This window comes from Streptomyces sp. NPDC014995, from assembly GCF_043080745.1.
Taxonomy (GTDB): Bacteria; Actinomycetota; Actinomycetes; order Streptomycetales; family Streptomycetaceae; genus Streptomyces.
Genome location: NZ_JBIBVX010000002.1, coordinates 510,017 through 565,786, shown reverse-complemented (window position 1 = coordinate 565,786; position 55,770 = coordinate 510,017). Strand labels below are relative to the sequence as shown.

General features: G+C 68.9%; 55 protein-coding genes, 1 tRNA gene and 1 pseudogene (2 of these 57 only partly in view). 19 read left to right on the top strand and 38 right to left on the bottom strand.

Translation table 11 applies throughout. The annotated features are described in order from the left end of the window. A protein-coding gene (locus tag ACF1A1_RS07015; RefSeq protein ID WP_391646214.1) for a YbjN domain-containing protein crosses the window boundary here: on the bottom strand, positions 1–381 show its 5' portion. The gene continues 153 nt to the left of window position 1, outside the view; only the first 381 of its 534 coding nucleotides appear in the window; the start codon lies at positions 379–381; the stop codon falls past the left edge of the window. Positions 382–628: 247 nt separating this feature from the next. After that, positions 629–3,244 (bottom strand): ATP-dependent chaperone ClpB, encoded by a 2,616-nt coding sequence (gene clpB, locus ACF1A1_RS07010; protein WP_391646212.1) that lies wholly within the window; start codon positions 3,242–3,244, stop codon positions 629–631. 115 nt (positions 3,245–3,359) lie between these two features. On the opposite strand from clpB, the gene ACF1A1_RS07005 reads away from it, so the two are divergent. Then, positions 3,360–3,773, top strand: coding sequence for a pyridoxamine 5'-phosphate oxidase family protein (locus ACF1A1_RS07005; protein WP_391646210.1), 414 nt, complete (start codon positions 3,360–3,362; stop codon positions 3,771–3,773). A gap of 375 nt (positions 3,774–4,148) precedes the next feature. Here ACF1A1_RS07005 and ACF1A1_RS07000 read toward each other — a convergent pair whose 3' ends face one another. Next, positions 4,149–4,487: a hypothetical protein gene (locus tag ACF1A1_RS07000; RefSeq protein WP_391646208.1), complete on the bottom strand. Its 339-nt coding sequence runs from the start codon at positions 4,485–4,487 to the stop codon at positions 4,149–4,151. Positions 4,488–4,492: 5 nt separating this feature from the next. Continuing rightward, positions 4,493–4,696, bottom strand: coding sequence for a hypothetical protein (locus tag ACF1A1_RS06995; RefSeq protein WP_391646206.1), 204 nt, complete (start codon positions 4,694–4,696; stop codon positions 4,493–4,495). 86 nt (positions 4,697–4,782) lie between these two features. Between ACF1A1_RS06995 and ACF1A1_RS06990 the strand changes: the two genes are divergently transcribed. Both ACF1A1_RS06990 and ACF1A1_RS06985 read left to right on the top strand, forming a co-directional pair. Continuing rightward, positions 4,783–5,796 carry a helix-turn-helix transcriptional regulator gene (locus ACF1A1_RS06990; RefSeq protein ID WP_391646204.1) on the top strand — a complete coding sequence of 338 codons (1,014 nt, stop codon included), beginning with the start codon at positions 4,783–4,785 and terminating at the stop codon, positions 5,794–5,796. A gap of 144 nt (positions 5,797–5,940) precedes the next feature. Next, entirely contained in the window at positions 5,941–6,924 is a 984-nt protein-coding gene (locus tag ACF1A1_RS06985; RefSeq protein ID WP_391646202.1) for a LuxR C-terminal-related transcriptional regulator, read from the top strand. Here ACF1A1_RS06985 and ACF1A1_RS06980 read toward each other — a convergent pair. Together ACF1A1_RS06980 and ACF1A1_RS06975 are read right to left on the bottom strand one after the other, a co-directional pair. Next, positions 6,887–7,924, bottom strand: a complete 1,038-nt coding sequence (locus ACF1A1_RS06980) for a LuxR C-terminal-related transcriptional regulator (RefSeq protein WP_391646200.1) — start codon at positions 7,922–7,924, stop codon at positions 6,887–6,889. The two genes, ACF1A1_RS06985 and ACF1A1_RS06980, sit on opposite strands and share 38 nt — an antisense overlap. Before the next feature lie 258 nt (positions 7,925–8,182). After that, entirely contained in the window at positions 8,183–9,295 is a 1,113-nt protein-coding gene (locus ACF1A1_RS06975; RefSeq protein WP_391646198.1) for a sugar ABC transporter substrate-binding protein, read from the bottom strand. Between the two features lie 320 nt (positions 9,296–9,615). Between ACF1A1_RS06975 and ACF1A1_RS06970 the strand changes: the two genes are divergently transcribed. From ACF1A1_RS06970 to ACF1A1_RS06960, 3 genes and pseudogenes are all read left to right on the top strand, one after another. Continuing rightward, complete coding sequence (locus ACF1A1_RS06970) at positions 9,616–11,577, top strand: fibronectin type III domain-containing protein (RefSeq protein ID WP_391646196.1); 1,962 nt, start codon at positions 9,616–9,618, stop codon at positions 11,575–11,577. Between the two features lie 153 nt (positions 11,578–11,730). Then, positions 11,731–12,375: a hypothetical protein gene (locus ACF1A1_RS06965; protein WP_391646194.1), complete on the top strand. Its 645-nt coding sequence runs from the start codon at positions 11,731–11,733 to the stop codon at positions 12,373–12,375. 106 nt (positions 12,376–12,481) lie between these two features. Then, positions 12,482–12,958: pseudogene (locus tag ACF1A1_RS06960) on the top strand (PA14 domain-containing protein); the annotation flags it as partial. A gap of 153 nt (positions 12,959–13,111) precedes the next feature. Here the strand turns inward: ACF1A1_RS06960 and ACF1A1_RS06955 are convergent. From ACF1A1_RS06955 to ACF1A1_RS06935, 5 genes are all read right to left on the bottom strand, one after another. Then, entirely contained in the window at positions 13,112–13,564 is a 453-nt protein-coding gene (locus tag ACF1A1_RS06955; protein WP_391646192.1) for a heat shock protein transcriptional repressor HspR, read from the bottom strand. Between the two features lie 5 nt (positions 13,565–13,569). After that, positions 13,570–14,745 carry a molecular chaperone DnaJ gene (gene dnaJ, locus ACF1A1_RS06950; RefSeq protein ID WP_391646190.1) on the bottom strand — a complete coding sequence of 392 codons (1,176 nt, stop codon included), beginning with the start codon at positions 14,743–14,745 and terminating at the stop codon, positions 13,570–13,572. 33 nt (positions 14,746–14,778) lie between these two features. Next, a complete protein-coding gene (gene grpE / locus ACF1A1_RS06945; protein ID WP_391646188.1) occupies positions 14,779–15,438 on the bottom strand; it encodes a nucleotide exchange factor GrpE in 660 nt (219 codons plus the stop codon). Continuing rightward, the gene (gene dnaK, locus ACF1A1_RS06940; RefSeq protein WP_391646186.1) at positions 15,435–17,285 is read right to left on the bottom strand and encodes a molecular chaperone DnaK; all 1,851 of its coding nucleotides are present in this window, start codon (positions 17,283–17,285) and stop codon (positions 15,435–15,437) included. The genes grpE and dnaK overlap by 4 nt, the downstream gene beginning before the upstream one ends. Before the next feature lie 95 nt (positions 17,286–17,380). After that, positions 17,381–18,505, bottom strand: a complete 1,125-nt coding sequence (locus ACF1A1_RS06935; RefSeq protein WP_391646421.1) for an MraY family glycosyltransferase — start codon at positions 18,503–18,505, stop codon at positions 17,381–17,383. A gap of 238 nt (positions 18,506–18,743) precedes the next feature. Between ACF1A1_RS06935 and ACF1A1_RS06930 the strand changes: the two genes are divergently transcribed. The 3 genes from ACF1A1_RS06930 to ACF1A1_RS06920 all read left to right on the top strand — a co-directional run bounded on the left by ACF1A1_RS06930 (position 18,744) and on the right by ACF1A1_RS06920 (position 22,650). Next, complete coding sequence (locus ACF1A1_RS06930; protein WP_391646185.1) at positions 18,744–21,035, top strand: (Fe-S)-binding protein; 2,292 nt, start codon at positions 18,744–18,746, stop codon at positions 21,033–21,035. A 115-nt stretch (positions 21,036–21,150) separates the two neighbouring features. Next, the gene (locus tag ACF1A1_RS06925) at positions 21,151–22,212 is read left to right on the top strand and encodes a Yip1 family protein (RefSeq protein WP_391646183.1); all 1,062 of its coding nucleotides are present in this window, start codon (positions 21,151–21,153) and stop codon (positions 22,210–22,212) included. Positions 22,213–22,428: 216 nt separating this feature from the next. Next, entirely contained in the window at positions 22,429–22,650 is a 222-nt protein-coding gene (locus tag ACF1A1_RS06920) for a hypothetical protein (protein WP_391646181.1), read from the top strand. 508 nt (positions 22,651–23,158) lie between these two features. On the opposite strand, the gene ACF1A1_RS06915 is transcribed toward ACF1A1_RS06920, so the two are convergent. After that, positions 23,159–23,746 (bottom strand): phosphoribosyltransferase, encoded by a 588-nt coding sequence (locus ACF1A1_RS06915; protein ID WP_391646180.1) that lies wholly within the window; start codon positions 23,744–23,746, stop codon positions 23,159–23,161. Between the two features lie 7 nt (positions 23,747–23,753). Beyond that, positions 23,754–24,329: a dCTP deaminase gene (dcd, locus tag ACF1A1_RS06910; RefSeq protein WP_391646178.1), complete on the bottom strand. Its 576-nt coding sequence runs from the start codon at positions 24,327–24,329 to the stop codon at positions 23,754–23,756. 521 nt (positions 24,330–24,850) lie between these two features. On the opposite strand from dcd, the gene ACF1A1_RS06905 reads away from it, so the two are divergent. Then, a tRNA-Gly gene (locus ACF1A1_RS06905) sits at positions 24,851–24,924 on the top strand. 49 nt (positions 24,925–24,973) lie between these two features. Here the strand turns inward: ACF1A1_RS06905 and ACF1A1_RS06900 are convergent. The 10 genes from ACF1A1_RS06900 to ACF1A1_RS06855 form a co-directional block, all read right to left on the bottom strand. After that, positions 24,974–26,164: a tyrosine-type recombinase/integrase gene (locus ACF1A1_RS06900; protein WP_391646176.1), complete on the bottom strand. Its 1,191-nt coding sequence runs from the start codon at positions 26,162–26,164 to the stop codon at positions 24,974–24,976. Further along, positions 26,164–26,376, bottom strand: a complete 213-nt coding sequence (locus tag ACF1A1_RS06895) for an excisionase family DNA-binding protein (protein ID WP_391646174.1) — start codon at positions 26,374–26,376, stop codon at positions 26,164–26,166. Before ACF1A1_RS06895 ends, ACF1A1_RS06900 begins: the two co-directional genes overlap by 1 nt. Beyond that, the gene (locus ACF1A1_RS06890; RefSeq protein WP_391646172.1) at positions 26,373–27,653 is read right to left on the bottom strand and encodes a replication initiator; all 1,281 of its coding nucleotides are present in this window, start codon (positions 27,651–27,653) and stop codon (positions 26,373–26,375) included. Before ACF1A1_RS06890 ends, ACF1A1_RS06895 begins: the two co-directional genes overlap by 4 nt. Positions 27,654–27,804: 151 nt before the next feature. Continuing rightward, a complete protein-coding gene (locus ACF1A1_RS06885; protein WP_391646419.1) occupies positions 27,805–28,053 on the bottom strand; it encodes a SpdD protein in 249 nt (82 codons plus the stop codon). 17 nt (positions 28,054–28,070) lie between these two features. Further along, the gene (locus ACF1A1_RS06880; protein ID WP_067240896.1) at positions 28,071–28,265 is read right to left on the bottom strand and encodes a hypothetical protein; all 195 of its coding nucleotides are present in this window, start codon (positions 28,263–28,265) and stop codon (positions 28,071–28,073) included. Between the two features lie 9 nt (positions 28,266–28,274). Continuing rightward, positions 28,275–28,466 carry a mobile element transfer protein gene (locus ACF1A1_RS06875; RefSeq protein WP_159687192.1) on the bottom strand — a complete coding sequence of 64 codons (192 nt, stop codon included), beginning with the start codon at positions 28,464–28,466 and terminating at the stop codon, positions 28,275–28,277. Beyond that, entirely contained in the window at positions 28,466–28,666 is a 201-nt protein-coding gene (locus ACF1A1_RS06870) for a hypothetical protein (RefSeq protein WP_391646171.1), read from the bottom strand. Before ACF1A1_RS06870 ends, ACF1A1_RS06875 begins: the two co-directional genes overlap by 1 nt. Before the next feature lie 20 nt (positions 28,667–28,686). Then, positions 28,687–29,283: a DUF2637 domain-containing protein gene (locus ACF1A1_RS06865; protein ID WP_391646169.1), complete on the bottom strand. Its 597-nt coding sequence runs from the start codon at positions 29,281–29,283 to the stop codon at positions 28,687–28,689. A gap of 83 nt (positions 29,284–29,366) precedes the next feature. Beyond that, on the bottom strand, positions 29,367–30,740 hold the full coding sequence (locus ACF1A1_RS06860) for an FtsK/SpoIIIE domain-containing protein (RefSeq protein WP_391646167.1): 1,374 nt from the start codon (positions 30,738–30,740) through the stop codon (positions 29,367–29,369). A 5-nt stretch (positions 30,741–30,745) separates the two neighbouring features. Next, on the bottom strand, positions 30,746–31,096 hold the full coding sequence (locus ACF1A1_RS06855) for a hypothetical protein (RefSeq protein WP_073940924.1): 351 nt from the start codon (positions 31,094–31,096) through the stop codon (positions 30,746–30,748). A 178-nt stretch (positions 31,097–31,274) separates the two neighbouring features. Between ACF1A1_RS06855 and ACF1A1_RS06850 the strand changes: the two genes are divergently transcribed. Then, positions 31,275–31,586, top strand: a complete 312-nt coding sequence (locus ACF1A1_RS06850) for a hypothetical protein (protein ID WP_391646165.1) — start codon at positions 31,275–31,277, stop codon at positions 31,584–31,586. A 13-nt stretch (positions 31,587–31,599) separates the two neighbouring features. On the opposite strand, the gene ACF1A1_RS06845 is transcribed toward ACF1A1_RS06850, so the two are convergent. The 3 genes from ACF1A1_RS06845 to ACF1A1_RS06835 all read right to left on the bottom strand — a co-directional run bounded on the left by ACF1A1_RS06845 (position 31,600) and on the right by ACF1A1_RS06835 (position 33,876). Next, positions 31,600–32,328: a GntR family transcriptional regulator gene (locus ACF1A1_RS06845; RefSeq protein WP_391646163.1), complete on the bottom strand. Its 729-nt coding sequence runs from the start codon at positions 32,326–32,328 to the stop codon at positions 31,600–31,602. Positions 32,329–32,420: 92 nt separating this feature from the next. Then, on the bottom strand, positions 32,421–32,858 hold the full coding sequence (locus ACF1A1_RS06840) for an ATP-binding protein (RefSeq protein ID WP_391646161.1): 438 nt from the start codon (positions 32,856–32,858) through the stop codon (positions 32,421–32,423). Between the two features lie 277 nt (positions 32,859–33,135). Next, positions 33,136–33,876 carry a GntR family transcriptional regulator gene (locus ACF1A1_RS06835; RefSeq protein WP_391646159.1) on the bottom strand — a complete coding sequence of 247 codons (741 nt, stop codon included), beginning with the start codon at positions 33,874–33,876 and terminating at the stop codon, positions 33,136–33,138. An 82-nt stretch (positions 33,877–33,958) separates the two neighbouring features. Here ACF1A1_RS06835 and ACF1A1_RS06830 point away from each other — a divergent pair, with 82 nt between their 5' ends. Together ACF1A1_RS06830 and ACF1A1_RS06825 are read left to right on the top strand one after the other, a co-directional pair. Then, positions 33,959–35,044, top strand: coding sequence for a DUF1152 domain-containing protein (locus ACF1A1_RS06830; RefSeq protein WP_391646158.1), 1,086 nt, complete (start codon positions 33,959–33,961; stop codon positions 35,042–35,044). After that, complete coding sequence (locus ACF1A1_RS06825) at positions 35,041–35,772, top strand: hypothetical protein (RefSeq protein WP_391646156.1); 732 nt, start codon at positions 35,041–35,043, stop codon at positions 35,770–35,772. The genes ACF1A1_RS06830 and ACF1A1_RS06825 overlap by 4 nt, the downstream gene beginning before the upstream one ends. Positions 35,773–36,155: 383 nt before the next feature. On the opposite strand, the gene ACF1A1_RS06820 is transcribed toward ACF1A1_RS06825, so the two are convergent. The 11 genes from ACF1A1_RS06820 to ACF1A1_RS06770 form a co-directional block, all read right to left on the bottom strand. Continuing rightward, positions 36,156–37,805 (bottom strand): ATP-binding protein, encoded by a 1,650-nt coding sequence (locus tag ACF1A1_RS06820; protein ID WP_391646154.1) that lies wholly within the window; start codon positions 37,803–37,805, stop codon positions 36,156–36,158. Further along, positions 37,805–38,314: a hypothetical protein gene (locus ACF1A1_RS06815; protein ID WP_391646153.1), complete on the bottom strand. Its 510-nt coding sequence runs from the start codon at positions 38,312–38,314 to the stop codon at positions 37,805–37,807. The genes ACF1A1_RS06820 and ACF1A1_RS06815 overlap by 1 nt, the downstream gene beginning before the upstream one ends. A 906-nt stretch (positions 38,315–39,220) precedes the next feature. Then, positions 39,221–40,444 carry a hypothetical protein gene (locus tag ACF1A1_RS06810; RefSeq protein WP_391646151.1) on the bottom strand — a complete coding sequence of 408 codons (1,224 nt, stop codon included), beginning with the start codon at positions 40,442–40,444 and terminating at the stop codon, positions 39,221–39,223. Then, entirely contained in the window at positions 40,441–40,980 is a 540-nt protein-coding gene (locus tag ACF1A1_RS06805) for a hypothetical protein (protein WP_365597057.1), read from the bottom strand. Before ACF1A1_RS06805 ends, ACF1A1_RS06810 begins: the two co-directional genes overlap by 4 nt. A gap of 812 nt (positions 40,981–41,792) precedes the next feature. Beyond that, positions 41,793–42,131 (bottom strand): XRE family transcriptional regulator, encoded by a 339-nt coding sequence (locus ACF1A1_RS06800; protein WP_391646149.1) that lies wholly within the window; start codon positions 42,129–42,131, stop codon positions 41,793–41,795. Then, positions 42,128–42,514 (bottom strand): type II toxin-antitoxin system RelE/ParE family toxin, encoded by a 387-nt coding sequence (locus ACF1A1_RS06795; RefSeq protein ID WP_391646417.1) that lies wholly within the window; start codon positions 42,512–42,514, stop codon positions 42,128–42,130. Before ACF1A1_RS06795 ends, ACF1A1_RS06800 begins: the two co-directional genes overlap by 4 nt. Before the next feature lie 524 nt (positions 42,515–43,038). Continuing rightward, complete coding sequence (locus tag ACF1A1_RS06790) at positions 43,039–44,232, bottom strand: glycerate kinase (RefSeq protein WP_391646147.1); 1,194 nt, start codon at positions 44,230–44,232, stop codon at positions 43,039–43,041. A gap of 11 nt (positions 44,233–44,243) precedes the next feature. Further along, positions 44,244–45,635 carry an SLC13 family permease gene (locus ACF1A1_RS06785; protein WP_391646415.1) on the bottom strand — a complete coding sequence of 464 codons (1,392 nt, stop codon included), beginning with the start codon at positions 45,633–45,635 and terminating at the stop codon, positions 44,244–44,246. A 143-nt stretch (positions 45,636–45,778) separates the two neighbouring features. Further along, a complete protein-coding gene (locus ACF1A1_RS06780) occupies positions 45,779–46,441 on the bottom strand; it encodes a response regulator transcription factor (RefSeq protein ID WP_391646145.1) in 663 nt (220 codons plus the stop codon). Next, entirely contained in the window at positions 46,438–47,937 is a 1,500-nt protein-coding gene (locus ACF1A1_RS06775; RefSeq protein WP_391646413.1) for an ATP-binding protein, read from the bottom strand. The genes ACF1A1_RS06780 and ACF1A1_RS06775 overlap by 4 nt, the downstream gene beginning before the upstream one ends. Further along, on the bottom strand, positions 47,867–48,175 hold the full coding sequence (locus ACF1A1_RS06770; protein ID WP_391646411.1) for a small secreted hydrophilic protein: 309 nt from the start codon (positions 48,173–48,175) through the stop codon (positions 47,867–47,869). Before ACF1A1_RS06770 ends, ACF1A1_RS06775 begins: the two co-directional genes overlap by 71 nt. A gap of 552 nt (positions 48,176–48,727) precedes the next feature. Here ACF1A1_RS06770 and ACF1A1_RS06765 point away from each other — a divergent pair. From ACF1A1_RS06765 to ACF1A1_RS06740, 6 genes are all read left to right on the top strand, one after another. Beyond that, entirely contained in the window at positions 48,728–49,516 is a 789-nt protein-coding gene (locus ACF1A1_RS06765) for a hypothetical protein (protein WP_391646143.1), read from the top strand. Between the two features lie 145 nt (positions 49,517–49,661). After that, positions 49,662–50,768, top strand: a complete 1,107-nt coding sequence (locus ACF1A1_RS06760) for a sugar ABC transporter substrate-binding protein (RefSeq protein ID WP_391646141.1) — start codon at positions 49,662–49,664, stop codon at positions 50,766–50,768. 516 nt (positions 50,769–51,284) lie between these two features. Further along, complete coding sequence (locus ACF1A1_RS06755; protein ID WP_004986771.1) at positions 51,285–51,488, top strand: cold-shock protein; 204 nt, start codon at positions 51,285–51,287, stop codon at positions 51,486–51,488. 234 nt (positions 51,489–51,722) lie between these two features. Continuing rightward, positions 51,723–53,219, top strand: coding sequence for a DEAD/DEAH box helicase (locus tag ACF1A1_RS06750; RefSeq protein WP_391646139.1), 1,497 nt, complete (start codon positions 51,723–51,725; stop codon positions 53,217–53,219). Between the two features lie 134 nt (positions 53,220–53,353). After that, entirely contained in the window at positions 53,354–53,668 is a 315-nt protein-coding gene (locus ACF1A1_RS06745) for an SCO5918 family protein (protein WP_391646137.1), read from the top strand. Positions 53,669–54,423: 755 nt separating this feature from the next. After that, entirely contained in the window at positions 54,424–54,774 is a 351-nt protein-coding gene (locus tag ACF1A1_RS06740; RefSeq protein WP_391646135.1) for a MerR family transcriptional regulator, read from the top strand. A gap of 229 nt (positions 54,775–55,003) precedes the next feature. On the opposite strand, the gene ACF1A1_RS06735 is transcribed toward ACF1A1_RS06740, so the two are convergent. After that, positions 55,004–55,770 carry the final stretch of a D-alanyl-D-alanine carboxypeptidase gene (locus ACF1A1_RS06735; protein WP_391646133.1) on the bottom strand. It continues 988 nt past the right edge of the window, so 767 of the gene's 1,755 nt are visible here — the last part of the coding sequence; its start codon lies beyond the right edge, outside the window — the gene reads right to left on this strand; its stop codon occupies positions 55,004–55,006.

Here is a 55,770-nt window from a genome sequence, read left to right as displayed (position 1 = left end):
CAGCATCTGCGCCTCGCCGATGAGGCGGACGGTGCCGTCGTCGTGGGTGTGCGTGTAGACCTTGGGCCACAGGGTGCGGCGGTTCCAGTCGTCGACGGACTCCAGCAGCTGCGCCTTGTCCTCGAGCTGGTGGGGCCGGTCGTAGAACGTCCGTACCGAGTAGACCGCCTGGTCGCCCTCGCCGCGGAACATGAAGTACGTACGGAATTCCTCCCACGGCGCCGCGAGGTCACCCTCGTCGTCGACGACGTACTTCAGCTCCATCTGGTCGAGAAGCTGCTTCACGAGGTCCTGATCCGGAACGACGGGGCCCGCCGGTCCCTGGGGCTGCGGCTCGGGCTGGCCCCCGAAGTTCGGAATCGAGGACGGGTCGATGGTCACCGTGATTTTCCCTTCGTACGGATCCCGCCATCCTCCCCCAGGGGGGGCGGGGGATGGCAACCCCGGCTCGGCGTGTAAGCCGTGGGCTGACATGATCCGGCCGTTCCCTTCCATGGTGCGGCCAGGAAGGCCGTCACCGCACGGCGGTCGGCCTCGCGGTGGGGTCCGGTGATCGAAGGGGCGGCGGGGGGCGGGGAACCGCCCCCCGCCGCACCACCCGCGGGTCCCGGACGTCGTCAGAGCCTCGTCAGAGCGTCTTCCCCGCCGCCGCCGGCTCCGCCGTCGCCGGGCCCACGATCAGGCCGTCGCCGAAGGTGTCCACGCGGACCGTGTCGCCGTCCTTGACCTCGCCGGCCAGGATCTCCTTGGCGAGCCGGTCGCCGATGGCCGTCTGGACCAGGCGGCGCAGCGGGCGGGCGCCGTACGCCGGGTCCATGCCCTCGTCGGCGAGCCAGGTCAGGGCCGCGTCGGTGATCTCCAGGGTGAGGCGCCGCTCGGCCAGCCGCTTGGCGAGCCGGTCGATCTGGAGGCGGGCGATCCGGCTCAGCTCGTCCTTCGTCAGGGCCGAGAAGACGACCAGGTCGTCGAGCCGGTTGAGGAACTCCGGCTTGAAGGACGACCGGACGATCTCCAGGACCTGCTCCCGCTTCTCCGCCTCGGTGGTGACCGGATCCACCAGGAACTGGCTGCCCAGGTTCGAGGTCAGCACCAGGATCGTGTTGCGGAAGTCGACCGTACGGCCCTGCCCGTCGGTCAGCCGACCGTCGTCCAGCACCTGGAGCAGGATGTCGAAGACCTCCGGGTGCGCCTTCTCCACCTCGTCGAGGAGTACGACGCTGTACGGCCGCCGCCGCACCGCCTCCGTCAGCTGGCCGCCCTCCTCGTAGCCGACGTAACCGGGGGGCGCGCCGACCAGCCGGGCGACGCTGTGCTTCTCGCTGTACTCCGACATGTCGATACGGACCATCGCCCGCTCGTCGTCGAAGAGGAAGTCGGCGAGCGCCTTGGCGAGTTCGGTCTTGCCGACACCGGTCGGTCCGAGGAACAGGAAGGACCCGGTGGGGCGGTCCGGGTCGGCGATCCCGGCCCGCGAGCGCCGTACGGCGTCCGACACGGCCCGGACGGCCTCGCTCTGCCCGATGAGCCGCCGGCCCAGCTCCTCCTCCATGCGCAGCAGCTTCTGCGTCTCGCCCTCCAGCAGGCGGCCGGCCGGGATCCCGGTCCAGGAGGCGACGACGTCGGCGATGTCGTCCGGGCCGACCTCCTCCTTGACCATGGTGTCCCTGGCGGCCTCCTCCTCGGCCTCGGACGCGGCCTCCAGGTCGCGCTCGACGGCCGGGATCTCGCCGTACAGCAGCTTGCTGGCGGTGTCGAAGTCGCCGTCGCGCTGGGCCCGTTCGGCCTGGCCGCGCAGGTCGTCGAGCTTCTCCTTCAGCTCGCCGACCCGGTTGAGGGACTGCTTCTCCTTCTCCCAGCGGGCGTTGAGGCCGCGCAGCTCCTCCTCCTTGTCGGCGAGGTCGCGGCGCAGCTTCTCCAGGCGCTCCCGGGAGGCCGGGTCGGTCTCCTTGGCGAGCGCCAGCTCCTCCATCTTCAACCGGTCGACGGAACGCTGGAGTTCGTCGATCTCGACGGGGGACGAGTCGATCTCCATGCGCAGCCGGGAGGCGGCCTCGTCGACGAGGTCGATGGCCTTGTCGGGCAGGAAGCGGGAGGTGATGTACCGGTCGGACAGGGTGGCCGCCGCGACCAGCGCGCTGTCCGCGATCTGCACCTTGTGGTGGGCCTCGTAGCGTCCCTTGAGGCCGCGCAGGATGGCGATGCTGTCCTCGACCGTCGGCTCGGCGACCAGCACCTGCTGGAAGCGCCGCTCCAGGGCGGGGTCCTTCTCGATCCGCTCGCGGTACTCGTCGAGGGTCGTCGCGCCGACCATGCGCAGCTCACCGCGGGCGAGCATCGGCTTGAGCATGTTGCCGGCGTCCATGGCGGAGTCCCCGCCGGCACCGGCCCCCACCACCGTGTGCAGCTCGTCGATGAAGGTGATGATCTGCCCGTCGGAGTCCTTGATCTCGGCGAGGACGGTCTTCAGCCGTTCCTCGAACTCGCCCCGGTACTTGGCACCGGCGACCATCGCGCCGAGATCCAGCGCGACGAGCCGCTTGTCCTTGAGCGACTCGGGCACGTCCCCCTTCACGATCCGCTGCGCGAGCCCCTCCACCACGGCGGTCTTGCCGACGCCCGGCTCACCGATCAGGACGGGGTTGTTCTTGGTACGGCGGCTCAGCACCTGCACCACCCGCCGGATCTCCTGGTCCCGCCCGATGACGGGGTCGAGCTTCCCGTCCCGCGCGGCGGCGGTGAAGTCGGTGCCGAACTTCTCCAGGGCCTTGTACTGCCCCTCCGGGTCGGCGGTGGTCACCCGCCGTCCACCGCGGGCCTTCCGGAAGGCGTCGACCAGCTTCCTGGCAGTGGCCCCCTGCTGGCCGAGCACCTCACCGGCCTGTCCGCCCTTGGCGGCGATCCCGATGAGCAGGTGCTCGGTCGACAGGTACTCGTCCCCCAGGTCCTTGGCCCGCGCCTGCGCGTCGGCGATCACGGCGAGCAGCTCGCGGTTGGGCTGCGGGGGCGCGACGGTGGACCCGGTCACGCTGGGCAGCGAACCGAGCACCCGCTCCGCACCGGCGCGCACGGCGGCCTGGTCGGCGTCGACGGCGGCGAGCAGATCGACGATGTTCTCGTTGTCCTGCCCCTGGAGCAGCGCGAGGAGCAGGTGGGCTGGGGTGAGATCGGGATGTCCCTCGGACACGGCCCGGTTGCCGGCCGCCTGGATCGCGTCCCGGCTCCGGTTTGTCAGCTCGGCGTCCACGTTCGCTGTCTCCTCCTTGCGTCAGCCGTCAGCACTGACTCGAGCAACGTACACAAAGTTGAGTCTATTCCACTCAAGGCATCCGTGGGAGTCGGCGGACGACTAAGTTCCGACCATGGCCGCATACCCCCAGAACCCGGGCGCTCCCGACGCGCCGTACCTCGCCTTCTGGCGCGAACGACACCTGTGCACCCTGACCACACCACGCCCGGACGGCTCTCCGCACGTGGTACCGGTCGGCGTCACATACGACCCGGAGGCCCGCCTGGCTCGGGTGATCACCGACAAGGCCAGCAGAAAGACCAGGAACGTCCTGGCCGCGGGCACCGAAGGCGCCCGGGTGGCCGTCTGTCAGGTGGCCGGCCGCCGCTGGGCCACCCTGGAGGGCCGCGCCTTCGTCCGCACGGAACCCGACCGCGTCACGGAGGCGGAGCGCCGCTACGAGGAGCGCTACGGCCACGCCCCCCGCCCGAACCCCACCCGCGTGGTCATCGAGATCGAGCTGACCCGGGCGATGGGCCGGGGGTGACGGGTGACGAGTCGCCGGAGCGGCCGGTGGGCCAGGGGTGACCGGTGGCGCGTCGCCGGAGCGGCCGGTGGGCCAGGGGTGACCGGTGGCGCGTCGCCGGAGCGGCCGGTGGGCCAGGGGTGACCGGTGGCGCGTCCCCCGGAGCGGTCGGCGGGCCGAGTGACGGATGGCGAGTCCGCCGGAGCGACCGGCGGGCGCGCGACCCCGTGACCGAATCCACACCAGCCCCTTTTCAGCCACCCCGCGCAGGCCCCAGCTCACCCCCGAACCCCGACATGTCCCGACAAACTGCAGCGGCGTCACCGTGTTCAGGTCACGGTGACGCCGCTGCGGGGGGAAGCGCCTGAGGCGATCTGTTACGACGGGGGAATCGCGTCAGGCACTGCGGGGGGTGGCTGAAATGGTCCTGGGGGCGGGCGGGCTCGCCGACTCCGCCAGCTGGTGGTCGCGCTGGTCGAGGTTCACGAAGATCATTCCGTAGCGAATGGCGCACCGGACCGGCTGCGGCGCCCCCCGAGGCCGTCGCAGACACCGGTAGGCCCGTACGTCCCCGTCCTCGTCCCGCGTGACGACCACCGGCTCTCCGAAGACGGTCACCATCAACGAGTCACCGCTGTGGGGGATGGCGGTGACCAGGTCGATGAAGTGCCAGCCGGAGCGGTAGGCGGTGGCCATTTCGCGGCGGAACGAGCGGTCGTCAGGTGGCGTGGTCATCACGATCAGTCCCACCTGCTGTCAAGGGGGACGGCCGGCGTTTCCTCGATGACGACCGCGGCGACCACGGCCTGAGCACCACCCGTCCCGTGCGCGTCGCTCTTCGCTTCGGAGAGGCCGATCAGTGTTCCGACGGCCACAACGGCGGAGAAGGCGGCGACAAGCACCGAGCGAAGCATTCTCTTACGCATAGTCGGCTTCGTCCTCACTTGAAGGTCCCCTCTTCCCCCGTCGAGTAAGACGATGGCTCATTCAGGCACGTCATGGCCACACGATCGGTGCATCATGTTCCTGCATGTTCAGGACCCTGGGGGGTGGAGATTTGGCAACAAATGGGACGAAGGCGACACATCCCCATGCGGTGACCGAGCTGTGTGAGGAGGGAAGCCGCCTCTATGCGAACGCCCTGCGCACCGGTCGCATCCAGCGGGCGGATGTCGAGCCCGCTCCCTGCCTGATGGAGTTCGCCCTCCTCCACCCCGACCCCGACGACGCCAACTGGCTGCGTCCGGTTCCCCCCTCCGTCGCCCTCGCCCAGCGGCTGCACCCCATAGAGCGCGAGATCACCGAGAGCCGGCGGATGTCGATCGCGCTCACCGAGGTCTTCGAGCCCTTCATGGCCCTCACCGCCCAGGAGACCGCCCCCACCCACTCCATCACGGTGCTCGAGGGCCTGGACCGCATCAACGCGTCGCTCGACCTCGCGACCGCCCAGTGCCGCACCGAGATGCTCACCGTCCAGCCCGGCGGCCGCCGCAGCCCCGAGAACCGCCTCCTGGAGGCGCTGGAGCGCGACAAGCCGCTGATCGAGCGCGGAGTGCGGATCCGCACCCTCTACCAGCACACGGCCCGCTACAGCCCCGACCGGCTGGCCTACGTGGACCAGTTCACCGACGGCAAGGTCGAGTACCGCACCATCGACGAGCTCGTCGAGCGCCTCGTCATCTGCGACGACGCCGTCGCCTTCATCCCCATCCGCGAGGACCGGCAGGTGGCCCTCGAACTGCGGCACCCGGGCCTGGTCCGCTACCTGACCAAGGTCTTCGAGTTCATGTGGGGGCGCGCGGTGCCGCTGAGAGCGGGCACCCCGTACGAGACCGACCCGGACGGCATCACCGACATCCAGCACTCCATCGCCAAGCTCCTCGTCGAGGGCCACGTCGACGAGGCCATAGCCCGCCGGCTGGGGATGAACGTACGCACCTGCCGGGCCCACATAGCCAAGCTCGCCACCGCCCTGGGCAGCGGCAGCCGCGCCCAACTCGGCTATCTCATCGCCCAGTCGGGAATTCTGGAACGGCAGCACTGAGTTCCCGGACCGAACCGTGCCCACCGGCCCTCACACTGAACCGGAAGCACTGGACCGGAACACTGGACCGGGAGCACTGGACCGGGAGCACTGGACCGGAAGTACGGGACCAGGAGCACCGAACCCGCGAGGAGAGGGCCACGCGTGACTGCCGTAGCGCACGACCATGGACCGGAGGAGCCCTGCGAGGCGGCCCTGGAGCTCTATGCGCGCGCCCTGCGGTCGGGACACGTCCCGGCGCGGGAGGCGGAGTCGTACCCCTGCCTGGTCGACACCGGGCTCCTGCGGCCGGACCACGACGACCACCACCGGCTGCGCCCCCTGGCCGCGGCCGTCGCCCTGCCCCGGCTGCTGCGCTCCATCGCCGACGACATCGCCCGCCGCCGCCGCGAGGAGACCCGGCTGGCGGAGGCGTTCGAGCCGCTCCTGGCGCTCGCCGTACCGGGCGCCGGCCCGGCGGACGCCTCCGAACTCCGCCTGATCAGCGGGCTCGGCCGGATCAACCGGGTCATCACGCGGACCATGACCGAGGCCTGCGGCGAGCTGCTCACCATCCAGCCCCATGCCGGCCATGTGGGCCCGCCGCCCGAGGCCCACGCCGAGGCCCTCGACCGCGACCAGGCCTTCCTCGACCGCGGCGGCCGGATCCGCACCCTCTACCAGCACACCACGCGGCACATCCCCACGGTCCAGGCCCGCTACGAGCGGCTGCGGGGCGACGTGGAGGCCCGCACCCTCGACGAGATCACCGAGCGTCTCGTCATCGTCGACCGCACGGTCGCCTTCGTACCGGCCAGCAAGGACCGCACCCTGGCCCTGGAGGTCCGCCACCCCGCCCTCATCGACTACTTCGCCACCACCTTCGAGCGGCTCTGGCGCCTGGCGACACCGATGCACCCGGAGACCGTCCGCCGGCCCAGCCTCGACGGCGTCACCCCCCGCCAGCGCGCGATCGCCGCCCTCCTCGTCGAGGGCCACACCGACACCGTCATCGCCGACCGCCTCGGCATGAACGTGCGCACCGCCCGCGTCCACATCGCCAAACTGGCCGCCACCCTGGGCAGTGAGAGCCGTGCCCAACTCGGCTATCTCATCGGACGGTCGGGGATCCTGGACCGGGAACGATGACCGGAGCGGCCGCCCCGGGAAGGGGCCCGTCCAGACCCGCCTGGGCGATCCGCACCCCCAGCTGCGTGCGGCTGGCCGCGCCGAGCGTCTCCGACAGACGGGCGATGTGCGCCCGGCAGGTACGGACGCTGATGCCCAGGCGTTCCGCGATCACCGCGTCCTGGTGGCCCTCCGCCAGCAGCGCCGCGATGGACTGCTCCCGGTGCGAGATGCCCTCGATACGGGGGTCGGGCAGCGGCGCGGTCAGCGGGATCGCCAGCTGCCACAGGCGTTCGAAGACGGTGACCAGGTAGGAGATCAGGGCCGGGTGCCGCAGCTCCAGCGCCATCGTGCGGTCGGCGTTCGCGGGGATGAAGGCGACCGTGCGGTCGAAGAGCATCAGCCGGTCGATGACCTCGTCCAGGGTCCGCGCCTCGACCGCGTCGCCCATCAGCTCCAGGTAGTTGAGCAGTCCCTGGCCGTGCCGGGCCACATGGTTGTACAGGTCCCGCATCCGCACGCCCCGCCCGCGCAGCGCCAGCGCCCGGTGCAGCCCCTCGGACAGCTCGTGCTCACGCCGGATGCCGCCCGGCTGGACCGTCAGCACCTCCGTCGTACACGCCTCCGTCGCCTGGTCCAGGGCCGCCTGGATGCGGGAGGCACCGTCCAGGACGCGGATCGCCGCGCCCTCCCCGGCCGCCGGGACGGGCGCCGGCCCGCCCAGGCCCGCGTACCACTCGAAGGCGGCCACCGCCGAACCCATCCGCCGCCGGCTCGCGCTGACCTCGTCGTACAGTCCGTGCAGCAGCCGGGTCATGACCTCCTGCGGGGAGGTCGGCACCAGCCAGTCCATGTCGTCGGGGTCCGGGTGGAGCAGGGCCAGCTCCAGCAGGCAGGGAACCGGCTCGGCGTCCCGGCGCGGCACACGGCCCCGCCGTACGGCCCGGGAATACACGCGATCCCCGGCCTCGCACAGTCGGTCAGCACCGTGAGGATGCTCCTCCGTCCCGTGCCCGGCCATCGCCCATCCCACCCCCGCTGTCCGCGTCTTCCGCAGCGCAACTATGCGCGGCCCCGGACCGGCTCCGCAACACGGCTCCGTCCGCCGGCACCGCGGAAAACCACCGGTACGTATGGATATCTCCCGGCCTCCGCCCCCCGCACTGCAACAAGCTGACGGTGGCCGGCCGGGACCCGCGGCGGGGCGGTCGGCACGAAGGAGGGGGTACGCGGTGTCGCGTACCCCCTCCCGTCGGCGTCCGGCCTGCCGGACGCCGGGTCACTTCAGGCCGATCGCCTTGCAGTCCGTCTCGAACTTGGCGGTGCAGATGTCGGACACCTTGTAGATGCCGTCCGCGACGACGGTGCCCTCGATGTTGCTCTTCGTCAGGGCGACCACGGGGACCAGCTGGGCCGGGATGTCCTTGTCGGTGGGGCTGTCGACCGAGTCGCGGGTGAGGGCGTCGAACTGGATGTCACGGCCCTGGACCTTGGCGACGGCCATCTCGGCGGCGGCCTCCGCCATCTGGGGGTAGGGCTTGTACACGCTCATGTACTGCTCGCCGTTGACGATCCGCTGCACCGCCTGCAGCTCCGCGTCCTGGCCGGTGATCGGGGGCAGCTCGCCGCCGCTGATGCCCGCGGCCTCCAGGGCCTTGATGATGCCGCCGGCCATGGCGTCGTTGGCGGAGTAGACCCCCGCGATGTTGTTCTTGCCGATCTTGTTGATCGCCTCGGTCATGTTGGCCTGGGCGGCCTCCGGGCTCCACGCCTTGGTGTCGTAGGACGCGGAGATGGTCACCCGGTCCTTCAGCTCGGACAGCGCGCCGTCCTTGAACTGCTTGGCGTTCGGGTCGGTCGGCGAGCCGTTCATCATGACGATCTTGTCGGAGGGGTCGGCCGCGCCCAGGGCCTCCACCAGGGTGCGGCCCTGCACCTGGCCGACCAGCTCGTTGTCGAAGGAGACGTACGCGTCGATCGGGCCCTCGGCGAGGCGGTCGTAGGCGATGACCGGGATGCCCGCGTCCTTGGCCTTCTTCACGGTGCCCGCGATGGCGTGCGCGTCGACGGCGTCCAGCAGGATGATGTCGACCTTGTCGTCGATCATCCGCTCCATCTGGGTCACCTGGGTGTCCGGGTCGGAGGCCGCGTTGGCGTACTCGGTCCTGCCCTTGTTCTGGGTGAGCGAGGCGATCTTGTCCCGGATGATGGGGTAGTCGAACTCCTCGTACCGGGTGTTCGTCTTCTCCGGCATCAGCACCCCGACGGTGATGTCGGTGGTCTTGGTCGGCGTCGCTTCGCCGGCGTCCTCCGTCGCGCTCAGCATCCCGCATCCGGCAAGCGGAAGGGACAGCGTGGAGGCGACCACGGCCATGGCGATACGACGACGCATTCGGGGGCTCACTTCAGGTGCGTTCCGGACATGGGTGCGACATGTTGACCCAGGTGTCTGAAAAGACAACGCTTCGGCGCCCGCCGACGTCAAGCGGAACCACTTAACGAAGTAACAACATCACACTCCGCTTAGCGCGTGAAGACGCATGGAGACGGCACGGAAACCTCTCCCGACAGCCTTTACAGACCCTCCACCCGACCGGAGTTCACGAGAGGCCGAAGAAACGCACAACCAACCCGGTTGCTCGCGAGTCGACCTCTCGACGGCCCGTCGCCGTCCCGACCCGAGCAGAGGACCGCATGGACCGTATGAACCGTATGAACCCAGCCAGCCTCGCGACGGCCGTCGTGCTCGCCACGACCGGCGGTCTGCTCACCACGGTCACCCTGGCCGCCACCTCCGCCTCGGCCGCGGCGAGTTGCGTCTCGCCGGTCTACCAGCGGCAGATGTTCGCCAACACCACCCTCTCCGGCGCCCCGAAGCGGACCGACTGCGACTCCGCGATCGACCAGAACTGGGGCACGGGCGCCCCGGCCGCCGGGCTGCCGTCCAACAACTTCGGCGTCCGCTGGACGGTGACGAGGGACTTCGGCTCCGGCGGCCCCTTCGCCCTCACCGCCTCCACGCAGGACGGCATCCGGGTCTACGTCGACGGCGTCCGCAGGATCGACCTGTGGCGAAACGTCTCCTCCACGGTCTCCAAGACGCTCAACCTCACCCTTCCCGCCGGCAGGCACACCCTGCGGATCGACTACGTGAACTGGACCGGCAGGGCGAACGTCAAGTTCGCCTACGCGCCCCGTACGTCGGCGACCGTCGACAAGGTCGGGCCGCTCGCCCCGGCCGAGGTGGGGGCCATCTACGAGCCCGCCACCAACCGGGCCCGGCTCGCGTGGGCGAAGAACAAGGAGATGGACCTGGCCGGGTACCGCGTCTACCGGCGCGTGGCCGGCTCCTCCACGTGGACGAAGCTCACCACCACGACGTCCACCACCCACACCGACGCCCCTCCGACGGACGGCCGGACCTACTTCTACGAGATCCGCGCCTACGACAAGGCGGGCAACGTCTCGCCCGGCTCGGCCGACCGGGGCATCACCAGCGACGACCGCGTCGCCCCCGCCGCCCCCACCGGCATCACCGCCGCCTCCACCAGCACGGCCAACACCCTGTTCTGGTCGGCCGTGCCGACCGCGACCCGGTACGAGGTGGCCCGCGCCGACACCGTGGACGGCCTCTACACGCGCATCGCCCAGGTCGCCCACGCCACGTCGTACGCCGACGCGACCGCCCCGGCCGACGTGCCCGTCTTCTACAAGGTGCGGGCGCTGGACGCGTCGGGCAACCCGTCGCCGTACTCGAAGGCCGTCGTCGCCACGCGCGACACCGTGGCGCCCGGCGCCGTGCGGGACCTGAAGACCGTCGTCCAGGACGAGGGCGGGGTGACGCTGACCTGGCTGAGCGGCGGCTCGGACGCGGCCGGTTACGTGGTCCACCGCTCGGCCACCAACACCGGCGGCCGGACCAGGATCGGTACGACCGCCACGCTCACCTACCGGGACACCACGGGTGAACCGGGCCGCCCGTACAAGTACTTCGTGACCGCCGTGGACTCCGCCGGCAACGAGTCGGCGGCGCAGGAGACGACCGCCACCCGCACGGTCGACCAGAACAGCGCCCCCGCCACCCCCACCTGGAGTTCCGCCAAGATCGTCGGTGACCAGCTCATCCTCGACTGGGCCCAGGACGGCTACGTCCGGGTCGGCGGTTACCTCGTCTACCGTTCCCGCTCGGCCACCGTGGACACGTCCGAGGCGGCGATGCCGTACGCCTCCATCGACGGCGCCCTGTCCCAGTACCAGGCCACGGTCTCCGACACCGAACGCGACTACTACTACGCCGTCGTCGCCACCTCGGCCGGCTACGGCGTCCGCTCGGCCGCCTCGAGCGCGGTCCTGCCGTCGGTGAGCGCGACGCCGCCGCCCCAGCCCACACAGGTGGACGAGGTCACGGCCGGCGACGGACAGGTGCGGCTGACCTGGGGGACCGCGCCGGACCTCCCGGGCGAGTCCCGCATCACCGGTTACCGCGTCTACCGCTCGACCACCGCGGGCGTCACCAAGGAGAACGCCGAGGCGGTCTTCTCCACCACGGCGTCCGACCACACCGACACCGGTCTGGCCAACGGCACGACGTACTACTACGCCGTCACCACGGTCAACGCGGCCGGCCTGGAGTCGGAACTGTCCCCGGAGGTCTCGGCGACCCCGGGGACGTGACGGCCGGCCCCGCGAAGAGGGCCGGGCGCCCGCCGCCGTCGCGCGCCTGATGGCCCGTCACCGCCCTTCTGGGCCCGGGGGATTCGTCCTCCGGGCCCTTTCCCGTGCGTCGGTAGGGTCGAGCCGATCACTTCCCTGCGGAGAACGGACAGCATGCGCATCAAGCGAGCACTCACGGTCGGCGTCACCCTGGTCGCGTTGACAGCGGTGGTGGGGTGCGAGGACGACGGCGACGGGGCGGCCGGCACCGACAAGGCCGCCGCCACCCCGGACCGGGCCCGCACCACCGCCCCGGCCGACGGTGACACCGCGGGCGGAGACACGGCAGGCGGCGGCACCACCGAGCAGGGCTTCGGCGGCGCGCTCCCCGAGGCCTCGGACACCGCCACCCTCGCGCGGTACGTCGACCTCTACACCTCCTGCAAGGAGGTGCGGACGGGCGACGAGTACGACGCGAACCACGACGGCTCGGACACCGCCTGGGGCTCGGAGGAGGCGGCGGACCCCTCCTGGGGCGTCCAGGAACGCGCCGTCTGCAAGGACTTCACGTACCCCATAGCCCTGCTGACCGTGTCGGACATGACGAAGTTCCAGACCGCGGCCAAGGCGAGCGGCGACGAGTTCGCCATCGGGGAGAACATCGCGGTCGTCCCGGTCGGCGACGAACAGGTCGAGGCCCTGTCGAACTCCGAACTCGTCTTCCTCAGCTGCGACCCGGACTTCGCACCGCCGAGCGGCTACCGGACGGAGCCGGCCCTCGTCGACGGCTGCGTCCTGAGCGACTACTGGCCCAGCTGATCCGGACCCGGCGCCGCCCCCGTGGCGTACAACCCATGACCGTCCTGACCAGTCCTGTTCGGCGACGGCTGATCTTCGCCGTCGCCGGACACGGCCGAAGGACCGAATGAACCGAGCCAGACGCACGACCGCCACGGCAGCGACCGCGGTCGTGCTCGCCACCGCCGGCGGCCTGAGCGCCGTCACGGCCGCGCCGGCCTCCGCCGCCGGCTGTGTCTCGCCCGTCCACACGCGGCAGATCTTCGCGAACACCACGTTCTCCGGTACGCCGAAGCAGACCGGCTGCGACGCCGCGATCAGCGAGAACTGGGGCACCGGATCCCCGGCCTCCGGCGTGCCGTCGAACTACTTCGGTGTCCGCTGGACGGTGACCCGTGACTTCGGCTCCGGCGGCCCCTTCGCCCTCACCGCCCGGGCCCAGGACGGCATCCGCGTCCACCTCGACGGCACCTGCAGGATCGACCTCTGGAAGAACGTCTCCTCGACCGTCTCGCGGACCGTCAACCTCACCGTCCCCAAGGGCCGGCACACCCTCCGCGTGGACTACGTCAACCGGACCGGCGCCGCCAACGTCGCCTTCACCGAGCTGGACATCACCCCGGGCGAGCCCATCCGCCATCCCTGGCTCATCCGCCCGGACCTGCTCTGAGGCACCGGCGCCGACGCGCCGGCCCGGACAACGCGAAGAAGCCCGGAGGACTCGGCCTCCGGGCTCCTCGATCACCTTGCCGCGACGTCAGTCCGACGCCTGCTGGCGCTTGGGCCGCCACACCACCAGCGCGCTGGTCTGCTGCACCTCCTGGTACGGCACCAGGTCGCGCCGGTAGGAGGCGTGCACGGCGGCCTCGCGCTGCTGCATCGCCGCCGCCGCGCCGTCCAGGGCCGCCTCCAGTTCCACGACGCGGGACTGGAGCGCGGCGACCTGGTTCTCCAGTTCGATGATCCGCTTGATGCCGGCGAGGTTGATGCCCTCGTCCTGCGACAACTGCTGGACGGTGCGCAGCAGTTCGATGTCGCGGGCCGAGTAGCGCCGGCCCCGTCCCGCGGTGCGGTCCGGGGACACCAGGCCCAGGCGGTCGTACTGACGCAGCGTCTGCGGGTGCAGGCCTGAGAGCTGGGCCGCCACCGAGATGACGTAGACCGGGGTCTCCTCGGTCAGTTCATACGGGTTACGTCGACGGCCGTCCATCACCATCAAGCTCCCTTCGCGGCCTCGAACAGCTCCGCCCGCGGGTCCTCACCCGCGGTCGCCTCGCGATACGCCTCCAGCGCTTCACGAGCCTTCCCCGACAGGTCCTTCGGAACACTCACCTCGACGGTGACCAGCAGATCGCCGCGGGTGCCGTCCTTGCGGACCGCGCCCTTGCCCCGCGCGCGCATGGTGCGCCCGTTGGGGGTGCCGGGCGGCAGCTTCAGCGTCAGGGCCGGGCCGCCGAGGGTGGGGACGCGGACCTCGCCGCCGAGGGCCGCCTCCGCGAAGGTGACGGGCACGGTGACCGTGAGGTTGTCGTCCTTGCGGCCGAAGACCGGGTGCGCGCCGACGTGGACGACGACGTACAGGTCGCCGGCCGGGCCGCCGCGCTCGCCGGGGGCGCCCTTGCCGCGCAGCCGGATCCGCTGCCCGTCGGTGACACCCGCGGGGATGCGGACCTGCATGGTGCGGGAGGACTTGGCCCGGCCGCTGCCCTTGCACTCCAGGCAGGGGTGCTCGGCGATCAGACCGCGGCCCTTGCAGTCCGGGCAGGGGTCGGTGAGCGAGAAGCCCCCGCCGGAGCCCCGCGCCACCTGGCCGGTGCCGACGCAGGTGGGGCACACGCGCGGTGTGCCGTTCTTGTCGCCGGTGCCCGAGCAGGCCTTGCACGGGGACTGCGAGGACATGCGCAGCGGAACCGTCGCGCCCTCTATGGCCTCCGTGAAGCTCAGCGTGACCTCGGACTCGATGTCCTGGCCGCGCCGGGGCTGGGTGCGGGTGCCCGTGGTGCCGCCGCGGTTGAACAGGCCCCCGAAGACGTCACCGAGTCCGCCGCCGAAGCCGCCGGCTCCCCCGCCGCCCTGGGCGCCTCCGAAGAGGTCGCCCAGGTCGAAGTTGAAGGAGCCGCCGCCCGCGCCCGGCCCCGGGCGGAAGCCGCCGTTGCCGAAGAGGGCGCGTGCCTCGTCGTACTCCTTGCGCTTCTTGGGGTCGCCGAGCACGTCGTTCGCCTCGGAGATCTCCTTGAAGCGCTCCTCGGCCTTGGCGTTGCCCTTGTTGGCGTCCGGGTGGTACTCGCGGGCGAGCTTCCGGTACGCCTTCTTGATCTCGGCCTCGGTGGCGTCCTTCGGGACGCCGAGGACCTTGTAGTAGTCCTTCTCGATGAAGTCCTTGGTGCTCATCCTCGACGTCCCTCCTCTCTCATCGGTTCAAGCTCAGCCCTCGTCCGGGCCACCGCTCTCCTTGTCGTCGGCCGCCGCGTCGGTCTCCTCGGCCGTCTTGACCGTCTGGGCCCCCGGCTGCGGTTCGGCCACGGCCACCCGCGCGGGGCGGATGGTGCGCTCGCCGATCCGGTACCCGGGCTGCAGAATCGCCACGCACGTCGTCTCGGTGACGTCCGGCGCGTAGCTGTGCATCAGGGCCTCGTGGATCGTCGGGTCGAAGGGCTCGCCCTCCTTGCCGAACTGCTGCAGACCCATCTTCGCCGCGACGGTCTCCAGCGACTCGGCGACGGACTTGAATCCGCCGACGAGTTCGCCGTGCTCCCGCGCGCGGCCGATGTCGTCGAGCACGGGCAGGAGTTCGGTCAGGAGGTTCGCGATGGCGATCTCCTTGACCGCGATCCGGTCGCGCTCGACCCGGCGGCGGTAGTTCTGGTACTCGGCCTGCAGGCGCTGGAGATCCGCGGTGCGCTCGCCGAGCGCGGTGCGGGTCTGGTCCAGCTGTGCCGTCAGACCGGTGATCTGTGCGTTCACGTCCCCGGCCGGGGCCGCGCCCTCCTCCGGGGAGGGGGCGGCCTGCGGCTCGGCGTCGTCGGGGGTGGCGCCGGAGGGGACGTCGGGCTTCTCCTCGAAGCCCGGGGTCTCCTCCGTCACGCGGCACCGTCCTTCCGCTCGTCGTCCACGATCTCGGCGTCCACGACGTCGTCGTCGGCGGCCTTGGCGCCACCGGCGGCGGCACCCTCGGGACCGCCCGCGGCCTGCGCGCCCTGGGCGTCGGCGTACATGGCCTGGCCGAGCTTCTGGGAGACGGCCGCGACCTTCTCGGTGGCGGTGCGGATCTCGGCGGTGTCCTCGCCCTTGAGCTTCTCCTTCAGCTCGGCGACGGCGGCCTCGACCTCGGTCTTGATCTCGCCGGGGACCTTGTCCTCGTTGTCCTTGAGGAACTTCTCGGTCTGGTAGACGAGCTGCTCGCCCTGGTTGCGGGCCTCGGCGGCCTCGCGGCGGCGGTGGTCCTCCTCCGCGTACTGCTCGGCCTCCTGGCGCATGCGGTCGACCTCGTCCTTCGGCAGCGAGGAGCCGCCGGTGACGGTCATCTTCTGCTCCTTGCCCGTGCCCAGGTCCTTCGCGGTCACGTGCATGATGCCGTTGGCGTCGATGTCGAAGGAGACCTCGATCTGCGGGACCCCGCGCGGCGCCGGCGGCAGACCGGTCAGCTCGAACATCCCGAGCTTCTTGTTGTAGGCCGCGATCTCGCGCTCGCCCTGGTAGACCTGGATCTGCACGGACGGCTGGTTGTCCTCGGCCGTCGTGAAGATCTCGGAGCGCTTCGTCGGGATCGTCGTGTTGCGCTCGATCAGCTTGGTCATGATGCCGCCCTTGGTCTCGATACCGAGGGACAGCGGGGTGACGTCGAGCAGCAGGACGTCCTTGACCTCACCCTTGAGGACACCGGCCTGGAGCGAGGCACCGATGGCGACGACCTCGTCCGGGTTGACGCCCTTGTTGGCCTCCTTGCCGCCGGTCAGCTCCTTGACGAGCTCGGCGACGGCGGGCATACGGGTGGAGCCGCCGACGAGGACGACGTGGTCGATCTCGCTGAGGGAGATGCCGGCGTCCTTGATGACGTTGTGGAACGGCGTCTTGCACCGCTCCAGCAGGTCGGCCGTCAGCTGCTGGAACTGGGCCCGGGTGAGCTTCTCGTCCAGGTGCAGCGGGCCCTCGGCGGAGGCGGTGATGTAGGGCAGGTTGATCGAGGTCTCGGAGGACGAGGACAGCTCGATCTTCGCCTTCTCGGCGGCCTCGCGCAGACGCTGGAGCGCCATCTTGTCCTTGGCGAGGTCCACGCCGTGACCGGACTTGAACTGCTGCACCAGGTAGTCGACGACCCGCTGGTCCCAGTCGTCACCACCGAGGTGGTTGTCACCGTTGGTGGCCTTCACCTCGACGACGCCGTCGCCGATCTCGAGCAGCGAGACGTCGAACGTGCCGCCACCGAGGTCGAAGACCAGGATGATCTGCTCGTCCTTGTCGAGGCCGTAGGCGAGCGCGGCCGCGGTGGGCTCGTTGACGATGCGCAGGACGTTGAGACCGGCGATCTCACCGGCTTCCTTCGTCGCCTGGCGCTCGGAGTCGTTGAAGTAGGCGGGGACGGTGATGACCGCGTCGGTCACCTTCTCGCCCAGGTAGGCCTCGGCGTCCCGCTTCAGCTTCTGCAGGATGAAGGCGGAGATCTGCTGCGGGTTGAAGTCCTTCCCGTCCAGCTGGATCTTCCAGTCGGTGCCCATGTGACGCTTCACGGAACGGATGGTCCGGTCCACGTTGGTGACCGCCTGGCGCTTGGCGACCTCGCCGACCAGCACCTCGCCGTTCTTGGCGAAGGCGACGACGGACGGCGTGGTCCTGGCACCCTCGGCGTTGGTGATGACGGTGGGCTCGCCGCCCTCCAGAACGCTGACGACGGAGTTAGTCGTGCCCAGGTCGATGCCGACCGCACGTGCCATGGTGATCTTCCTCCAGCTGACTTGAGTGGAACGGACTCAAGTGTGCACGAGGCTCACCGCTCGGTCAACAGACCTGAGTCGGCCGGACTCAACTCTTATCCGTTCCTTACACGCAAGGATCCGCTGACCTGCGAGGACGGCTCGGGGCTCGGGGCTCGCGCGGGTGATTCGTCCGACCGCCGAGGGGGTCTCACCGCGGACACGGGTTGACGCCGGGCGCGGGCCCGGCCCCGCGCGGCACCCTCCCCGGGGCGCGCGTACACCGGCACCCGCCACAACCCGAGGACGACGGCCAGGGCGACGCCCGCCACCCACAGCGCGGCCTGCGCGCCCGCCCAACCGGTGTGCACCAGCGTCCCGACGAGTACCCCCGCGAAGGCCGCGACACCGATGACGACCGTCACCCCCTGCGGAGTGAGCCCGAGCCGCCTCAGCCGGTGGGCGAGATGGTCGGGGCCGCGCCGCAGCAGCGGACGCCCGGCCGTGCGCCGGGCCAGCAGGACGAGGGCGGCGTCGGCGACGGCGACCGCGGTGAGCGCGAACAGCACGCCCGCGCCGGCCGCCGCGTCCTGCCCCGCGCGCACGGTCACCGCCGCCACCGCGAGCAGGAAGCCGGCGAACAGCGCGCCGCAGCCGCCGAGCGCCACGCGCGCGGGAGGCCAGTTGTGCATCAGGAACCCGGTCAGCGCGGCGGCGAGCACGCTCATCAGCACCGCGAGCCCGTCCATCACCTCGGCCGCCGCGCACACGGCCGCGCCGAAGGCGGTGACGACCCCGACCGTGCCGGCCACCCCGTCGGCGTGGTCGAGAGCCCGGAAGGCGAGCGCGACACAGGTGATCCAGCCGACGGCCACGACCCCCGCGGCGACACCGGTGTCGCCGTACGGCACGACGCAGGCCGCCGCGACGGCCGTGCCGACCACCAGGAACCGCGCCTTGAGCCGCCACAGGTCCGCGACCAGCCCGAGCCCGGCGAGCCCGGCGGCCGCGGCGAGCGGCACCCCCATCCCGTCCCCGAGCGGGGCGACCCCCGTCCAGTCCCCGACGGCCGCGACGAGACATGTCGTCGGCACGACGGCCACACCCCCCGACAGGGCCACCCGTCGCTGTCGCTGCCGCCGGTCGATCAGCCCGGCGCGCAGGGCGGGCCCGCGCAGCAGCGCGGCGAGGACGGCGGCGAGGAGCAGGGCGGTGGCGGAGGCAGCGATCCCGTAGAGCACGGACATAAATTAGTCATGAAAGTACCAATTTGGTACGAATAACACGGTCGGATTCCGCAGTAACCCTCAGCGACTTTCTGAGGCAACCCTCAGCGACGCAGATCACCGCACGCCTGGCTACAGTGCGACGGAAGATAAGGGTAGTCTCAGACGGACTGCATAAGTTACCGCTTAGTAATTTCGGGGAACCCGTCGACGGAGCCCCCGACGAAACCCCTCGCAGGCCCGAGGAGCCCCCATGCAACTCGCCGCGATCATCGTGTCGCTGGCCCTCACCGTGGTCGGCGTCGCCCTGCTCGCCCGCGCCATCGGCCAGTTCGTCCGGTACTTCAAGCTGGGCCAGCCGGTCCCGGCGGGAACCCGGACCGACAACCCCTACCAGCGCAGCGTGACACTGGTCCGCGAGTTCCTCGGCCACACGCGCATGAACCGGTGGGGCATCGTCGGTGTCGCCCACTGGTTCGTCGCGATCGGCTTCCTGACGCTGCCGCCGACGATCATCACCGCGTACGGCCAGCTGTTCCAGGCCGACTGGACGCTGCCGGTCATCGGCGGCTTCCTGCCGTACGAGCTGTACATCGAGTTCATCGCCGCGATGACCACCCTCGGCATCGTCACGCTGATGGTCATCCGTCTGCTGAACCTGCCCTCGCGCCCCGGCCGCAAGTCCCGCTTCGCCGGCTCGAAGATGGGCCAGGCGTACTTCGTCGAGTACGTCATCCTCACCATCGGCCTGGCCATCTACGTGCTGCGCGGCCTGGAGGGCGCGCTGCACCACGTGGAGCACTACGAGGCCGCGTACTTCGCGTCGTACCCGCTGGTCCTCGCCTTCAAGGGCCTCGGCGTCGCGACGCTGCAGAACCTGGTCTACCTCTTCGCGATGATCAAGCTGGGCACGACCATGATCTGGATGATCACGGTCAGCCTGAACACCAACATGGGTGTCGCCTGGCACCGCTTCCTGGCCTTCCCGAACATCTGGTTCAAGCGCGAGGCGACCGGTGAGACGGCCCTCGGCGCGCTCCAGCCGATGACGAGCGGCGGCAAGCCGATCGACTTCACCGACCCCGGCGACGACGACGTCTTCGGCGTCTCCCAGGTCGAGCAGTTCTCCTGGAAGGGCCTGCTGGACTTCTCCACCTGCACCGAGTGCGGCCGCTGCCAGTCGCAGTGCCCCGCCTGGAACACCGGCAAGCCGCTCTCCCCCAAGCTGCTGATCATGTCGCTGCGCGACCACGCCCACGCCAAGGCGCCCTATCTGCTGGCCGGCGGCGGCAAGACGATGGAGGGCGAGGAGAAGGCCTCCGAGGAGCAGCTGAAGGACGTGCCCGCGGCCGCGCTCGCCGAGGCCGAACGGCCGCTGATCGGCACCGCCGAGGAGAACGGCGTCATCGACCCGGACGTCCTGTGGTCCTGCACCACCTGCGGCGCCTGCGTCGAGCAGTGCCCCGTGGACATCGAGCACGTCGACCACATCGTCGACATGCGCCGCTACCAGGTGATGATCGAGAGCGCGTTCCCGTCCGAGGCGGGCACGATGCTCAAGAACCTGGAGAAGAAGGGCAACCCCTGGGGCCTGGCCAAGAAGCAGCGCCTGGAGTGGACCAAGGAGGTCGACTTCGAGGTCCCGGTCGTCGGCAAGGACATCGAGGACCTCACCGAGGTCGAGTACCTGTACTGGGTCGGCTGCGCCGGCGCCCTGGAAGACCGCGCGAAGAAGACCACGAAGGCCTTCGCCGAACTCCTCCACATCGCGGGCGTCAAGTTCGCGATCATGGGCGGCGACGAGAAGTGCACCGGTGACTCGGCGCGCAGGCTGGGCAACGAGCCCCTCTTCCAGGAGCTCGGCATGGAGAACGTCATGGCGCTGAACATGGCGTTCGGCGAGGAGACCGACGACGAGGGCAACGTCACGCCCGAGTCGAGGAAGCCCAAGTCGGCGAAGAAGATCGTCGCCACCTGCCCGCACTGCCTCAACACCATCGGCAACGAGTACCCGCAGCTCGGCGGCGACTACGAGGTCATCCACCACACCCAGCTGCTCCAGCACCTGGTGGACGAGGGCAAGTTGATCCCGGTGACCCCGGTCGAGGGCATCATCACGTACCACGACCCCTGCTACCTGGGCCGCCACAACAAGATCTACACGCCTCCGCGCGAGATCATCGCCAACGTCCCGGGCCTGCGCAACGAGGAGATGCACCGCCACAAGGAGCGCGGCTTCTGCTGCGGCGCCGGTGGTGCCCGGATGTGGATGGAGGAGCGGATCGGCAAGCGCATCAACAACGAGCGTGTCGACGAGGCCCTGTCCCTCAACCCGGACATCGTGTCGACGGCCTGCCCGTTCTGCCTGGTGATGCTCACGGACTCGGTGAACGGCAAGAAGAACGACGGCAAGGCCAAGGAGTCCATCCAGGTCGTGGACGTCGCCCAGCTCCTCCTGGAGTCGGTCAAGACCCCGGTCGACGACGAGCCCCCCGCGGGCGCCTCGGAGACGGAGAGCGAGCCGGAGCCGCAGCCGGTCAAGTGACCGGCGCCGACGGTGCGTTGCGACGCCCCCCTGTCCCCGTGCGGGACAGGGGGGCGTCGGCGTACGGGAGGTCCCGCGGAGGTCGTACGGGTCTGTGCGGGTCTCCCCTTAGGGGATGTCACAGGTCGGCCGCAAAGCCGCCTTTGGAGGGCCGGGCCCCGCACGTCACTCTGCGGGACCAGGTACGTTCGATGACGTGGCTGGATTCAGGATCGGACGTGGCGGCCGGGACGGCCGCGCCCCGCAAGCGCGACCCCAAGACCCTCCGTACGGGCAGCAGACGCCCCAGGGGCCGTCGTACGGCTACCCGTCGGCGCAGCAGCAGCCGTACCCGCAGCAGCGGCCGCAGTACCGCGGCGGCCAGCAGCCCCCCTACGGCGGCGGCAGCAGCGGCGGCGGTGGCGGCCAGTGGCCCCCGGCCGACGGCGGCGGCCGGAGCGGCGGCTACGGCGGTCAGGGCGGCGAGCCCGAGTACTTCGGCGCCGACGACCCGTACGCCCACGGACCGGCCGCCCCGGACCCGTACGCCGCGAACAACCCGGGTCACACGCAGGCGTTCTCGATCGACGACCACCAGCAGTACAGCCAGGGCGACACCTACCACGCCGGCTCCACGGCCGCGCCGGGCCCGATCGGCCCGCGCCTGCACTGGAAGGAGCTGCTGAAGGGCGTCGTCCTGTCGCCCGGCCAGACCTTCCTGCGGATGCGGGACTACACGGTGTGGGGCCCCGCCCTCGTCGTCACTTTCCTCTACGGCCTGCTCGCCGTCTTCGGCTTCGACGACACGCGCGAGGACGCGATCAACGCGACGCTCTCCAACGCGATCCCGATCGTCCTGACGACGGCCGTCGCGATGGTGCTGAGCTCCTTCATCCTGGGCATCGTCACCCACACCGTGGCCCGCCAACTCGGCGGCGACGGCGCCTGGCAGCCCACGGTGGGCCTCTCCATGCTGATCATGTCCCTCACGGACGCCCCCCGCCTGGTCGTCGCGATGTTCCTCGGCGGCGACGCGTCGTTCGTCCAGATCCTCGGCTGGGCCACCTGGGTCGCGGCCGGCGCCCTCCTCACCGTCATGGTCACCCGCTCCCACGACCTGCCGTGGCCGAAGGCGCTGGGCGCGTCGGCGATCCAGCTGGTCGCGTTGCTGTCGATCGTGAAGCTCGGGACGTTCTGACCCCACACGGAAGGGGCTCCCCCGCGCTCGGCGGGAGAGCCCCTTTCTCCTGTCCGAGCGTCTCCGTGCCCCCTGAATCGACCAAGGAAGCCGCAGGTCACCGGCACGACACCCGCGCCTTTCGCCGAGATCGGCCGGTGCCGTCCGGGTCCGCGCCGAGCAGCGGACGTGGACGGCCGCAGCGAACGGGAGACAGGCAGGCGCATACTGGGTGCAATGACAAAGCCTCTTGCATCGAAGCGCCATCTGCCTACCAGCCCCTTCAAGGCCCCGGTCGCGCCGGCTCCCAAGCACTTCGCCGTGGGCGACCAGGTCACACACGACATGTACGGCCTCGGCCGCGTGATCGGCATCGAGGAAGGAATCGCGGCACTCGTCGATTTCGGCTCGGCCCAAATGCGGATCCTGAGCCCGTACGCCAAGATGACCAAGCTGTAGACCGCCGTGCCCGGTCACGGCACCCCAGGCCCCATCAGGGACCTGCAACGAAAGGGAGACCTCTCATCGATCTGACCTCGCTGTTCTCCGCTCCGGAAGGGCACACCCGCTGTTCCACCGCAGCATCGCCGCCTCCGACGACCAACCCCTTCCAGGCCCCGGACTTCGGGGAGGACGAGACCTTCCTGGTCGAGGACGCGCAGGAGCCCGCCCCGGGCATACGCGCGGCGCGGCCCCGGCCCAAGGCAGCCAGCTCCCGCAGGTGACGGTGGCTTCGGCGGCCGGCCGGGGACCGTCTCCACCGGCCTCGCGGTTGAGGCCGTTGGTCATCCGTACGACGGCGACGGCTGCCGGCGTCTCCCCGTTCGAGGAAGACGCCAGCGGCGACGACCGCGCCCGAGACCACCCGGAGTTCTGCCGCCGCGAACCGGCCTGTGCGTGAGGCCCTCGATGACCAGTCGGGGGCCTCAGGCAGTGTCGGCAGCTCCGCACTGGCGAAAGCCGCAGGTCAGAGTGCTTCCCTGTTCGGCTTGGCCGCTTCCCCCGACCTGTGTACCGGCGGCAGGACACTCCACGGGAAGTTGATCCAGTCGTCGGTCCGCCTCCACACGTACTCGCACTTCACGAGCGAGTGGGACTTCTCATAGATCACGGCGCTGCGCACCTCGGCGACGGTGTCGAGGCAGAAGTCGCGCACCAGCTTGAGCGTCTTGCCGGTGTCGGCGACGTCGTCGGTGATCAGGACCTTCTTGTCGGAGAAGTCGATGACGTTCGGGACCGGAGCGAGCATGACCGGCATCTCGAGAGTGGTGCCGACACCCGTGTAGAACTCCACGTTGACCAGGTGGATGTTCTTGCAGTCGAGGGCGTAGGCGAGCCCGCCGGCGACGAAGACGCCCCCACGGGCGATGGAGAGCACGATGTCGGGCTCGTAGCCATCGTCGGCGATGGTCTGCGCGAGCTCCCGGACGGCGGCACCGAACCGCTCGTAGCTGAGGTTCTCCCGTACGTCACCGACGGACGCGGCGCTGCCTATGGGAGCGTCACTGATGGAGGCGTTACCCGTAGAGGCGTCACCCGTTGAGGCGTCACTCATCCCGCGCTCACACCTGGGTCCGGTGGAAGTTGAGGTAGGACCGGGAGGCGGTCGGGCCGCGCTGCCCCTGGTACCGGGACCCGTACCGCTCGCTCCCGTAGGAGTGCTCGGCGGGCGAGCTGAGCCGGAACATGCACAGCTGGCCGATCTTCATGCCGGGCCAGAGCTTGATGGGCAGGGTGGCGAGGTTGGACAGCTCCAGCGTCACATGCCCCGAGAAGCCGGGGTCGATGAACCCGGCGGTTGAGTGGGTGACCAGCCCGAGCCGCCCGAGCGAACTCTTGCCCTCCAGCCGGGAGGCGAGATCATCGGGAAGCGTGATGACCTCGTAGGTGGAGGCGAGGACGAACTCCCCGGGATGCAGAATGAACGGCTCATCCCCTTCCGGCTCCACGAGCCGGGTCAGATCGGCCTGCTCGACGGACGGGTCGATATGGGGGTACCGGTGGTTCTCGAACACCCGGAAGTAGCGGTCGAGGCGCACGTCGATACTCGACGGCTGCACCATGGATTCGTCGTAGGGATCGATCCGCACCCGCCCGGCGTCGATCTCGGCCCGGATGTCCTTGTCTGAGAGAAGCACGCCCCGAGGATACGCAAGGCGCGCGGACCCACCACCATCAGGACGGCTCCGCGCGCCAGGCTGTCTGCCTCTGCCTCCGTGTCCCTACCGCTTCTCGAGGCTCACCGGCACCGCGCTGCGCAACCGCGCACAGCGAGGACACCGGACGAGCCGCCCGGGGCCGAGTCGCCCGGCCTGCTGCATCGGGAACGAAGCGGTGCTGAACACGTGCCCATCGGCACAACGGACGACGGTGCGCTCCATCAAGTCCTAGAGTCCCTTCCCCAAGAGCCGCGTCACGCCTGGCTGGGATGCCGTGACGACAAACGCCACATTACGGGACGTTCGGGACGACCCTCCAGGCGGCACTCCGTCCCCGCCGGGACCCTCTCCCACTTCTCCACCGTACGCCCCAACTCCGGCCGCCCGCAGCCGGATCCGCCCCCGGAAACAGACCCGGACCCCACGGCTTCCGCGCCGGGGGCCTGGCATGAGGTAGAGTGACGGGGCGATCAGACACCGGTCCCCGACCGGCGTCTTACGCGGGTGTAGTTTAATGGTAGAACATCAGCTTCCCAAGCTGAGAGCGCGAGTTCGATTCTCGTCACCCGCTCCATGATTAAGGCCCAGGTCAGAGACCCGGGCCTTTTTGCTGTCTTCTGTGGTCACTCGCCGCGTGCCAGATTCGTGCCAGAACGGTGATCGTCGGGGTCGGTCGCCTCCGGTTCTGGCACGGCCGCAGCCTCCTGGCGTGCCTTGCGGACGGTCGCGTCGAGGGCGGCTGCAACTTCCTGCTGCCGGTCGTCGTCGGAGTGCTGGTAGATCAGCGCCGCCTTCTCGGAGGACTGGCCGGCCCGAACCATCGTGTCCTTGAGGGTTGCCCCGGATCGGGTGGACAGAGTGTGTCCGGTGTGGCGGAGGTCGTAGAACCGAAAGCCCTCAGGCATACCGACGACCTCACGCGCCTTACGCCACTTCCGGCCGAAGGAGCTGCGCCGGAAGGGCGCTCCCTTCTCCCCCACGAAGAGCAGCCCGTCGGGCCCCGGCTCGGCATACGACTCCAGGTGCCAGCGGAGCTCCCGGCGGAGGAACGCGGGAAGAATCACAGTCCGGGTTCCGGCCTCACTCTTGGTTTCGCCCTGGACGCGTCGCCCGTTCATCCGTTCCGGCTCGGCGAGGCGAACACGGATCCGGAGGTCGTCGAGGTCGACGTCCCGGCGCCGAAGGCCGGCCAGCTCCTCCGGCCGCATCGGGCCATAGGCGCCGAGGTAGACCATGAGCCGCCACCGCATACCCACGGCTTCGGCAAGCCGGTCGACCTGCGCGACAGTGGCGATACGCCGCTCGGCAGCCTTCTCCTTACCACCGCCCTTGATCCGACACGGGTTGCGCGAGATCAGCTCGTCGTCAACGGCCGTTTCCATGATGGCCTTGAGGAGGCGGTACGTCTTGGCCGTGATCGTCTTGGCTCCGGTCACCCGCAGCCGTTCGGCCCGCCATTCGCGCACGCGCGGTGCGGTGATCTCGTCCAAGTCCGCGTCGGCAAAGGCGGTCAGGTGCTTGTCGAGGAGCCAGATGTAGAGATCTTTCGTGAGCGGCGCCAGTTCGCGTTCCTCCACCCACTTGTCGGCGTAGGCGCGGAAGCTCACGGCACCGGCTTCGGGGTCCCGCCAGTCTCCTCGGCGGATCTCCGTCTGCTTCTCGGCAAGCCAGTCGTCGGCGTCAGCGATCGTCGCGAAGGTTTCCGGCGCCGGGCGCATCACGCCGTCGGGCCCCGGATAGCGCGCCTGATAGCGGCCGGAAGGGAGCCGCCTGATCGCGCCGAAGCGGCGGCGCCTGCCCTTGTTGTTGGCCATCAGGCAGCCCTCCCGTACCGGGCGCGAGGTCGCCTCAGCGGCTCGACCGTGCGGGACTTGATGAACTCCTCGACCGCGCTCTCGGGGATGCGAACATGCCGACCCACCTTCACGTACCGGATGCGCCGCTCCTCGATCAGCCGCCGGGGGAAGCGGGCCGTCGTGCCGAGCAGCTCGGCGACCTGGTCGACGGACAGATAGCGGTCAGTCATGCGGTCGGTTCTCCTTCCGTTCCGGGAGCGGGTTCGAGGGATGCGGCGAGCCACGATTCGGCAGCGCTGAGGCCTGTGCCGGCGAACACCCAGTGGGCGAGGACGAGCGTGCTGTCGCTGTCCTGGGGGACTGGCGGAGCCGTCTGGGCCCGTCGCCAGTCGGCGCGTGCGGTGCGCAGGGCGCCGAGGGTGGTGGAGTAGCGGCGGGACTTGGTGGAGAAGTGGCCGCGGAAGCCGAGCATGTGCGCCCAGGCGCGCAGGCGGAGGTATTCCAGCTCCTTGCGGGCGCCGAGGCTCCAGGCGGTACGGATCATGCGGCGGGCGTGCTCGGTGATCCGGGCGTGGGCCAGCTCGGCGAGGAAGCGGATCGGTCGGTCCAGGGTGCCCGTCGCCGTCTCGGCGCCCTTGGTGGCGTACTTGGCGATGTACGCCGCTACGGCCCGCTCGGTCAGCTCCTGGTCGTTGTCGAAGTCGGCGGAGCGGATCGGGCGGACGTCGAGCTGGCGCCCGAAGGCGAAGGTGTGGGCCCGGCCATCGATCACCGGGCCGTCGACACGTGCAACGGTCGCGGCGGCGCGAATGGCGTCCGACAGCAGCTCGGCCGTGGCCCAGGACGGAGGCGGAGTGTCACCGCCCTCCGGGCCGTCCAGGCGGATGACAGCGTGGAAGTGGACGGCACCGCGCTTCTGGTACTCGGCCACCTTGGCGAACGAGACGCGGGCATGGTCGCGGAAGGTGCGTTGGGTGAGGCCGGCGCGCTTGGCGACCTCCCTGCGGAGGTAGATCGAGAAGCGGCGCCAGAGGGCACCGGCGTGCGCGTTCCAGAGGACGGCCGCCTCGTAGTCGTAGGTGTCCGCGTCGAGCGGCGTGCCGAGCTCCTTGTCGTCCTGGCCGTGGTGGACGCCGCAGCGGCAGGGGCGCCCGTCTGTGCGGCGGTTGTGGACCGGGCCGAAGCCGGGGGCGGTGAAGGTGGCGAAGACGCGCGGGTGAGTGGCGACCCGGTCAGGGGTGCCCTTGCCGCCCCGCAGGCCGGCGGTGATCAGGTGGTAGGTGTCACGGCGGTACGTCTCGGCGCAGGCCGGGCAGCGGGTCGCCCGGCGGTTGTTGCAGCGGACGAGGAGGTGACCGGCGGGGAGGGTGGCAGAGTCCAGGCGGTTGAGGACGTTGCCGATCTCGCCGGTCTTGGTGTCGACCGCGTATTCGGTGCGGTGGCCGTCGAGGCGTACGGGATGGGTGCAGCCGCCCAGGCCCGCGAGCTGTCGGGCGAGGGTGGGCATGGTGCCGAGGGCGGCGAGGGTGCTCAGCTCCGCCAGCGGGGGCGGGGTCGAGTGAGTGAGGATGGGAGTCCCTTTCGGCTGTTTCGGTGGTTGGGAGGGACGGCCCCGGGGCGGCGGGATGCTTGGCGGCGTTTGCCGCCCCGGTGGCCGGTCAGCGCCGGTTGGCGCCTGTGACGAGGGAGCGCAGGACCACGGCGGCGATGGCCACGGACACGGCCGTGACGGCGACCGCCGCCAGGAGCGCGGTGAGGACGATGCCGACGACGACCACGGCGGCGACCGCGCCCACGTAGGGGGTGAGCGGGCGGCCGGCGGACGGCACCGGAGCCTGCACCTGGTGCTGCTGCGTGGTGATGGTCGTGGGCGAGTGCGGTGCTTCGGGGAGCTGCGGGCGGAACAACATGGCGGGCCTCCTTGTCACTTGTCGGTGCCGTTGACGACGCCGACTCCGGTGCGGGTGCCGGTCTCTATGGCGGGGGCGAGGAAGGTGTGCGAGAGCCAGAAGCCGAACAGGGCGATCACGACGGCGACCCAGAGGCGGACGCCGAGAAACTTGATCGCGGCCCAGGCGATGACGCCCAGGACGAAGACGAGCGGGAGCGAGACGGTCACAAGGTCTCCTCAGCGGACGCGGCAACGGTGGGTGCGGGCGGCCAGCTCGGCGGCGGTGCGGCTGTCGTAGTCGGCGGAGAAGCCGCAGCGCGGAGCCGTGCAGACGGCGGCGTGCTTCTCGCGGCCCCGGCCGTCGTGGTACGTGCCGACCTGGACGGGGCCGATGCGGACGACGCGGCGGAAGCGGGGGTTGGCGGGCATCAGGGCAGCTCCTTCGGTTCGTCGTGGTTCTCGCCGGTGAAGTCGGCGACGTGGTCGAGCAGCCACCGCCGGATCTCCTCGCCCTCGTACTCGTCGGCGGTGAGGATCACGGGTTCGGCGATGAGCATTGCTTCGGTGAGGCGGTTCTGGCGGGTCAGCTCGGCGGCGCGGTTGAGGACGCGGAGCGTGGACGGACGCATGTGCGGAAGTGCTCCCGGATCTAGGTGAGTTGGGTGGCGATGGCTTCGGCGAGCGGCAGCGGGACGCCGAGGCGGGCGCGGAGGGTCGGGGTGTCGATGGGGGTTCCGGTCCGGGCGCGATGGTCGTCGGCGACCTTGCGGGCGTGGGCGACGAGGGCGGGCGGGACGGGGGTGGCGGACTGTGGAGCCGGTTCGGGCGCTGCTTCGACGGCGGGCGGTTCAGGCGCCGGGATCGAGGCCGCCGCGGGCTCTTCCGTCGAGCCGTGGGCGAGGAGCGTGCCGCCGAGGAAGGCGACCGCAGGCCATCCGGCGACGAGGATGCGTAGCCAGGCCGGCACGACGTCCAGGTCGAGCAGCCCGGCCGTGGCGACGTTGGCGCCGAGCGAGGCGGTGAGCGCGACGAGGAACCAGCACCACCCGGCCGCTTTCGACCCACCGGAGCGCAGTCGCCGCCAGGCCGCCACCAGCAGCAGGTCGACGGAGACCGGGTAGGCCCACGCCTTCCAGCCGTCCTGTCCGGCGGCTGCGGCCAGGTCGTGCAGGTGGGCGAAGGACAGCGCGGCGGCGATCAGGGCTTGGACGAGTACGGCGTCGAGGCGGACGGGCAGGGAACGCACGGCGCCACTCCTTCCGGCTTGCGGGCATGGCGGGGTAGGGACTCGGCGCGGTACGGCCACGCCGGCCGGTGGGTTGCGTACGGCTACTCGGTCACCGGGCGGGGAACGGTCGCCGTCCCGGACGCCTCTACGGGCACGGGCGGGACGTACGGCCGAAAGGGCGCGAGCGCCGGTACGTCCGGGGCGAGGTGCGCCGATTCCCGGCAGGTAGCCGCAGCATCGGCGAGGGACAGGTACGGGGTGCGGATGCGGGACCAGCCGCCGGAGGTGTCGCCGACGACGGCCAGGCCGGGCAGTTCGGGGGCGATGGAGCAGGCCGCGTCGACCGCTTCGGGTGCGATATCGCCGAGGGCCATCTTGGCGGAGGCTTCATCGTTGACGCGGTGGGAGACACGGCCGGTCAACTGCGCGCGGAGCATGGTCGCACCCTTGCCCAGTTCGGCGCCGAAGCGCTGCCCGCACACTTCGAGGTAGATGCCGGCCGCGCGGCCGAGCTGGGCGAGCCGGATGAGGTGAGTGACCATCTCATCCCGCCGTTCCTCGTCCTTGCGGGTGGCGACGAGGAAGAGTTCGGCCACCTCGTCGACGAACAGGACGATGGGAGCGGGGCGTTCACTCTCGGGCAGGCCCCAGACGTCCGAGGTGATCTCCTCGTCCGGAGTTCCGGGGGCTATGCCCTGCCGGGCTTTGATCAGGTCGTATCGGTCCTCCATTTCCTTGACCAGGACGGGCAGCAGTTCGGCCGCTTCGTCCGGTTCGGTCGCCAGCGCGGAGAGCCGCGAGGCGAAGGGCGCCAGCTCGACGCCGCGCTTGCAGTCGACGCCGACCAGGGCGACAGGTTGGGCCGCGAGGCCGGAGATGAGGTGTCGGAGGTACATGGACTTGCCGGACAGCGTGGCGCCGAGGACGAGTTCATGCGGTACGGCGCGATAGTCGCGGACGAACGCGGTCACGTCCTCCCGCAGCGCCACCGGCACCCGCAGAAGCCCGCTGTCCACGCGGCGAGGCATGCGCACCTTGCGTAAGACGTCGTAGCCGACGAGTCGGAGTTCGACGACACCGGGCTTGACGTCCCGCACGTACACGGCGTGAACACCCCAGGCATGCCGCAGCCGTTCGGCCGAGGCGGCCACGTCCGCCGGTTCCTGCCCCGGGGCGAGCCGCAGCCGCACCCGGAGCCCGGTCGAGGTGGGCCGGATCATCCCCCGACGCGGAGGAACCGGCCGCACCTCACGGCGCGTAGTCGCCCGAACGGCCAAGGCCCGCCAGCGGGACGGTTCGACGGTCAGCCCGCAGGCGTCCATGGTCGAGGAGTACGAGGCCAGCAGCCGGGCCACCGACAGCGGCAGCCCGACCGTGGACCAGTACGCCGCCGGGTGGGCGTGCCGGGCGTAGGCCGCGCCGCCTATCACGGCGAGCGGTCCGCCCAGCTCGGCCAACGTCACCAGATCGGTCACGTCGATCAGCCCGCCTGAGCCATCTGGAAGGTGCCGGGCATGACGGCCGTGGCGCGGTAGGCGATGCCGTGCCGCTGCTGCCCGTTGAAGACGCTCTGCCAAGGCCGGGCGACGAGGCCCGGGAGGGAGACCGGGGCACCGACGGCCAAGCCGTCCGTCACACCGCTCTCGGGGATGGTGACCTGGATCAGCGACGACTCACCCTCGTCGATGTAGACGACGCCGATGGTCATCAGCGCCTCACCGCTCACGGCGTCCTTGGCGATCTCCCCGGTCTGCCGGTCGCGCACCTTCGGCGCCGGCGCTTCGGTGAGCAGGATCGTCGCGGTCGAGGCGTCAACTCGGATCACACGCACAGAGTTTCTCCTTCAGAGTCGATCAACTCGCCACCTGACAAGTTGACTTAGCAAGTTCGAAGTTAGAGATGCCAAGTTGACTTGTCAAGCTAGAACGGTTGGGCCATCGGATCGATCCACAAACTCGGTTTGCTGGGGGAGCGTGACCGGCCAAGCTGGGACCATGCCTCGCCGAATCATGTTCGTGCAGCTCAAGACGGGCCACGACACTGACCGCGGACCCTCGTGGATCGGGTGGGTGGACTTCTCCAAGAGCTGGAAGACGGCCTACTTCCAAGGGCGAACCCTGCGGCGCGCCACGGGTCTGGGCTTGTTCGACGCGAACTTCTACGACGTCGAGACCGATGAGGCTTACTGGATCTCCGGACCGAAACGCGACCGGAGCGACACACGGTACGGACCGGAAGGGCCAACCGTGGAGGACGACGCCGCAGACGCTTACCGAGCGTTTCTCCAGGGCGCGCCACTTCCCGGCCGGGAGGATGGCTAGCCCTGAACCGGACTCAGTGCAGGCGGTAGGTGTCTTCCAGCTCCTGCCGATCGGCAGGAAGCAGCACGTCAGAGACTTGCAGCGCTTGGCCGGAGGCGTCGCACGCGACGACGAGGACGCTCAGCACCGGAACGCCCTCCGGGACGTCAAGAAGCTCGGCTTCGGCAGGCGCAGGTAGCCGGGCTGAGACCCGTTCCGTCACGTGGTCGAAGCGGACCTTCTTGCGTGCTTCCAGGTGCGCGCGAGTACTGCCGCTCAGAGCGTCGGCACTCTCCAGTTCGGTGCCCTCGACCAGGCCGGCGGGAAAGTACGACGAGACCAGTTCGACGGGTTCGCCGTCCTCCATGACGAGGAACCGGCGCATGAGGACCTTGGCCCGCTTTGGCAGCCCGAGCACGGAGGCGACGCGCGCCGGAACGGGGACGTGACCGACCTCAACGAGCCGCCCGGGGGACTGCGACTCGTCACGTGCGAGCGCTTCACTCCCCCGGCGGTCCTTCTGCTCGACTACCGCCGGACGCCCCCGCACGATCGTGCCGTACCCCTGCCGAGACTCCAGCCAGCCGTCACGCTTCAGCAGCTCCAGCGCCCGGACGACGGTTGGGCGGGACATCCCGAAGGCCTGCACCAATTGGTTCTCACTGGGCACACGAGTGCCGGGCGGGTACGTGCCGTCCTCGATGCGCTGCTGAATGGTCTGAGCGAGGCGGACGTACTTCGGTGCCTCCACTTCATACGCCATGAACGCCGCCGCCTGTCGAGATTGGCCAAGTCAACTGGTCAACCAGACTAGCGACGAATCCGCCGACGCAGTACCAAGGGACGGTATTGCCCTTACGACGGCCAGGCATCAGCGACCACGAAGGAGACCACCGTCCCACCGAAGCGACTGGGCCCGGAGTGCCACGACTCGGCGATCGAGTCGACCAGCAGCAGCCCCCGCCCGTGCGCGTCGTTGGCGTCGGGGCGCCGGAGCCGCACGTTCGCCGGGAAACCGGGGTTGTGCACCTCGACCCGGAGGGAGGTCTCCTCCCGGAACCACTCCACCCGCACCTGCCACGCCTCGTCCGCCTGCCCGTAGCAGATGGCATTGGTCACCAGCTCCGAGATCATCAGCACGCAGTCCTCGATCGAGCAGGCCGGGTTGTACGGGGCGATGAACTTCCTGAACCAGCGTCGGGCCCGGGGGACGGACTCCGGGGTCGGATGCAAGGTCATCGCTCCGAGCCGCGGGGAGTCCTCACAGGGGTAGCGGTCGATCGTGTAAGCCATCCGCGCTCACTCCTTGCCGCTGCCGTCGCAGTCGAGGCAGCGCCGCTTCGATGTGGCACGAGTGCGGTCGGCGGCAGCGGCGAGTGCCAGGGACGTACGCGAACTGACACGCTTCCAGCCACGTCCCCGGCAACTCCGGCAAGGTAAGTGAGCTCCCTGGTCCGGCCGCTGACTCGTCACTCCGTGCCCCCTTCCGATCAAGTGGCCTTAGCCACTTACTGGATAGTGGCATTAGCCACTCGCAGTGTGCAAGCAGTTCCATCGAAGTGACGAGCCATCAGGTGAGCGGATATCCCTGCTCGAACGCCCAGCGGTGCGGCGGGTAGGTGGCTTCGGCGAACTCCAACGGCCGGTCCTGGAGGTCGAAGACGACGTGATGCACGATGAGCACCGCAGTGCCGGGCTCAAGCTGGAGGTCTGACGCTTCCTCCTCGGTCGCCTGCCTGGCACACATGCGGTCCTCGGCGTAACTCCCCTGCCGCCCCGTCATGTTCTCGACGTACATCAAGGTGCCCTCTTGGATCCGCTCCGGCTCCAGAAGCTTGGGCGCCCGCTGCCCGACGTCCGGCGCGAACCACGAAGTAGACAGCGTGATGGGCCCGTCCTGGTTGTTGGTCACACGCCGGCGATGCACGGCTCGACGATCCTTCACGAGGCCCAAAGCCTCAGCAACGTGATCCGGCGCCTCCAGCCATCCCGCCGACGTGATCACGGCGTACTCACCGGGCGTGTAGATCTTCCCGGTCTGCCTGGCTCGCCCGTACAACTCACGTGCCCGCCGGTTCACTTCAAGGCTCCGCACGTACGTGCCGGAACCCTGCCGCTTCTCGACAAGCCCCTGATGGCTCAGCGCTTCCAGCGACCGCGCCGCCGTAGGCCGGGACACCTTCCAGTCCGCCGCCAACTGTCGCTCCGAGGGAACCTCGTCCCCGGGCCGCAGGTCGCCCCGAAGGATCTGATCACGGATGAAGTGCGCGATCTGAAGATACTTCGGCTGCGCCTCCTCAATCTGAGGCATGTCTCCTCCTCGTCCAAGTGGCTATAGCCTCTAGCCACTATAGGGTGACTGGTCAAGGGGCCGACCCCGTAGTCTTGGGGCCATGACGCGGTTGATCGTCGCAGCAGGAGGAGGGGGCGACGCAGTCGCCGCCGCAATGCTTCACGCCGCCTTGTACGGCGACGACGACCAGGCGGTGATCCTCACGTACGCGTGGGACCGCTTGCTGATCGACCCGGTACCAGGCCCCCGAGGGCCAGAGAACTTCACTGGCCTCCAATCCCTCACCCCAGCAGTCTGGGCAGTGCCGGCCAAGGCCCGCCCGATCGCACCGGCAGGATCCACCCTCCCCCGCCTCGCAGCAGAGCTCCCGCACACCTTCGCGCTGATCGACCCGCGCCACGGAGCCGAGGGCGCCACCCGCCAACTCGAAGAGCTCCTAAGCCACTTCTCACCGGAGTCGATCGATCTCCTGGACGTGGGCGGCGACATCCTCGCCCGAGGCGATGAACCAACATTGAAAAGCCCGCTTGCAGACGCCGTCACGCTCGCCGCGTGCGGCCAGGTGAACGCACCGATCCGCCTCCTGGTGGCAGGCCCAGGTCTGGACGGCGAACTGCCTCCCGATGAACTGCGCGGCATGCTCGGCCCACTGATCCACACCTTCACAGCCAGGGACGTTGAGCCAGTCAGCTCAGTACTGGAGTGGCACCCCTCCGAGGCAACCGGGATGCTCGCGGCGACAGCCCGAGGCGTACGCGGCACGTGCGAGATGCGGGACGCCGGACTCCCCGTCCCCCTCACCGACGAAGGGCCGACCGTCCATGAGGTCGATCTGGACGAAGCACTGAGCCGCAACCAGTTGGCCCGCGCCATCATGACGACCGCCACACTGGACGAAGTAGAAGCACACAGCCGCGAGATCTGCGGCTACTCGGAGATCGACTACGAGCGCAACAAGGCCGCATGGCTCAAAGAGCAGCCACCGGTGAAGCTCGACCCCCAGGCCGTGCTGACCCAGCTCGACCAGTTCGAGGCCGAGGCACGGAACCGCGGAGTCACCCACACGACGTTCCGCCGCATCACCGAGGCCCTGAACCTCAACGGCTCCCTCCGCGAGGACCTGCGCCAACTGCTCATCAGCAGCCGTCCAGAGCAGTACGACGCACCTCTCTGGCACATCGCATGACCAGAGACAGTCTGTGGCTGCCAGTCGAGCTACCCGATCCCGCGAACGTGCTCGCAGACACGAACTGGGCAGCATTGGAGCACGGCCGTGGCTCAGCCGCCGACTCGCCCACGAGGCTTGCCGCACTCCTCGAAGCGGATCAGAGCGTCAGGACCGACGCCCTCAACTACCTGTACAACACGCTCCACCACGGGAACACAATCTACGACGCGACAGTGCCCACGGCACGCTATGTGGCCGGGATTTTGTCTGACCCGCGAACGACCCGCGCCGTCGACAAGGCGGAGTACGACTTCCCCGGCTGCCTACGCGCCGAATTGCTTGCCTGGATAGCCTCGGTTGCAGGAGAGGTCACAGACGAAGCCGAAGCGCTGTACCAGCGGAGCGAGCACCCCCTACACGACTGGCCGCCGGCGGTGGCCGTCCAAGGTCTGCGACCACTCCTGTTTTCGGCCTCTGCGCCGTACACCGTCGACGCCGACCGGCACGTACGCGAAGCAGCCCTAGCAGCCTGCATCCCGCTTCTTGATGACTCTCGGTTGCTGCACCACCGACGGCCCCTCACGCCCTTGATCCGAGCGGACTTGGGCACCAGCGAGTTCTGGCAGCGCCGCGCACTTGCCGTCGACGCTCTCGACGCCTGGGGCGAAGACTCATCAGGCCTAGAACGCCCGCAGAATCCCAACCTGTCATGGGCCGACGGTTGCAGCGAAGAGCCACCGTTTTGACCAGGACCCGGGTCCTGCCCCACGAGTCCCAGGGTCATTGAGTTACAACTTTCTTCACGGGTTCAAGGCGGCTCGCTCCGCTCACCGCGCGCGGCCCGGCCCCCGGCCGGGCCTGCGCTCCTGTCTCCGCCCCGCTCCAGCCCGGCCGGCGACCGTGCCGCGCCATCAGCAATCAGCCGCCCAAGGCTAGATAAGGCGTACGTCGTGGCTGGGGCTGTCGGCTCCGCGGCTTTACGCGGCCACGTTAGCCCGAGCCTCGAAGATCATGGCCCCGACGTGGTGCTTTACGGGGCAGGTCCACAGACTGCCCCACGTGCCAGAAGCTTACGGAGCCATGATCACTCGCGCCTCAGCAGCTCCAGCCCGAAGTCGTTCCGCCGACCTCACGCTGTGTTCAGACCCGCATGCCGTCCCAGTGCCTCCAAGTCGAGCACAGGCGATCGTCGCAGCTCGTCTCGAAATAGGGTGCTCTTCAGTTTCTTGAGTGTATTAGCCTTGCCGCTGAGCCTAAAAGTCCATTTTCCATCCTCAAGGTCAAGGACGTGCAACCCGCGCTTCAAGCGCACGTCCGAGTACTGACTGAGGTCGAGAATGTACGCCTCATACTTGACTCCCTGACGGTGCTGATCCGAGAGCGTAGCCTGAATCAGGTGCGCGAACCGAAGGTCGACAAGGCGTGCAAGCGTCTCATAGGCCGGATGGGATTTCTGCGCGACGTCGACTCGGAAATAGGTGTACCCCTCACCTCGAACATACGAGGAAAGGTACTCGAGTGCCGACGTCAAAGAATCGGCGCTATCGGCAGAAACATCCTGCTCTAGGTCTCGCAACTTCCCTCGCGCTGCCTTGCCAGCAGCATCCGCGACGTCTTCCTGCCCGACCTCCCGAGCATTGGTACGAGATCTAGCCGCCACGATTGAAGACGCGAAAAGGTTCAGGTAATCCCTCGGCACGCCACCTGAGCCGAGAATCAACCTGCCAAGCGCCGCACTGCGGGTGATACTGGAAGGCTTAGCAATTCCCACGGTCTCCGTGTAGTTTGTAAGCACGGACTCCAAAAACTTCTGTGTGGCTTCTGGATCTTCCAGAGTCACGTCGAGATCGATCTTCGATGCGTCGTGCGGAATCTCAATGCCGATACGCGAGGACGGCTCGAAAGGTCGCGTCAAGCGTTCGATACTCGTAACCTTCAGCCACCCATCGCAGTCGCGCAGCATGCCAGCCAAGTAGTCAAGCAGATGCGGCTGAGAGGAGATGGGGAAAAGGTAGAAGTCATCGAGGTACAGATACAGGCGAACGATCCCCGCCCGCAGAACGGCCCGCAGTGCCTTATTCAAATCGGCGATGGTTTCGCCGAGCGCTACGTCCCCTCCATTTGCTCGAAGGGACGCCACTTTCTCGGCGAGATCTTTCAGGCGAGCGAAGGAGTCACCATGGGAAGTACCTGCGTGCTGGATCAATGAGGTCAGCACGCTTTCCGCAATCATAAGGAAAGCGGTAGAGGAGTCCATCAGTCGCAGAGTATGGGCATTCATCCACGTTGTTACATGCCCGTCCCTCTCAGCGAGACGCTTAGCTTCAAGCAGGAGCGCCGTTTTTCCTACACCACGCCGACCGTAAACGAGATGGTGACGTGATGCGCCAATAGCGGCCAGGCTCGCCCTGGGATCCTCCATATACTTCAAGCTGGGGAGTGCGTCAGACGTACGTGACCTGGCTTCCAGCAGTTGGATCAGCTGGTCAACCTTGGAAGAGGCGAGGACGCTGTTTGACGTGGAACTCCGAGGCTTTTCGACATCGGTGCGATGCGGCCTAAAGGTGACGGCCAGAGACTCATTTTCCGTATCGTGGACGGAGTTCAGTTCCTGCTCAATTGCACCAGCGAGGCTCTGCGCGGCCGCTATCGAGTCTTCATTCACCCAAACAAGAAACCACCGTTCGCCCGGGAATGATCTTTCCTCGACGCGCACAATGGAGATATCTGCATCGTTGAGCACCCGAGCGATACGCGATTCGTAATCGCTTGCCGACATCAGATATATCCGTTCGTTAGGGCGAAGGCTTCGCACATCTGGACGAAGTTGGCCGCTGTTGCAGAAAGAGCACGAGCATCACTCTCCCAATCCGACTCTTTGATTGGGTAGATATCGTAATCGGCCTGGTTCCGCAGCAGGCGGGCATCTACGAGCTCCGCCTCGCGCACGGCCGGATTGTCGATGTTTGCTGGAAGATTGCGCGGCAATACGTTGTGACGCTCATGATCGTCACCTTTGGTCTCCGCGAAAGCGATGGCGCGCGCAGATTGGTACATCGCGTAATAGAAACGACTGATGGCGGATCTGTATTGCGTTGCGAAAAGAAGAGCATCGCCAGCTCGGAGATGCCCTCCTGCTAGAAGTAGGCGATCCGAGACGACTTGTTGCAGTAATTGAGCCGTTGGAAATGGATACTTGCTTCCACCCGCTGGAAGTGCAGATATCGTCGCACTCTTACTTGTGGAAATATGCAACAGCATTTGATCGGCAAGCGTGACTGTTGGCATGTATTCTGCGCTACCCCCCTGCGTAACCCCCGCCAGCGCCACAAGGTTAGTAGGTCTCGGCGTTCCACACTACCCACCAAGCGACTGGCTCATCCTAAAATCGCGGGACCGCTTACAGCACCATGCGTGTGCTACAGCAGATCCCAGTGAGGTTCGTGGGCGTGGGGCAGGCACATGGCCGAGGAGTTGTTCGGCTACATCGATGAGTCGCTCACCGAACATGGCGCCGATGTCGTCGCATTGTCCGCCCAGAACGGGGTTGGTCCGCGCCGCCGCACGCCAACCGCAGCAGATCGAGCGGGAGACTGTGGGGCTTCTCGGTGAAGGCAGCCAAGCGGGACGAGGCCACGGTGCGACCGTATGCCCAGGTCAGCGCCCCAACTGGGCCCCAATGCTGCAGCTGCCTAAGCTGAGGTCCTTGGGGCCCCGGGTCGTCTTCACGGGCCGGCCATCGCGGCTTGCTCTGGTCGACGACACCGGCAGCGTGGCTGAGGCCGGAGGGGGTGCAGCGAGGCACACGCGTGCGTGGTCGGTCGGCGCACCCGCCATCGTGGCTGACTGTCGTCGGCTGAGGTTCAGGCGGGCAGCATCAAGGTTGCCGACTGTCAGCCGAGCGTGGGTCTGCATGCGGCAAGGCTTGGACGTCCGAGGCCGCTCAGCAGTGGCCAAGGACGACCAACGACGACCACCAGGCGCAGGGCCCACCCCTGCTGAGCAGGGAAAACGCAGGTCACCGAGATCCCAGGCAAGACAGGGGCAAGAATGCAGGCATGACTCGCCCATTGAGATTCCGCCTAGCTCACGTGGCCTCGGAGAGAAGAATTTTTCCCCTGCTACGAGGCACGCCAGGGATTATCCTCAACTGAGAGCCGGGTATTTGTGGCTCACATTCGGCTAGCATTGCCTTCATCGACTCCGCTGGCGATCAAAGGCGACCTCACCTTCCAGAATCATTCCGCTGCCAGTTCTCGCCAAAACACCCACAGCAGTCGTCGTCAGTCCACTGTTACGGGCCTCGACCGCCGCATAATAGTCACTCTCACTGACTGGGATTTGCACGTCGAAAACTTCATCGCGGATTTCAGAACGAAGGACAAAAGAATACCGACTTCCCCAGTCTTGTATCCGCCTGTCATCGATCTGAAGTGCGACGACCTGACCCCTAATTTCCACGGTTTCCGCAGGCGGCAAGGACGGAACGGATGTAGGGTCATCCACCATTCTCCTAGTTGCCATCAGCGCAAAGCGATCGTGATCACCAAGGCGGCTCTGCAGAAGTTCTCTTGCTCTGGTTCCAGATAGGACGATCCGGTCGATCAACTCAGACTCTAGGGCGATAGCCCGATCAGGAACGCCATGAGGAATTTCATGCCCCGGCGCCCACCTGAAAGAAATGTCGACGAGTTGGAAACCTGGCACCTTAGAGAAGGCCTGCAAGGAATCGGCTAGCCCAATCACTAGAGGGGCGAATTCATCCGATACTGCAGGATAGACCGCGTCAGGAAGCGATTGAACTCGACGAAGACCAATGGCGAGATTTTCCATCACGCGACGCGCAAATAGAGTTTCTGGACCTCTGCCGGTTCGTGGACCAGAGAGGATGGGGAAAATAAAACTCCCCTTCCGCGTATGCCCGAGCGCTACATGCTTTGTGATATATTCTCGTGCCTCCGGCCGCATTCGCCCAGTGAACTCTTTACCTGGGCTAGAAGTATAGCGCGCAGACATTGCCAGCATTCGTTGGGCTACGCGCAAAACACCAGTGGCTTCGTCAATACCTACGGAATCACCATGATCGCCATCGTGGGAAATGCGAAACAGGAGTACATCGGTGCTTTCGAAGCGAACGCGATTAGATAGCTCAGCGGCATCGATTTTATAGTAACTAGCAACTGCCGCGAGGAGCTCGACGAACCTTCGCCTAAAGTCTCGATATGCGGAATTTATAGGCAGGAGGTGAATCTCAGACTCGACCTCCCCTTCCGGTGCCGTCGGCTCAGCCCACTCTTCAAGCAGGCCATCTCGCCTATCGATCAGATCCCAACCTTGGGCGTACAGATACTGGGATACCTGATCTGGAGGAATGATTGAAGCGAGGGCGTAGAAATCGTCCATCGGATTCTGATTCACCGCCCACCTCCATCACCCAAAATTTTGATCTCGCTTTTGATGTACTCGATATCGAATACGTCCTCGCGGCGGAGATGCACTGTCCCGGACTCTTGTCCTGAGGGCAGCGGGCGCCACTCACGAGGGTCAGACCTAAGCATGATGCCATCGAGCATCATGCGATCGCCCTGGGTGACGACCTGAGGGATCTCGGTTCCCCGTGGAAAGATGTGAGCCACGAACTTGATCGGCAGGAACGCCGGCGCCCTCAGGTTCTCGTACTGGTCACGCGGCAGCGAGATCGAGAAGTCTCCCCCTGCCAGGGCTCGCACTGCGCCACCCACGCTGCTCGCCTTGATCTGCACATCGAAGCGAGGGCGTCGGCGCTGGTGTGGACCGGAGCCATTGATCGTCACGTCTAGACAGTCGTAGTCCAGTTGAGGATCGCTAAGGAAGCAGCCCGCACCAGTAGCCACGAGGCCGAGCGTCAAGTAGCTGACGCGTTCCTTCAGCGCGCTTGCCGGTAGACCCCGGCGGCGAAGGTCCTCCTCGCTCACGCTCTGTACCCTCGCCCGGTCACGCCTCTAAGTACCCAATGTTCTGATGGTAGTTAGTCCCATACCGTACCGTACTGCCAAGCGCGTGACTGGGGTCCGGTGAAACTTAGGGCTGGAGCAGGCTGCGATCGCAGATGTGATGCCGTGGAGCCCGCCGCTGGCCGCGATCCGTAGCCCGTCCGTCCTTCCGGCCTCACGACGTGATCGAGAAGGTGGTGCCAGATCCGTGCCAGATCGTACGGGGAACCACGGGGAACACCGGGGAACCAGTCGACCGCCCAGAAGGCGCCAGCACCGCACCGTCGCAGGTCAGCCCTGCAATGCGCGCTAGATCACCTCAGCTTCCCAAGCTGAGAGCGCGAGTTCGATTCTCGTCACCCGCTCCATGATGAAACCCCAGGTCAGCGGCCTGGGGTTTGCTCATTGGTGAGCCATTGCTGCGTAGTGCAGGTACCCCTGCGCCCCGAAATCGGGCAGGCAGAGGGCACGGGCGCCAGATGGCACCCCCAATCACGTCGCAGCCCAGCGCTGACCTGCACTGTCACGTAGATGAACGGAAGGCGAGCCCCCAGCCTGCTGTTTCCGGGCGGCGGCGGACACCCGTCCCGCACGCACTTCGTCGTGGGCGGTACGCAAGTCCCTTGCCGGAGCAGGCACTTGACCGCGGAGGATCCTGCGTCAGAGCGGGAGGTCGTCGGGCACCACGCGGAACGCCTTGTGGCGGTCCAGGGGCCGTACGGCGCTGTGTCGCCAGATGAACTGCGAACGGCCAATCCGGTGCGCGTACGCAAGCTCTGAAGGTGTCAGTCGCCTCAAGCGACGGTGTACTCCGCATCCCCGAAATCTGCGACCACGCGCAGCCGACCCCCGAGTGCTTCCACGTAAGCCCTGAGCGTGGCTACCTCAGCGCGGTCGAGTTCTCCGTGCTCGATCGCGGAAACACGGGGAGCTGAGACTCCCATCGAGGCGGCGACTTCGCGCTGCGTCAGCGCCTGCTCACGTCGGACCTCTGCCAGCTTGTGAGCGCGCACTTCCGCGGTGAGCCTGTCCATGGCTGCTTGCTTTTCCTGCGCCGAACGCACCGGCAACCCAGCGGCCTCGCGCCGCTCGCGCGCCTTGCGCTTGGTCTCCTCCCAGCTGACCGTGCTCATTCGTACTCCCTGGTTTCAAGATCGGCCACATGCGCCTGGTAGCGCTTCTCGGCAATCGGGACGTTCACGTCGTACCAGCGCTGCCAGTTTCCGGCCTTGTCGCCGGCCACCAGCAGAACCGCCCGGCGCACTGGATCGAAAGCGAAGAGGATCCGGATCTCGGTACTCCCGGACGATCCCGGTCTGAGCTCCTTCAAGTGATGGCTATCGGCACCCTGGATCCGGTCGACCAGCGGACGACCCAGCGTGGGGCCCGTGGCCGCCAGCATGTCGATGGCGTCTTCTACCTGTTCGGCGCTGTCCCAGTCCTCCTCGGCCAGCGCCTCGAACCACGCCGCGACCTCCGCGACGAGGACCACTTCCCATTGAGCCACGGACTCGATGTTAACGCAAGCGTTAATACGGGCTGGGCAACAGCTGACCTTCACCTCCCTACCTCTCGGCCGTTGCGGGAGATCGCAAGCTGCAGCTTCCCGTCTTCGGGATTGCGGGATGCCGACCCTCGGCAGCCGGTGATGTCATTGGCATCAGGCGTGCCGGACAGCTGGCTGCAGAACCAGCTCGACTGCTCCCCCGAGATCACTCGCGGTGCCAGACTGTTCTCGGGGAGAGGGGTGGGTTCTGGGGTTCGGTTTCCGTGTCGGTGTTCCCGGGATGAGCGTCCGTGTCCGGACGCGCCGCGCCTTACGGAGTCGACGTCGAATGACAGCCGGAGGCCGACCCACATACGCATCCGCGAACCACACATGTCCTGGGTACGAGCCACCTGTGATCGTGTGCTGCTTCCGGAGAACTGCGTGAGCCGCACGAAGGATGGGCACACGCCGGAACAGTCGCCCGCATCCGAATTCGCCGTGGGGCTGAGGAGCGTGATGCGAGGACTCGTCCGGGACGGGGTCCGGTGGGATTACGGTACGGAGGACGGGCGTTGCGTCGGCGGCACCTTCGCGGGAACCGGTAGCCGGGCGCCCAGGAGGATCATCCGCAGGGCGCGCTCGGTCGCGTCGGTGAGCAGGTCGGCCGCCCGCAGCAGTGCCTCGGCCAGAGCCATCGGGGCGGGCAGGATGCCGTGGCAGGCGTCCACGCCCGGCACCTCGTGCGCGCCCTCGCCGAGCGTGCCCGCCAGGGCGAGTACCGGGCGCCCGTGCAGCTTGGCGCGGCGGGCCACCTCGGCCGGGACCTTGCCGCGCGGCGTCTGACGGTCCAGGGCGCCCTCGGCGGTGACGACCAGGTCGGCCCGGGCGAGGCGGGCGTCCAGGTCGAGGTGGTCCAGCAGCACCTCGAAGCGGGGGAGGAGGCGGGCGCCGAGGGCGGCCAGGCCCGCGCCGAGGCCGCCCGAGGCGCCGGTTCCGGGGCCGCGACGGAGATCGGTGCCGGTGACTTCGAGGTCGCGGGTCAGGACGTACGCCCAGTTCTCCAGGCCCGTCGACAGATCCTCCACCTGTGCGGGACTGGCGCCCTTCTGCGGGCCGAAGACCCTGGCGACGCCGCGCTCGCCGCACAGCACGTTGTACGGGTTGCAGGCGACGAGCAGGTCCACGTCCTCCAGACGGGGGTCGAGGTTCGACGTGTCGATGCGGTGCAGTCGGGTCAACTCCCCTCCGCCCGGCGGGAGTTCGAGACCATCCTGGTCGAGCAGGCGGGCACCCAGTGCCTGGAGCGCCCCGGCGCCCCCATCGGACGTACCGGAGTCGCCGCAGCCGACGAGGACGCGCCGGACGCCCATGTCGAGCGCGGCGCGGATCAGTTCGCCGACGCCGTACGTGGTGGTGGCGCCCGGGTCGCGCAGGCCGCGCGGGACGAGGGAGAGGCCCGCGACCGCCGCCATCTCCACGACCGCCGTGTCGCGGGAGCCGAGGAGCGCGAAGTGGGTGCCGACGGGGTCCCCGAGTGGCCCGGTGGCGGGCAGGGCGACCAGCCGGCCCCCGGTCGAGGCGGCCAGCGCGGCGGCCGTGCCCTCGCCGCCGTCCACCAGGGGGATGAGGTCGAGCTCGGCGTCCGGCACGACGCGGCGCACACCCGCCGCGATGGCGTGGGCGGCGGCCTGGGCGGACAGGGACTCCTTGAAGCCGCTGGGGGCTACGGCGACACGAGTGAGCATGGGTCGGGCTCCTATCGGACGACGGGGACGCCGAGCAGCGGCCACACCGCGACGGCGAAGAGCAGGACGAGGGCGGCCGTCAGCGGTGCCAGGACGGCGGACAGGCGCAGCAGGTCGCGCGGGGTGTAGGTGGGGGTGCCGGGGATCTCGGCGAAGAGGGTGACCGGTTTCGCCGAGGTTGGAAGCGTGTGGCAGAAGCCCGCGGCGGCGGTGGAGGCGAGGGCGGCGGCGACCGGGTTGACGCCGGCGCCCACGGCGGCCGCGACGACCAGGGGCACCAGCACCGAGGAGCGCGCCGAACGGGACTGGAGGACCAGATGGGCCGCCGTACTGATGACGATCACGACGGTCAGGAAGGCGGTCGGGGTGATCCCCGAAGGGAGCCCGGAGACCAGCCACCCGGCCGCGCCCGAGTCGGCGAGTGCGACGCCCATGGCCATCGTCGCGGCCATGAACAGCAGCAGCGACCAGGGGACGGTCTTGAGCGCGTCCTTCAGCCGTACCGTGCCGAGGGCCGGTGAGGAGGCGACGACCGCGCCGATCAGGGCGACCACCGCGGGCGGTACCCGGTGCAGCGGCTCGGCGCACCACAGGACCACGACCGTGCCGAGCAGCAGCGCGCAGCGTGTCTCCGCCTGTGACCAGGGGCCGGTGACCGGGCGGTCGCTGTGCTCCTGGATCTGCTCGGCGGTGATGCGCACGGGACCGCGGCGGTCCGCGCGCCGGGTGGTCGTCAGCAGCACGGCCTCGGCGGCCAGGTGGGAGGAGGCCGTGGCCAGCGGAAGCCCCAGCAGCAGCCACTGTGTGAAGCCGATCCGGTCACCCGTGGCCTCCCACAGCACGGACACGGTGATCAGATGCGCGCCCGCCCCGATCAGGGTGGCCACCGCGGACAGGAGGATCACCGTCGGGAACAGCAGTGCCAGCATCACGACCAGTCGTTTCCGGTCGGCAAGTGCCTTGGCGAGGGCCAGGAACACCGGCAGCGCCAGCGCGGCCCGGCCCGAGGTGGCGGACACCGCGAACGCCGTGACGACCAGCGCGGCCGTCGTCAGGTGCACGAGCTGCCGGACGGTGCGCGCCCCGCCCACCAGGAACACCGCCGCCCGCCCCGCGAGCCCCGTCCGGGTCACCGCGGCCGCCAGCACGAAGGCGCAGATCAGCAGCCACACCGTCGAGTCGCCGAGGGTGCCGAAGAGCGTGTCGCTGCTGATCACTCCGGTCACCGTCAGCGCGAGCCCGGCGCCCAGCGCGATGTACGTGTCGTCAATGGGGGTGGCGATCCATGCGCAGGTCGCCAGGGCGAACACCGCGAGCGTGAGGCGGGCGTCGCCGCTCAGGCCGGGGAGGTCGCCGGGGCCCACGAGCACCGCGCAGAGCGACAGCGCCGTACAGAGGGCCATGCTCAGCCGCAGGTTCAGGGTCACGTCATCCAGGGTTCATGCGGGCGGTGAGCCGTCGATGAGCCGCAGATGAAGGAAGCTTCACGCCCCGCCGCCCGGGGCACTGCCGCCCGGGGTGCCGCCGCCCGGGGTGCCGCCGCTCGTCACGCCGGCAGCCGGTACCCCATGCCCCGTACCGTCTCCACCCGCTCCGGCCCCAGCTTCTTCCGCAGGGCGCGCACGTACACGTCCACGATGTTGGAGCCGGGATCGAAGTCGTACCCCCACACGTGCGACAGGATCTGCTCGCGGGACAGCACCTGGCCCGGATGCCGCAGGAACAGCTCCAGCAGTACGAACTCGCGGGCCGTCAGGTCGACGGTCCGCTCCCCGGCCCGTGCCCGCCGCGTGCGCAGGTCCAGGCTCAGCGAACCGGACCTCAGCACCGTCACCTCGGGCGCCCTGGCCGCCGTACGCAACCGCAGCCGCACCCGCGCGAGCAGTTCCTCGAAGCGGAACGGTTTGGTCATCCAGTCGTCGGCGCCGCCCTCCAGACCCGCCACCGTGTCCCGCACGGAGTCGCGTGCGGTCAGCACGATCACCGGGATGGTCACCCGGGCCTCGCGCAGCTCGCGCAGCACGGTGAAGCCGTCCCGGCCGGGCAGGCCGATGTCCAGGACGACCAGGTCGAAGCCGCCGGTCACGGCGTACTCGTACGCCGCGTCGCCGTCGCCGACCACGGTGGTGGTGAAACCGTTGGCGTGCAGGCCCTTCTCCACGAAGGCGGCGATGCGCTCCTCGTCCTCGACGATGAGAATGCGGTTCACGTGCGTGCCTCTTCCCGATCCAGAACCAGGACGAAGGTCGCGCCCCCGCCCTCCGTGCCGTGCAGACCGACCCGGCCGCCGTGGGCCTCCGCTATCGCCCGGACGATCGACAGTCCCAGCCCGGCCCCCGATCCGCCGCTGCCGCGCCGAGCGGTCCCGCGGCGGAACCGCTCGAAGATCACCTCGCTGTCCTGCGGCTGGACGCCGCATCCCGAGTCGGCGACGTACAGCTCGACGCGCGAGCCGTGGGCGCGGGAGCCGATGCGGATGGTCTGCCCCGGCATGGTGTGCTGCACGGCGTTCTGGGCCAGCTGGACCATGGCCTGGGTGATCCGCTGGGGATCCAGCCCTGCCTCCTGGTCGGCGACTTCGGCGAGTCGCCAGTCACGCTCTCCCAGGGTGCGGGCCTTGACGTAGACGTCGGCGGTGAGTTCGGCGAGCTGCACCGGCTCCGGGGTGACGAAGTCGGGCCGTTCGGCCTTGGCGAGAAGGAGCAGGTCCTCGACGATGCGGCTCATCCGGTCCAGCTCGTCGGTGACCAGGCGGACGGTCTCCTCGCGCTCGACCGGGTCGTCCCCCATCAGCTCGAGATGGCCGCGCACGATGGTGATCGGGGTGCGCAGCTCGTGGCCCGCGTCGTCGACGAACTCGCGCTGGGCGGCGAAGGCCCGCTCCAGCCGGTCGAGCATCGCGTTGAACGTCTCGGCGAGCGCGGCCACGTCGTCCCTGCCGTGCACCGGGATACGACGGGTGAGGTCCTGCTCGGTGAGCTGCGCGGCCGCGGTGCGCACCAGCCGTACCGGCTTGAGGATCCGCCCGGCGACCCCCCACGCGATCCCGGTCGTCATCAGCAGGGCCACTCCGGAGATGGCGAGCAGGATGCGGAACACCTCCTCCACGCGCCGCAGTTCGCGCCCCGGATGGAAGGCGACCACGAACGCGGCCTCCGGTTCGCCGCCGTACCGGGCCACGGCCACCTTGGCCCAGCGGATCTCACCCGACGGCCGGTGGAGGATCCCTGTGGAGTCGGGCGAGTCGAAGATGCGGCGCCGGGCGTCGGTGTCCTTGTGCAGGGGCAGGTCCGCGGGGATCTCCCGCTGTTGGATGATCTGGGTGGGTTCTGCGCCCACCTGGCCCACCAGGCCGATCAGTTCCTCGTCCGGGTCGGCGTACTGCCGCTCCAGGAAGACCCTGAGCAGCCGACTCGGATCGGTGAACGGACGGCCGGTCCCGGGGTCGACCCCCCGTTCCTCGAAGTTGGTGAACTCGCCGGTCTCCTGGGCGAGCAGGCGGTTGATCCTGTGATCCGTGTCCCGCAGCAGGATCGAGCGGGTCGTCGTGGCCACCGAGGCGAGCGCGACCGCCATCACGAGCAGGAGCCACAGCAGGATGTGGACCCGGGCGGAGATCCGCCGGCGCGGCACGTCAGTCGTCGCCTGGCCCGGCGCCGTCCCCTGCTCCGTTGTCCGAGCCGTTCTCGCCGGGGCCGTCGTCATCGTCGTCATCACCCGCAGGGCTGTCGGTCACCGGGGGCCGCGACACGACCTCGTCGCTCGGCGTGGGAGTCGGCGTGGGCCGGGGCACGGTCGGCGTGGGCGAACCACTGTCGAGCTCTATCTTGGACGGTACCCCGGGCGACTCGGCAGGGTCGGTGAGGGCGAAGCTCGTCGCGGCGATCCCGAGGGGAATCACGACGACGGCGGCGAGGGCCGCGATCCGGCGGGAGAAGACCATGAGGACGATTCTTCGCCGGGCACCGGACTGCCAGGATGAGCCCGGGATGAGGAACTCTTCATCTGAGGGAGCCGACCGCAAGGGGCGCGGAGCGGATCCGGTCCATCCGGTCCCGAGGTGCACGATCGCGTGGGTCACGGCCGGTCGTCTCCCTCGGCGGCCGATGCCGGGCCACTGACTCCAGCGCCGCAGGTCCGGCATCCCGGCACGCGACGGACGCGTCGCCAGGACGGGTTCCGGTGAGACGGACGCGTCGCCAGGACGGGTTCCGGTGAGACGGACGCGTCGCCAGGACGGATTCCGGTGCGACGGACGGGCTCGGTGGGCCGGTCGGGCACGAGCACGTGCCCGCGTGAGGCAAGGCGGCGCGTCGGCCAACCGCCGTCCACTGCCGAGGTGTTGCCGTGTCACGGCCGGGCCACGGCGGTGTCCTGAAAGGAGGACGGGCGTGACCTGAGGGCCCCGGGGCTCCTCATAGTCAGCACAGAGCGGGCGACCGGCGGAAACGCCGTCGGCTCCCTGCCACTCCAGCCCCGGAAGGAACTCCCCGTGATGAACCACCACCTCCGCAAGGCCGTCGTCGCCACCTCCGCGATCACCGCCGGGCTGCTGATGACGGCGTGCCAGAACGACACCGCCGACACCTCGTCCGACCGGAGCGGGACGGACGCTGCGGCGGTCGCGCAGAAGACGCCGGGCGCCGAGAACTCGAAGGGCGTCAACGGTACGTTCAAGAACGGCGAGGTCACCCATCTCGCCCCGGGCAAGTACATCGTGTCCGTACCGGGCAAGGACGACCAGCAGTTCCTGGTGGCCGACGACACCGAGGTCTACGGCGTCGGCACGATCTGCGGCGAGGCGGGGTCCAAGGTCGACGCGCCCTGCACGCTGGACCAGTTGGAGGCGGCCACCAAGAAGGACGCGGTGAGCGCCGACGTGGAGATGAGGAACGGTATCGCGACCCTGGTGACCGAGCGACGCGCCGCCCAGCAGGGCTCCGGCTCCGGCTCCGGCTCCGGCTCCGGCTCCCGGGAGACCGTCGTCGAGGGCATCAACGAGGGCAAGGGTGTCAACGGAACCTGGTTCGGCAACGTCTCCTACCTCGCGCCGGGCAAGTACACGGTCTCCGACATGAAGGGCGTCGAGCAGCAGTTCCTCGTCGCCGAGGACACCGCGATCTGGGGCTACGGCGACATCTGTGGTGACACGAACACCGATGAAGGCGGCCAGGGCGGCACCGAGTGCACCGAGGCCGAACTGGAGAAGGCCGCCAAGAAGGGCTTCACCGCCGAGGTCGTGATCAGCAACGGCATGGCGACCACCATCCGCGACGACCACTGAGCCACACCCTTGGGACGGGTGCGGGGTGCCCAAGCGCCGGACATCTGCCGCGTCACACCGCCCGGCCTATCCTGGCAGCGAGTGGCCGAGGTGGACGGTCAGGGGGTTTCTCGGACACGCCAGGGACACGCCAGGGAGGTCCCCCGTGAGTGCGTACCGGGGTCGTACGGCCGTCGCCGCGGCCGCACTGTCGCTGGCCGTGCCCCTCGCCGCCTGCGGCACGGCCGGGGAGTCCGCCGACTCGGGCGGGACTGCCTCCGGCAAGGGGGGCTTCACGGTCGGCCTGCTGTTCAGCCAGATCGTCCAGACTCGCTGGGAGAAGTTCGACAAGCCCCTGATCGAGAAGAAGCTCAAGGAGCTGTGCGAGGACTGCACGCTGGAGTACGCCAACGCCGAGGGGGACGTGGCCACCCAACAGCAACAGGTGGACACACTGATCAACAAGGACATCGAGGTCCTGATCCTCAGCGCCGTGAACTTCAGATCTCTCCGCTCCTCGGTCGAGAGGGCACACGACGCGGGCATCCCGGTCGTCGCCTACGACGGCCTCGTCGAGGGCCCGATCTCGGCCTACGTCTCCTTCGACAACGAACGGGTCGGGCAGCTCCAGGGCGAGGCGCTCCTTAAGGCCCTGGGCGACAAGGCGGACGGCGGCCGGATCGTCATGATGAACGGTCCCCAGACCAGCCCGACCAACGTCGCCTTCAAGCGGGGCGCCCTGTCCGTCCTCGAGGGCGAGGTCGAGATCGGCAAGACGTACGACGTCCAGGGCTGGAGGCAGGAGAGCGCCCACGCCAACATGGTCCGCGCCATCGCCGCCCTGGGCGCCGACGCCATCGACGGCGTCTACGCCGCCAACGACGGTCTCGCCGCCGGCGTCATCTCGGCCCTCAAGGCCGCCGGCATCGAGCCGCTGCCCCCTGTCACCGGCCAGGACGCCGACCTCGCGGCCGTGCAGCGCATCATCAGGGGCGAGCAGTACATGAGCGTCTACAAGCCCTTCAAGGGCGAGGCCGACGCGGCCGCGGAGATGGCCGTTGCCCTGGGCCGCGGCGAACAGCTCGACGACATCGCCGAGACCACGGTCGACACGCCGAGCACCAAGGACATCCCCGCCGTCCTGCTCGACCCCATCCCCGTGACCGTCGACACCATCGAGGACACCGTGGTCGAGGACGGCGTGTACACGATCGACCAGATCTGCATCCCGAGGATCGAGTCGGCCTGCGAAGAGGCCGGACTCTCTCGTTGACGCGTGGTCCTGCATGGTGGGTCCGAGGGGACGTTCGCCCCCGTCGACGCCCGTCCTCAGTGCTGCCCCAGCGCCGCCACGCGCCGTATCACCTCGCGGCAGAACGCCCCGACGCCGTCCGGGTCGTCGACGAACCGGGGATGTGACCTTCATCGCGGGAACGGGGTGTCGGCGCGTTCGCCGTCGTGCCGTCCGCCGACGACGGTGGCAGCGGCGCCTCCCCCGTCGACAGAGGTCACAGGGCTGTGGGCGGAAGCGCACGGCAGGAACGCCGCCCCCGCGGAGAGCAATATCTGTGCCCGTGAAATGAGATATAGGTGCGGGGCCCGGCGAATATTCCTCGACCATCGACCGGAGCAGAATTATGGACCGTGCAGGGCCGATCGCACCGTGCTACTGTCGATCTCAGTTGCAGGTGTGGTTGCCAGAAGGTTCATTTCCGACGGGGTAATCATCACGGCGACACGGAATTCGCACAGGGTGAATTCCTGACACCGCCTCCGAAGGAGAAATCAAATGGCTACTGGCACCGTGAAGTGGTTCAACGCGGAAAAGGGCTTCGGCTTCATCGAGCAGGACGGCGGCGGCGCCGACGTCTTCGCCCACTACTCGAACATCGCTGCCCAGGGCTTCCGCGAGCTGCTGGAAGGCCAGAAGGTGTCCTTCGACATCGCGCAGGGCCAGAAGGGCCCGACGGCCGAGAACATCGTTCCCGCCTGACACCGGGCGCTGACGCATACTTCGCAGCTGGGGCCCGCACCTCTGGGGTGCGGGCCCCGGCTCGTTGCTTTTCAGGGGCGCTCGACGGGAAGCCCCACCACCTCACCGACCGGTGACGCCTTTCCCCGTCGGCCCGACTCGGCCCCCATCGAATTCGGCTCGTCTCGAGATTCTCTGCGCCGCTCATCTGCTGCGGGAATTCCTTGCTACGCGCCACATCAAGGAAGGTTCCGCATGCAGCGTGCCCGCACATCCCGCACCTATGACCGCTTCGGAGGAGGCGCCGGTACCAACCGCCGCTCCGGTGGTCCGCGCCGTTCCCAGGGCTACGGAAATCGACCGGCCGGACGGGCCGTACAGGGCGAGTTCGCGCCGCCGAAGACGATCACGCCCGGGCTGCCCGCCGTCGACTCGTTCGCCGATCTCGCCATGCCGGCGCCGCTGCTGGCCACGCTCGGCCGCGAGGGCGTGACCGTGCCGTTCCCGATCCAGGCGGCGACCCTGCCGAACTCCCTGGCCGGTCGGGACGTACTCGGCCGTGGCCGCACCGGCTCGGGCAAGACCCTCGCCTTCGGCCTCGCCGCACTGGCCCGTACGGCGGGCCGGCGCGCCGAGCCACGGCAGCCGCTCGCCCTCGTCCTCGTCCCCACCCGCGAGCTCGCCCAGCAGGTCACCGACGCGCTCACTCCGTACGCCCGTTCCGTGGGCCTGCGACTGGCCACCGTCGTCGGCGGGATGTCCATCGGCAGGCAGGCCGGTGCGCTGCGCGCCGGGGCCGAGGTGGTCGTCGCGACGCCCGGACGACTCAAGGACCTCATCGACCGTGGCGACTGCCGACTGGACGCCGTCGGCATCACGGTCCTCGACGAGGCCGACCAGATGGCCGACATGGGCTTCATGCCCCAGGTGACCGCCCTGCTCGACCAGGTGCGTCCCGACGGGCAGCGGATGCTCTTCTCGGCCACCCTGGACCGCAACGTCGACCTGCTGGTCCGTCGCTACCTGACGGACCCGGTGGTCCACTCCGTCGACCCGTCGGCGGGCGCGGTCACCACGATGGAGCACCACGTCCTCCATGTGCACGACGCGGACAAGCATCGGACGACCACCGAGATCGCGGCGCGCGACGGCCGAGTGATCATGTTCCTCGACACCAAGCACGCGGTGGACCGGCTGACCAAGCACCTGCTGAGCAGCGGTGTCCGCGCCGCGGCCCTGCACGGCGGCAAGTCCCAGCCGCAGCGCACGCGGACCCTGGCCCAGTTCAAGAGCGGGCATGTGACGGTCCTGGTGGCGACCAACGTCGCGGCACGCGGGATCCACGTCGACAACCTCGACCTGGTCGTCAATGTGGATCCGCCCAGTGACCACAAGGACTACCTGCACCGCGGCGGTCGTACGGCCCGCGCCGGCGAGTCCGGCAGCGTCGTCACCCTGGTGACGCCTGACCAGCGTCGCGGAATGAGCCGGCTGATGGCTTCGGCGGGCATCACCCCCCGGGTCGCCCAGGTTCGTTCGGGCGAGGCGGAGCTGAGCCGCATCACCGGTGCCCAGGCTCCTTCCGGTGTCCCGGTCGTCGTCACCGCGCCGGCCGTGGAACGTCCCCGCGGCACGTCTTCACCGTCCCAGGGCCGTCGGGGTCGCCGGGGCAACGCCGGCCAGAGCCGGCCCGTCGGCGAAGCCGCGCGCCGCAGGGCACAGCGGCGGCCCGGCTACGGCTCGGCTGCCTAGGTGCGGTGATCACGAGCGTCGTCGACACTCGCTCGGGGACTCGCTCCATGGCCGGACCCCGGGCGTGTCCACACCCTCGCCCGCCGGTCCGCCTGCCCCGGTCAGCCCGTCCTCCTTCTCCCCTGTGAGGCATCATGCGCTGTGTCATCGCCCGGTACCCGTTCGACCTGACCAAGATCGGGGTGCTGGCCTCGATGAAGGGCGTCACCCCGGAGCTCGTCACGGGTGACTCCGTGACCATCGGCCGCCGCCGCTACCCGGTCAAGCAAGTGGGCCAGGTCATCACCCGACAGGACCGCCGCGACTTCACCAGCGGCGAGGTCGTCCGGGCCATGACCCGCCTCGGCTTCACCTGCCACGAGCAGCCCGGAACCGCGCCGGTGCGTGTCCTCACTCCGCTCCAGACCGCGTCGGCGCTCCTCGGAGGCACCGCCTCTCCGACGATGTGAGGGACGGGCGGGGAACCGCCACCACAGACCCGATGAGGGCCCTGCCGACGCGCGTCGGCAGGGCCCTCGTCGTCGTGTCGCCCTCGCATCGCTGTCGTCCGTGTCGTGTCGCCGTCGTGCCGTCGTGCCGTCGTGCCGTCGTGCCGTCGTGCCGTCGTGCCGCAGTGTGTCGCCGTTCGTCGTGTCCCCCGTTGTCGCAGGCCACAGGATCCCTGGGACCCCTGCGCGCGAAAATCTACTCTTGCCAGAGTAGACATTGGCGTCCGGCATGGTTAGTCTTCTTCTCGTTGACACGGTCAAGCGAGACCCGACAGACACGAACTGGCGGGTAGAAGTGCCTGAAGTTCGCAGGTCAGTGCGGCTCTGGAGTTCCGAAGCCAAGGTGTTCGCGGAACGGTGACGGGGCTGAGAGCCGCACTGGGCAGCCCGCAGGTCGAGGGGCTGCCAACGGCATCACCCAGCAGTACCGCAGTACCCGTTCATCACATCATTGGTTCAGAGGAAGGACGGAGGAGCAGACGCCATCAGGATCGCCCGGCCCGAAAAGCTCTCGGTCCGGGTACCGCAAGACCCCGGAATGGATGGTGGTCCCCGGTCAAGCAGCCGCGATCCCCGCACCCCTCCCCTCGCAGGGCCGGGTAGCGGAAACAGAAGGTCGGCAGAGCATGAGGGCCGACAGATGGTGTTGAATTTCCTTCGGGGCCCTGGTGCCGTACGGCACCAGGGCCCCTCGACGCGTTGCACAACGAGGTGACATGGAAGCAGATACCCCACTCAGCGATCGTCTGGACGACGACGACTACCCCGCGTACACCATGGGCCGGGCCGCCGAAATGCTCGGCACGACCCCTGGCTTCCTCCGAGCCATCGGTGAGGCTCGTCTGATCACTCCGCTGCGCTCGGAGGGCGGACATCGCCGGTACTCCCGCTACCAACTGCGGATCGCCGCTCGCGCCCGCGAGCTCGTCGACAGGGGAACCCCGATCGAGGCCGCGTGCCGCATCGTCATCCTCGAGGACCAGCTCGAGGAGGCTCAGCGCATCAACGCCGAGTACCGCCGTGCCGCGAAGGAAGCGTCCGACAGTTCCGGTCCCGGTTCGAGCTGATCCCGTGGGCGCGGGCGGATCGGCTCGGCCGCCGGCTTCAGGGCGGAGCACGAGTTCCGCGACCGGCTCCTCCGGCGGCGGCTCGGGTCCGTCGGTGTCCTCGTGTCCCTGTACGCCGGTGCTCCGGCTCTCGCGCACGTTGCGGGCCGGTGGCCGGGCTCCACTGCCTGCCCACCGCACTCCTCCCCGGCGGCCGGCAGGGGCAGGCCGTGCCGGACGGCCAGGACGTTCATCCGAGGCGGGTCAGCTTCGCGCCGAACGACGGCTCAGTGAGGTCGGCTCCGAGGGCCACCGGTACTGTGCGCGCCTCGGCCCCGGTCCCCACGGTCACCTCGCCGACCACGGTGCCGGCCTTCGCGGTGCGAGGGACGGTCCCGCCGCCGTCGCCGATGGTGAGGTTCAGCTTCTGGCCGGGGACGCCGACCGCTCTGAGGTCCCCGGTGGCCACGACCGGTGTACGGCCGCCGAGGCCGTCGTCGACATGGCCGACGACCTGGCCCTTGTTGACCGCGGTGGCCGAGGTGAGGGCTTCGCGTACCGCCTCGATGACTCGCTTGCTGTTGTCCTGCACCAGGATGAGGCTGTTGGCTCCGTTGGGGTCCGGGCCGGTGGCATGCTGATCCATCATCGTGCCGAGGATCAGCCGGTCCTCGCCGTCCACGGTCTTGTAGGCCGCCCATGACAGCGTGCCTCCGGCCGGTGTGTTCGAGCCGGTCTTGATGCCCCTGATGCTCAGTCCGGCCATCAGCAGGCGGTCGTTGTTGTTGTTGATGCGTCCCACACCGGGGATGTCGGCGTTGGGCAGAGCGACAATCGCGCGAAAGGCGTCGAACTTCATCACCTCCTCGGCCAGTTGGAGCTGGTCGACGGCGGTGCTGACGGTGTTCCTGTCCAGGCCGCTGGGGTCGGTGTAGGTGGTGTTCTTCATGCCGAGGTCCTTGGCCGCGTCGTTCATCTTCGCGACGAACGCTGTCTCGTCCTGGGACCCGGTGTCCC

Excerpts from the sequence above, each read along its gene's own strand:
- ACF1A1_RS06975 (WP_391646198.1), bottom strand. The coding sequence starts at position 9,295 with ATGCGTCGTCGTATCGCCATGGCCGTGGTCGCCTCCACGCTGTCCCTT.
- ACF1A1_RS06895 (WP_391646174.1), bottom strand. The coding sequence starts at position 26,376 with ATGACTGACCGCTATCTGTCCGTCGACCAGGTCGCCGAGCTGCTCGGC.
- ACF1A1_RS06825 (WP_391646156.1), top strand. The coding sequence starts at position 35,041 with ATGACCAGAGACAGTCTGTGGCTGCCAGTCGAGCTACCCGATCCCGCG.
- dnaJ (WP_391646190.1), bottom strand. The coding sequence starts at position 14,745 with ATGAGCACCAAGGACTTCATCGAGAAGGACTACTACAAGGTCCTCGGC.
- ACF1A1_RS06785 (WP_391646415.1), bottom strand. The coding sequence starts at position 45,635 with ATGGCCCTCTGTACGGCGCTGTCGCTCTGCGCGGTGCTCGTGGGCCCC.
- ACF1A1_RS06900 (WP_391646176.1), bottom strand. The coding sequence starts at position 26,164 with ATGGCCAACAACAAGGGCAGGCGCCGCCGCTTCGGCGCGATCAGGCGG.
- ACF1A1_RS06965 (WP_391646194.1), top strand. The coding sequence starts at position 11,731 with ATGCGCATCAAGCGAGCACTCACGGTCGGCGTCACCCTGGTCGCGTTG.
- ACF1A1_RS06870 (WP_391646171.1), bottom strand. The coding sequence starts at position 28,666 with ATGCGTCCGTCCACGCTCCGCGTCCTCAACCGCGCCGCCGAGCTGACC.
- ACF1A1_RS06970 (WP_391646196.1), top strand. The coding sequence starts at position 9,616 with ATGAACCCAGCCAGCCTCGCGACGGCCGTCGTGCTCGCCACGACCGGC.
- ACF1A1_RS06755 (WP_004986771.1), top strand. The coding sequence starts at position 51,285 with ATGGCTACTGGCACCGTGAAGTGGTTCAACGCGGAAAAGGGCTTCGGC.
- ACF1A1_RS06845 (WP_391646163.1), bottom strand. The coding sequence starts at position 32,328 with ATGGCGTATGAAGTGGAGGCACCGAAGTACGTCCGCCTCGCTCAGACC.
- ACF1A1_RS06980 (WP_391646200.1), bottom strand. The coding sequence starts at position 7,924 with ATGGCCGGGCACGGGACGGAGGAGCATCCTCACGGTGCTGACCGACTG.
- ACF1A1_RS06835 (WP_391646159.1), bottom strand. The coding sequence starts at position 33,876 with ATGCCTCAGATTGAGGAGGCGCAGCCGAAGTATCTTCAGATCGCGCAC.
- ACF1A1_RS06875 (WP_159687192.1), bottom strand. The coding sequence starts at position 28,466 with ATGCCCGCCAACCCCCGCTTCCGCCGCGTCGTCCGCATCGGCCCCGTC.
- ACF1A1_RS06930 (WP_391646185.1), top strand. The coding sequence starts at position 18,744 with ATGCAACTCGCCGCGATCATCGTGTCGCTGGCCCTCACCGTGGTCGGC.
- ACF1A1_RS06790 (WP_391646147.1), bottom strand. The coding sequence starts at position 44,232 with ATGCTCACTCGTGTCGCCGTAGCCCCCAGCGGCTTCAAGGAGTCCCTG.
- ACF1A1_RS06745 (WP_391646137.1), top strand. The coding sequence starts at position 53,354 with ATGCGCTGTGTCATCGCCCGGTACCCGTTCGACCTGACCAAGATCGGG.
- ACF1A1_RS07005 (WP_391646210.1), top strand. The coding sequence starts at position 3,360 with ATGGCCGCATACCCCCAGAACCCGGGCGCTCCCGACGCGCCGTACCTC.
- ACF1A1_RS06770 (WP_391646411.1), bottom strand. The coding sequence starts at position 48,175 with ATGGTCTTCTCCCGCCGGATCGCGGCCCTCGCCGCCGTCGTCGTGATT.
- dnaK (WP_391646186.1), bottom strand. The coding sequence starts at position 17,285 with ATGGCACGTGCGGTCGGCATCGACCTGGGCACGACTAACTCCGTCGTC.
- ACF1A1_RS06820 (WP_391646154.1), bottom strand. The coding sequence starts at position 37,805 with ATGTCGGCAAGCGATTACGAATCGCGTATCGCTCGGGTGCTCAACGAT.
- ACF1A1_RS06815 (WP_391646153.1), bottom strand. The coding sequence starts at position 38,314 with ATGCCAACAGTCACGCTTGCCGATCAAATGCTGTTGCATATTTCCACA.
- ACF1A1_RS06850 (WP_391646165.1), top strand. The coding sequence starts at position 31,275 with ATGTTCGTGCAGCTCAAGACGGGCCACGACACTGACCGCGGACCCTCG.
- ACF1A1_RS06915 (WP_391646180.1), bottom strand. The coding sequence starts at position 23,746 with ATGAGTGACGCCTCAACGGGTGACGCCTCTACGGGTAACGCCTCCATC.
- ACF1A1_RS06750 (WP_391646139.1), top strand. The coding sequence starts at position 51,723 with ATGCAGCGTGCCCGCACATCCCGCACCTATGACCGCTTCGGAGGAGGC.
- ACF1A1_RS06830 (WP_391646158.1), top strand. The coding sequence starts at position 33,959 with ATGACGCGGTTGATCGTCGCAGCAGGAGGAGGGGGCGACGCAGTCGCC.
- ACF1A1_RS06775 (WP_391646413.1), bottom strand. The coding sequence starts at position 47,937 with ATGACGACGGCCCCGGCGAGAACGGCTCGGACAACGGAGCAGGGGACG.
- ACF1A1_RS06955 (WP_391646192.1), bottom strand. The coding sequence starts at position 13,564 with ATGGACGGCCGTCGACGTAACCCGTATGAACTGACCGAGGAGACCCCG.
- ACF1A1_RS07000 (WP_391646208.1), bottom strand. The coding sequence starts at position 4,487 with ATGACCACGCCACCTGACGACCGCTCGTTCCGCCGCGAAATGGCCACC.
- ACF1A1_RS06740 (WP_391646135.1), top strand. The coding sequence starts at position 54,424 with ATGGAAGCAGATACCCCACTCAGCGATCGTCTGGACGACGACGACTAC.
- ACF1A1_RS06920 (WP_391646181.1), top strand. The coding sequence starts at position 22,429 with ATGACAAAGCCTCTTGCATCGAAGCGCCATCTGCCTACCAGCCCCTTC.
- ACF1A1_RS06765 (WP_391646143.1), top strand. The coding sequence starts at position 48,728 with ATGAACCACCACCTCCGCAAGGCCGTCGTCGCCACCTCCGCGATCACC.
- ACF1A1_RS06800 (WP_391646149.1), bottom strand. The coding sequence starts at position 42,131 with ATGAGCACGGTCAGCTGGGAGGAGACCAAGCGCAAGGCGCGCGAGCGG.
- ACF1A1_RS06890 (WP_391646172.1), bottom strand. The coding sequence starts at position 27,653 with ATGCCCACCCTCGCCCGACAGCTCGCGGGCCTGGGCGGCTGCACCCAT.
- ACF1A1_RS06840 (WP_391646161.1), bottom strand. The coding sequence starts at position 32,858 with ATGGCTTACACGATCGACCGCTACCCCTGTGAGGACTCCCCGCGGCTC.
- ACF1A1_RS06990 (WP_391646204.1), top strand. The coding sequence starts at position 4,783 with ATGTTCAGGACCCTGGGGGGTGGAGATTTGGCAACAAATGGGACGAAG.
- ACF1A1_RS06925 (WP_391646183.1), top strand. The coding sequence starts at position 21,151 with ATGTCACAGGTCGGCCGCAAAGCCGCCTTTGGAGGGCCGGGCCCCGCA.